Here is a 57,671-nt window from a genome sequence, read left to right as displayed (position 1 = left end):
GCGTGTTAGATATTGCGAGGCCTTTGCAAAACCCCTATAGTTGAAAAATTAATCCTTTTATAATCAACAGTAAAAAACTTATGGTGAGGGCTTTTGCAAAGGTCTCATTGCATTGACCAAGCATACAGGCTACCCTTTTATCCATATTCCAATCAATAAGTTAATCGTGCCGTAATAGTTAGTCGATTTTCTTCTACCCTTGCCGCATGCGGGCATAACGATGACTATAGGTAGTAAAAGTAGAACGCGTGTAACCACCCTTATTCACAAATATCACGACCTGTTCTTTGGTTGGATAAAACTGAAACCTATAAGCTCATTTAACGTTTTATAATTCATGCACACGGTGAGACCGTGCTATTTAATGTAAAAACATCCACCACGAAAAACCAAAACCTTCACCTACCTAGCTCGAAAATTGAGGCTTTTCGAAAATTTTGACAAAACAATAGAAATATCATTACTCGAAATCCGATGCCAGCTTATATCCAAAAGCACAGCTATATTCATTAGCCTTGACATCCTCCCCTTCCTAAACGAAGGGGATTCCTAGCGACTTATTAAGCCGTTAAGAGTAGGTTTATATTGCTACTGCCTACTGGTTCCTGCTTCTTAGACGAAACTAACGTTTCAACTCCACAGGCTAACAAGCGATGTCCTCGCTCAAGTACATTCAAGGCACCTACCAAGTCGGCATTGGCTTTAAATCCACATTCTGTACATTCAAAAGCACTTTGGCTTTTGCGATTGTCACGACTAACATGTTGACATCTAGGGCAGGTTTGAGAGGTGTATTGAGGGTTTACCTTCAATACATCCCCGCCTGAACAAGCCTGTTTATACTCCAAGAACGAAACGAACATTCCCCATCCTTGGTCAAGAATGGATTTGTTTAGACCCGATTTCGCTTTGACGTTTTTACCATGCTTTTCAACACTGCCCTTGGCACTCTTAGACATGTTTCCTATCTTTAAATTCTCAACTACGACCATTGCGTGATTTTTGCTGATTTCGGTTGAGGTTTTGTGTAAGAAGTCTAAACGAGCATTGGCAATACGCTCATGCAGTCGGGTAATGATTTGTTTCTGCTTTTTCCAGTTAGCAGAGAAACGGGCTTTTTTAGACAGCTTACGCTGTTCAAAAGCCAGTTTCTTTGATAACTTTCTGAAACTGTTTAAAGGTTCTACGTATGAGCCGTCTGACAAGGTTGCAAAGCGGGTAACGCCCATATCAACACCAATCATACTGGTTGAGCTATGACGCTTTAGCTCGGTCTCGTACTCAGTCTGAATCGACACGTACCAATAACCGCCTTTACGGGAAATCGTCATATTTTTAACGTCACCAATGACTTGGCGTGAATTACGATATTTCACCCAACCGATTTTAGGCAAGAACACTTTGTTAGACTCTTGCTCCAGCTTAAATCCTTGTGGATAACGAAAGCTGTCACTCAAACCTTTTTTCTTGAATTTTGGAATCCGTTTTAAAGGCTGTTTTTTATAAAAACCGTCTTTGAACGCTTTTTCTAAGTTTTTTAAGGCTTGTTGCAACGGTTGAGAATGAACGGTTTTTAGAAATCCATAATCTTCTGAGGATTTCCATAGCTTTAGCCAAAATGACAACTCGTTGTACCAAAGCAATGGCTGTTTCTGCTCTAATCTGAACAGATTCATTGCTAAGGCTTTATTCCAAACAAACCGATTAACACCCGCAAACTCAACCATCTTCTGTACTTGGTCAGAATTTGGATTGAGTCGAAATTTAAAGGCTTTGCGTATAATCTGCTTCATAGTTATAATTACACAAAAAGGAATTGGTCTATGCAAGCTAATAGCGATGTAAGAACAGGAAGAAATTGTGTTTTTAATCTTCATGTTCATTTGGTCTTTGTAACAAAATACCGTAGAGATGTTTTCTCCGGAAGGGTATTAATTGATTTGGAAGAAATATTTAAAAACGTGTGTTTGGATTTTGAAGCAGAATTGGTGGAATTTAACGGTGAGCATGATCATATTCACCTTTTAGTTAACTATCCACCAAAAATTGCTATTTCTAACTTGGTAAATAGTTTGAAAGGCGTTTCAAGCCGACTTATTCGCAAAAAGAATTATCCCGAAATTAAAAATAAGCTTTGGGGTAATATGCTTTGGAGTCCAAGCTATTTTGCGGGTAGTTGTGGTGGAGCACCACTCTCGATTATTAAGCAATATATTGAACAACAGCAAAGACCGCATTAAACAAGCTTCGCCTGTGCGCTTATATCTCCGCCCTGAAGGACGAAGTTTTACGCGCTATTTGATAAAAAACTAACACAATAATCATCCTGCTCGAAATTCGGAAAATGGAATGGTTACTCTACAATTTTTAGCTCAGGGAAACGCCGGTACCTTTGGCTCTGTACCTTCAATTTCCACCTTAGGTAAATGTTGTCTCACGCATTTTTCTATTTCATCGATTCGCTCAGACGACACATCAACCAATACCAGGAACTGACCGGCTTCAATTGCTTCCTCAAATTGTTTAATCCGTCTATTACCAACAGTCATCCCTACCATACCGCTTACCCACGCACCTACACCTGCACCTGCAAGCGTGGTTGCCAATAAAACACCGCCTGCAATTACCGTTGAAGCGGGTGGCAAAACAACTGCAACCAATCCTGCTAATATTCCAGTTGACCCACCTATTGCTAGGCCTTGCTCTACTGCCGGAATAAAATCGCTTTTCTGCAAAAGGTTGGCCTCAGGTAAGTTTTCTAGTGGTGTACCACGTTTGGCAATTACGTGAATACGTCGCTCTTCAATGCGCGCCATAAGCAGTTCATCAACAATTTGTTTAGTAATCGCAATATCTGGAGCCAGAAAATAAATTCGTCGCATGATGAATCTCCTCCATCTAACAGGTTGAGTATCACATTAACAAAATGCTCACCTTTTATTCTCAAGTCACCCGCTTCGCCATCTCAAAACGAGTATTTTTTAGCTGAGTCCTATTCGAAATAGAAAAGTGGCATACAGATTAAATTTCTTTAAATACAGTTCACTAATATAACCATTTACCCATCATCCACTAAAATATAATAGAGTTTTAGCTACGAACAAGTAAATAAGCATATCCCTTATTTGTTAAATTCGAATAATATTTCACTATCCACAACGCTGCTATCATTTCATCTACGGCACATCTCTGTTACTCAGCATACAAAAAGTATATTTCTAGCTCACAGGCGGTATCAGATCTGCATCTGGAATACCGGCACCATTCAAAATGCGTATCACGAGATCAGAGGTTGAAATACCGGGGGTATAGTCAATCTCATGAACCATATGTGATGGTAGTAGCGCGCATCGCTTATATTTTTCTACACGCTCATTTTCAGAGGCACAAGCGAACACGTATAAATCAAAATCATGCGTCTGCATAAACTCCACAGTCGTATTTAATGGGCTATCCGCAATGACCATATCAACGTACCTACAGGCCGAAACAAGTGCCATGCGTTCTGCCTGTCGCATTACCGGGCACTTTCCTTTATTCTTCCGTACATGCTCATCTGGCACGATACAAACAGTCAAATGTTCGCCCAATGCGCGCGCAGCACGCAAGAAATTAACATGCCCTTCATGAAATAAATCCGCTACCATGCGTGTATATATACGACGCCTCCGTCGATTCTGCGGCCAAGCGGGTATCTCCTGATTTAATTGTGACATTGTCTTTTCTAACCATTGACGGCTACGCAGTATTAACACATCATCCGGATCCTTCAAGCCGATTTGCTGGGCATAACACCATGCCTTTGCAAGATCTCCCGATAACCAGTGCTGTACAAGACGGCTATATGCGTAGCATTGAACGAGTAAAGTATAATGTTCGAGATTAGGTGCCGATATCACCGAATCCCAGTATGGATTCGGTGTTCGCCAATCACCATAAAATGCCGTTAGAATTTTTTCAGGCTGTTGTGGAAACCATACATTTCCAAATGCAGTTTCGCGCTGGATCAGATTAAAAACAGGGTACACAGAAACCCGCTGATATGCTGCGGGACGATTGGGCAGCATAAACCCGCCTACTATCCGTGTCTCATTACTCTGTTGCAATCCACATACATCCAATGTAACGCCTATTTCTGAATGCACATAGTCACGGTAATTACTATACGTAATCCCCGTCGTTATCCTGGACCAACCCATTTTTTCTAACGCATCACAGCAAGTGTCTAACGACTCAACCCATACACCAATATCCAGATCCTTGTCAAAATCTAATAAGCGGCCGTTGCGCACAATTCCCAACAACGTTCCTGCAAACGGAAATGCTTGAATCCTGAGTGACGCCAACTCTGCACAAGTCTTCCATAACAGCTGTTCCGCTGCTCCAGAAGCAAATATATTGACAACATTAGATCGTGCTTTCGACTGTTCCCGCTTTTTGGGTACTTTACCGGCTTTAATTAGTCCAATGAGATGTTCCAATGCGCAAGAAAAATTGGCTTGAGCCGTGGCCAAATTTAATAAAGTAAAGTTTGCTATTCCCATTATTAATGCCCAACGGGCTTTATGCACGTCATCTTGTACATGTACATAGATCTTGGCCGCATACACCGGTACATCAGCCACTCGCCCTGTTCGGCTTGCAAGTGAGCACCACAATCTTGCAACGAGAGGCGATAGTGGATATTCCTTCTTTAATAAATTTAATAAATTAGTGGCCTCATCCCAACTACCTGTGCTGATCAGATTTCTCGCTTGCTGTAATAATTCCTCGAGTTTCTTTGTCATAGCCAAGATTATGATGATTTAAAAATAACCATCATGCAAAAATCATGAATCAAAATTTTTATATTAATTAAATACTCGTGCAACATTTTTTAACATACTGGGATACCAGCCTATTTTTAAAGCAGTATTTGCACTTCCAATCCAACAGCTATAGGATAATCGTGCAGTTTTTCATCTCGCTTCTTTATTACCTGTGTTTCAAGTTACACATTACAGTCTTGTCGAGGGCATCTATTCATAATCGGGACTAACCGTTCATATTTACTTGATATCTTAAATCATCGCATCCAGTCTTGCCTCGCTTGCAATCTTCAGGACTCAGCTATCATAGAAAAGACATTACATTGTATATCTCATTCGTTTTTTGATATTATCGAGAACGACTCTCATTATTATTTGCATTTGATTATAAAATAAATAAGCATGAGAAAATGGGTAATCTTAAAAATGAAGTAGCATTCAACCTGTGTGGAGGCAATACATGGCAGTAACTATAACGTCTCGTCCTAATATCGGTTCATCCGGACTCATTCAAATAATTGATGGTGAAGAATTTGTGGGATTTGGCTCTGGTGGTTTTGGTGAAGACGATTTACTTATCATTGGTGATGAAACTGATAATATTCTTACAGGAGGAATCGGTCATGACAAAATAGAGGGGGAAAGTGGAAACGATATTATAACTGGTGGAGCTGGAAACGACACATTAGGTGGCGGCCCGGGTGATGATGATCTTGACGGTCAAGAAGGAACCGACAAACTGTTTGGCGATGCCGGTAACGACATTCTGCGCGCCGGCCATGGTCATGATATTCTGCAAGGAGGAACCGGCAATGATATCTTCGGTTTTTATGCATTGGGACATTTCGAGGTTCAAGACTTTACGATTGGTGAAGATCGCTTGTTTTTCGATTCAGAAAAAACCGGCATTAACAATCTCGACCAGCTCGTGCAGTTAATTACCAGTATTGATCAGAGAGACGATGGTGTAACAGTCGGATTTGGTCCAGATGCATCCATCGATCTAATCGGCATTAATCTGAATGATATTACGGCTGATATGGTTATTTTTACTCTCTAAACATTACTGATTTTCTTTAAATAAGCACAAGCCAAATCCTAGCTAATAAGTCTACACTTTTAGCTAAGATGGTAATATTTCAAATTAGAGTAGTCGAGTATTTCAAGTAGCTATCCTCAAATATCGTAACAAAAGAAGATAAAGTGGGGCTTCGCCATTCTGCCGGCTTGGCGAAACCCCATTTCATCTACAACAAATTATTCCAGTAATCTGTAAAGATCGCCGTAATTATCTGTTTGGCCCTATTGGCCTTAGATACATCATCTGCACCACTGGCTTCTTTTAAGTCCTGCAATGCATTATCCAGCTTTATCCGTTGCAATGCGCCCAGACGCATTTCAAGATCAGAAATGACTATTCCGGCATAAAGCGATGCCTGTTCAGCAGAAACCATTGCCTGACCTCGATCAACGCCCACGGTTAATTCATTATTATCCAAACTATCACTCAGATAACCAATAACACCTCTGCTGATCTCGCTGATCACCTGATCTGCTACGACATGCGTCACGTCCCCTGTCAATTGAGCTTTGATTATATCGTTACCTAAAGAATTATCACGTGAAATGAAAGCTTCTACGATACGATAAAAGAATTCACCCTCTTTCTGGTTAATCAACGCCCCTTCGAGATCCCTTTCTCTTTTATCTATAACGCCGTCAATTTCTCTCAATACACCAATAAAGAAAGCTCTGATAAGCGAAGAAACAATAACCTCGCTTTCAACCGCAACCATTATTTTATCTTCGGTTACATTATTTTTACTTAACGCGTGCTGCCCACGAATAAACGCCAGAGTAATAATGCTGTCAAGACCAGGATTACTACCAGTCTCAATTGATTGTCTATCTGCAGACAAAATCCTATCTTCCCTGGCCGCAGTGCCTTTAATAGCGCCGAATGCAGCATACGCCTGATCCCATTCAAGCCCAAGAACCTCAGTAGCCGTGCTGTCAAAAGTATCTCTTACCAGCGTAACCCGGTTATAGACTGCTAAGGCAAATACACGCTGCAAGGTTTTATCAATCACCTGTGCCGCAAGTTTTTCCTGGTTTCCATTTTTAATGGCGTCAATAGCAACAACGATATCGTTATTTAATGTTAACGCAAATACTTCATCAACTAACTGCGTTAATTGTTGTAATTCACCCGTATATTCCGCAGCAATCCCATCTGCATTAATAGGAGCTTCTCTCCGCAATACCCCAATTGCTTGAAAAGCGGATACAGCAGCATCAATAAAATCAGTGCTATTTGTTTTCTTATAGTCTGCCAACACCAAACTATTCTCATAGTCTCCTAAAATAGCCGTGATTACCTGGCGTGCCTCACCAGCCTTAGTCGTGTCTTCTTCACTACTAGCGTCTCTCAACTTATTCAGTGCCGCACCCAAATCATTACGTACTGTAGAACCCAGACGCAGCTCAAGATCAGGAATAAACACATTTGAATATAGCCACGCTTCTTCTGCTACAATCATGGCTCGTTCACGATCGTTACCAATGCTGGATTCGTTTGCATTCAGCTCACCTTTGACACGACCTACGAATCCTTTGCTTAGTTCACTAACAACCTCATCAGCAATGACATTAGATACATTTCCTGTCAATTGTGATTTTATTAAAACATTACCTGTGGGATTATCAGTCGCAATAAATCCTTCTATGATACGATAAAAAAACTCACCTTCTTTTTGATTAATTAACGCACCTTCCAGGTTTCTTTCTCTCTTATCTATCAGTCCATCTACTTCCCTCAACACTCCAATATAATAGGCTCTGGCCAGCGAAAGACGAATAATCTGGCGCTCAATGCCAACGGTAATTTTATCCTCCGCTGCATTTTCCTTGTTTAACGCCGCCTTGCCTCGCGCCAATGCATCTGTTATCTGAATATCGAGACCTGGATTATCTCCTGTCTCAATAGACTGCCTGTCTGCAGAGATTATCTTATTTTCCCGACTTGCAGTACCTCTAACAGCCTCAAACGCAGCCGTTGCCTCATCCCATTTAAGACCTAATTCTGCCGTAGCCTGACTATCGAAACTATCACGTACTGATGTAATACGTTCAAGTATGGTCTGAAAAAAAACACGCTGTAGTGTCTTATCAATAATCTGGGCAGCTAATTTCGGCTCATTATCATTCCTGATATCATCAATCGCGGCCAAAACATCACTATCCATATTTGACACAAGCTGGATATCTGCCTGTTTTGTTAACGCCTGCAATGCACCCGCATACTTTGTAGCAATCGCATCAGCATTAATTGGATTCTCTTTGCGCAATACACCAATTTCCTGAAAAGCAGAAACAGCAGGTTCAATCACATCTTCAGCGGAAGTTGTCTTTAAAGCAGCAGCATGGACCGCCGTGCTTTCGCTGATCAGCACTACAAGTCCACCAAACAGTATCAAGACACTGGCCAGAGACATCAAGTATCTGGAAAGATATGGCATTCAGATCTCCTTTTATAAATATAAATAATTTTTCTTGAATAATAAGAATAACAATAGCATTAATGATAATCATTATCATTATTATGCGAGCAATGATAGCATTAAAACTATAATTAAACGCATGCCCGCCTCTTCTAACAACAAAATTACATGAAAAAACTTTATCTTTAACTTACAACAGAAAATCTTTCAAAAATAGATTGGGCCTGTCGAAAAATGAAAAAAATAGTGATTCCGTAAAAATAAACTATTCAATAATCAGCATGCTGCAAATTTTCATTTATCCAAAAAACTATTTCCCGACAGGCCCAGATTCTAAAAAATTCATTCAATATCATTGAAGATAGAAACTTTCTTCAATACAAGAAAGATACTATGATTTGCTGATTTCAAACTATTTTCATAAGGTTCCCGTTACATGCACCAGTTAAACAGGTGAGTCTTAGGCATATTCTTATTCTTTCTTTTCGAGCCAAATAGCGGCTAGAAGTTAGCAATCAATGAAGCACGCACTGCTATGGGCGACCCTGGTGATAAATTATTATTGTTATGAACCGAAGCAATATATTTAGTATCAAAGAGGTTTTCTATATTTATCTGGGCTCGTACCTGTTTGCTAAGCTGTGCAAAAAAGGCAGCATCTACCCGTGTAAAACCTTGCACCCTAACTGTATTATCGGTTGAAGCAAACATATCACTACGATTAATAATACCTAGTGCAGCACCCAGCCTAGGTGTAAAATCATATCGACTCCATATTGAGAACGTATTACGAGGCAGTTCTGCAACAGTAGCGCCTTTTCTAGCCGCATTAGATTCTGTATTCAGAATTTCACCATCTTGAAAGGCATATCCACCCATTACGCTCCATTCTGGTGTCAGCTGACCACTTAGACTGACTTCAACGCCCTGGGTACGCTGACCTTTCGTCAAAAAGGTCAAAGAAGGATCATTAGGATCCACAGTAATCACATTACTCCGATCCAATCGATATGCAGCACCCGTCAAAGCTAAATCAGAACGAATATCCCATTTGAAACCCGCTTCCAATGTAGTAAATTTTTCTGGCTTGAGGGTTGCCCGGGTTACTTGAATAGAAGTCAGTTGCTCACCTGCTCGAGGCACAAACGCTTGACTAAAGCTCGCATAAATCGAAACAGGCTCAATTGGCTTATAAATAATCCCAAATCGAGGTGCGAGTAACCCATCGTTAGTTTTTAAACTGGTACTATCACCATTCCTCTTCTTAAAATCGACCTCAAACAAATCATAACGTACACCAACGATCGCTTGAAGCTGTGGCAGCAACTCAATCTGATCTTGAAAATAAAATGAGGTGATATCCACAACACTGTGATTATCCGCATCCTGATCTCTGGTTATAAATGTAATAGGTGCCTTGGTGATGGGGTCACTCAATGGGACAAACAGATTATTCTCTCTTAGATTGTTATTAAAAAAACCAGTGCGACGTCTGCTATTCGTTACTTGGCGACCCACTTCAATCCCTGCTAACAATGTATGACTGATCGGTCCGGTATCAAGCGAATAGAGTAAATTTGTTTGGTTAAATACGTTCTTACGATCCGTTGTATCATCATAAGCACCCAGTGATACTAACCCAGAAAAGACAGGCGAATTCGCAAACACATTGCCATAAAATTTATCATAATCCGCATAATTTGTTCGATTATGCAGTATGAGTCCAATATCAAATTTATGCTCAATAAATGAATTGAATGACAGCACTTCGACATCAGCATTGCTACGATTAGGATCACCAAAGAACCGTGATCGTGAAACCTTGACAGGACCTCCTTGGAACGAAGGAATACCTCGATCAGCCGTACGATCATCATGAAATCGTTCCATATTCAGAACAATTTTTGTTCGATTAGCAGGTTTGATTGTTATTGTCGGTGAAATACCACGGCGCCGTATATCAACTCCCTCACGAAAACTTTCCGAATCCTCGTACATCGCATTCAAACGAAAAGCAACCATGTCATGAACGCCTTGACCAACATCAGCAGTCATTCGTTTCTTATTGAACGAACCACCTTGAAAAGAAAATTCACGAATGGGATTCCAGCTGGCTTCTTTAGTTACTCGATTAACGACACCTCCTGAACCACCACGACCAAAAATCATTCCATTAGCACCTTTCAGTACTTCAATTCGATCAATATTATAAAGATCACGAAAAAACTGAACATCATCGCGTATTCCGTCAATAAAGAAATCACCCGTTGAACGATTACCACGAAATACAAGTGCGTCGCGATTACCCTCACCTTGCGATACTCCGACTCCTGGTACGTAACGCACGGCATCACCCAAGCTCTGGATTGATTGATCCTTAATTAATTCATTAGTGATAACAGAGATAGATTGCGGAACATCGCGCAACAATGTATTCGTTTTAGTCGCAGTAATACTACTGACGGCCTGATAACGACTAATACTACTTGCAGCCACTCGGATCGAAGGCAGTGTCGTGACAGTATCCCTCGCTTCGGATGATGCTGCCGGCAATTGAGTAATTGCATATCCATTTGTTTGTGGCACCGCCTGTAAATTACTGCCAGCAAGCAACTGATTTAGTCCGGTCTGAATATCAAAGTCACCCGATAGCCCTGATGTCGTTATACCTTGTATCTCTGCAGAATTAAAATAAAGCTTAACCCCAACCTGCTCCGAAAATTGGTTCAACGCATCTATCAATGAACCGGCAGGAATTCTCACTGCCTGTTTAACGGTAGCAATGCCATTATTTGATTCCGCAAAAGATTTATTAGGTGAGGCAGAAACAGCTATTCCCAAGAAAATCAGGGCTACGTATACATACAAAATATTCTTAAAAGGTGCTTTCTTATCACAACATTGACCCAAATTCGGCGCGTATATATGGTTTAAAATAGTAACAAATACAATACTGAAAGTGCGCATTGATGATTCCCAGCAAAACAGATTTGATATAAAAATTACTTGCGCACAATAGCCAAGCCACTTAGAAATGCCATTGGCACATAAAAACGCTCAGCATATTTCATTTCCTCGATGAATTTTCCATATTCACACCTACTTAATCCAATCAAATGGGTTTATTTTGATCTCGTGCACTAAAATGATGTGGATTGAGTGTACTTACTCTAATCATATCTGTATTGTCCATGGTTGAGTCAGCATCAACGTCGCTAATGAGAATGATTCGTAATTATATTCTACTTTTAATAGATTGCAAGTGAGACCACAAGAAATTTTTATGCAATTGGCTCAAGAATCATATACTGACATACGAAAAACTGAGTGATAAAAGAGAAAATTTATCTATTTCAAATCAGCTCAATTATAAAATTAAATCGGGATGACACTACTGATGAGTTAACAAACTGGATAAACTTTATAACTATAACAGTATCATTAACAAAAACTTGAATTTCAATCAGACAATCAAGTAACCAATGAAAAAAAAAATCTATATCGTAGCGGGTGCACGGCCAAATTTTATGAAAATTGCGCCTATTGTGCGCGCTCTCAAGACGAATAATAATCTGACATATAAAATTATTCATACGGGCCAACATTATGATCGAGAAATGAATGAGGTATTTTTTGAGGAACTGGGGATTCCTCAACCAGACACTTTTATGGCAACAGGAAGTGGCACACATTCACAACAAACAGCTAAGATCATGATTGCTTTTGAAGAATGCTGTCAAACTGAAAGGCCTGATGCCGTATTAGTTGTCGGTGATGTTAACTCAACATTAGCATGCTCTATTGTAGCCAAGAAATTGAGTATTCCGGTCGCTCATGTTGAGGCTGGTCTACGAAGTGGTGACATGACTATGCCAGAAGAAATTAATCGCTTAGTAACTGATAGTATCTCAGATTGGTTTTTCACCACTGAACCGAGTGCTACAGCACACCTGCGTCGCGAGGGTAAATTAGATTCTGCAATTCATCATGTTGGACACGTCATGGTAGATAACCTACTATTTCAAGCTGATAAATTAGCACGTATTGATACGACTGATTTTGAAACCAGTCAGTTCAAAACAGCGCAGGCAGCTCAAGGCAAACAATATGGTGTTATTACACTGCACCGACCGAGTAATGTAGATAATTCCAAAATGATGCATCAAATTGGGAGTGCTTTAATGGAAATTGCAAATGAATTACCGTTGATCTTCCCGGTGCATCCTCGCACACGCAGCAATCTTGATAAATTTAATGTTGATCTTGGACCTAATATTACCTTGATTGGGCCACAAGCCTATATGGCCTTTCTGAATTTATGGAAAGATGCTGCCGTAGTACTAACTGACAGCGGCGGCTTACAGGAAGAAACAACCGCCTTGGGAGTCCCCTGTATTACTATTCGTGAAAATACCGAGCGCCCAATTACAGTAGAACAAGGCTCCAATGTACTCGCAGGTACCAATCCTGAACGAATTATTACCGAAGTACGCAAAATTCTACAGAACAAGGGTAAGCGCTGTTGCCGACCACATCTCTGGGATGGAAAGGCGGCCGAGCGAATTGTTGCAATTTTGGCAAAAGAACTTCTTTAATATTAGCTATAAAAAGGTAGCGTGAAATTAATTAGTCATTCTTTATTTTTTGAACGACCAGCTCAGCATCTGCGAGCCGCGCGGTTTATAAATTAATGAGCTAACAGTAAAGACGAATGATTAAGGTATAATCCGTTTTCTCATTTTTGAATTGTTAGGGGAGTTATAGTGCCTATTTACGAATATCTTTGCAATTCATGTGGTTCTGAGAAAGAACATTTGCAAAAAATGAATGATGCACCTATTACAATTTGTCCTGCTTGTGGCAGTAACCATTACGTTAAACTGATTTCAGCAGCAGGTTTTCAATTAAAAGGAAGTGGTTGGTACGTTACTGATTTTAAGAATAATAAAACATCAAAACCAGAAACGAAGAGGAATACAGGAACCGAAGTAAAGAATGAAGCTACTACAGCAAGTGCTGCGGGTACGACGAGCACAAGTAGCAGTAGCGGCGCTAGTGCTGCTAACACAACATCTTCTGCTGACTAATTTTACTTACAGGAATCGCGCGACATGAAATATCATCACTTGATTGAGGTTTTAAGCTAGTTTTATGAACATCATTATAGGGGTGCTAAAATCGCCTGTGTAGGCTAATGGTACTGCTCATTAATGATCAGTATCTTTTCTGATTAAGCGCATATTCCACAGGAAGTCATTTAATGACAATCATGTTAATGTTTATCTTTACATTCATAATCGGATTTTTGTATCTACTATCAACAAATAATTACAGCGATTTCACTTAAAAAATAATTTTTTAACGAAACTGATCACTCAACTTTCGATTCTAGACTTTTAATTAACAGATTATGCGTACAAATTACTGTGGTGCCATTAATACACGATATCTAAATGAAACAATTACTCTCTATGGCTGGGTGCATCGTCGTCGGGACCATGGGGGCGTAATTTTTATTGATTTACGTGATCGTGAAGGCTTAGTACAAACAATCTGTGATCCTGACAATATAGATGCCTTTCAATGCGCAGAGAAAATTCGTAATGAATTCGTATTAAAAATAACGGGCATAGTCAGGCGACGCCCAGAAGGCACAATCAATTTAACTCTATTCAGTGGCGAAGTAGAGGTTTTGGTAACGACTATCGAAGTACTGAACACATCACTTACACCACCATTTCTAATGGATGATGACAACATAAGCGAAGCTATTCGATTGGAGTATCGCTATCTTGATTTACGTCGTCCGGCTATGCAAGCGAATCTACGTCTACGCCATAAAGTTTCAATGGCTGTACGTGTATTTCTAGACCAGAATGGTTTTATCGATATTGAAACGCCCATGCTCACCAAATCCACGCCGGAAGGCGCGCGAGATTATCTCGTACCTTCACGTGTCAATATCGGTCATTTTTTTGCTCTTCCTCAATCACCCCAATTATTCAAGCAACTTTTAATGGTATCGGGATTTGATCGTTATTATCAGATAACACGGTGTTTCCGTGATGAAGATTTGCGTGCTGACCGTCAGCCCGAATTCACCCAGATTGATATTGAAACTTCCTTTCTCAGCCAAGATGAAATCATGAGGCTGATGGAAAAAATGATTCGCAGTTTATTTACGTCTGTTGTCAGTGTTGATTTGCCCAGTCCATTTCCACGTCTCACATATGCTGAAGCTATTGCAGACTACGGCTCAGACAAACCTGATTTACGCATACCATTAAAATTAATAGAATTAACTGACGTTATGAAGGAAGTATCCTTCAAAGTATTTCGTGAAGCTGCAGAAAAGCCGGATGGGCGAATTGCGGCGTTACGTATTCCTCAAGGTGGAAAATTGTCTCGTAAGGAGATAGATGATTACACTAATTTTGTAGCTATTTATGGTGCAAAAGGCTTGGCTTATATCAAAGTAAACACCTTGGCAAAAGGCTTGGAAGGATTGCAATCCCCTATCTTGAAGTTTTTATCCGAAGATGCGGTAGATACTATTCTTACACGAACAGATGCGCAAGATGGCGACTTGATATTTTTTGGTGCAGACAAGGCAAAAATTGTTAATGAAGCATTAGGTGCTTTACGTGTCAAAATTGGACATGAACACGGCTATGCTGAATCAGGTTGGAAGCCGCTTTGGGTAGTCGATTTCCCAATGTTTGAGAGAGATGAAGAAGAAAACCGCTGGCGAGCATTACACCATCCATTTACATCTCCTGCCGATGGTCATGAAAATATGTTAGAAAGCGAGCCAGATAAAGCATTGTCTAAAGCATATGATATGGTACTCAATGGCTCAGAAATCGGTGGGGGCTCAGTACGTATTCATCGCAAGGATATTCAATCTAAAGTATTCCAGGCATTGAATATTTCGAACACAGAAGCACAGGAGAAATTTAGTTTCTTATTAGAAGCACTACAATACGGCGCACCACCGCATGGCGGCATTGCATTTGGCTTAGATCGTATTCTAACGATGATGACAGGTGCTGAGTCTATCCGCGATGTTATTGCTTTTCCAAAGACACAGCGTGCTCAATGTTTATTAACACATGCACCAGGTACGGTTAATAAACAACAACTTGACGAACTTAGTATCCGCTTAGGAAAAAATAAAAATACCGCAGCCTGAATTTAACCATTGAGTCCTTTCTATAGCATCAGGATAAGGCTCCAAAAAATATTTCAGAATATTCCTTTCAAATAGCGTGAATTACAACCACCGAGTTTAATCAAAAAATATCATAACAGGTATTCTGAAACCACTTTTCTATCAAAAAATATGCTTTTATACCTATTTTCTAGATAGCATTTTAGCCAGATAAGATATGCTACTATATACTCATTCATCGCTGCGGGGTTTTTCACTCAATTTAGGTGGCAGAAAAATATCCTGCGAGACTCCTACCTGCAATGTAGCAAGAAAATATGGAGACATCTGCTAACAGCCCTGATCGATGCCTATTACGTTAAAATTTTATCTAAAAATGGCAGCCAGAATTAGAAGATCGTATACGAAAAAACCTAATACTAGAATACATCTATTCTCGGCATGCGTGTTATGCCGCTCAAGATCCTTATTGATAAATGGACGAAAAGCAGCAAGTGAGAGCGTTTCGTTTCCTCAGAAAAAAATACAAAAAATGTACTTATGAAAAAGATCTCTATAAGTTATGCCATCAAGTCCAAGATACTTTTTTACACCTTCAATAATAGCCGCAATATTTTTACAAAAAGTCTTAAAAATATCGCGCTATCCCCTACCATCGTCCAGACCAGATGCTCTCATTCTCCAGCCAGCTATCATGTGACAAGACTATCCGGATTAGATTAATACTTTTATAATAAAAATGTATAAAGAACCTGTTTCGATTCTGGTAATAATCCATACTCTCGACTTACAAATATTATTATTAGAACGCGCTGATCATCCTGGTTACTGGCAATCGATCACAGGTAGTCAAAATCAGGGTGAAACACTATTACAAACAGCCATACGAGAAATCAGCGAAGAAACAGGTCTGAATGCTATTGATTATCACCTCACTGATTGGCATATCCAAAATCAATATGAAATTTTTCAAGAATGGCGTTGGCGCTATGCGCCGACAGTAACGCATAATACCGAACATGTATTTAGCCTGCTTTTACCCAAACCCATTCCAGTCAGCATTGCAACACGAGAACATCTTGGGTTTACCTGGTTACCTTGGCAAGAAGCAGAAAAAAAAGTTTTTTCAGAGAGTAATGCACAAGCTATACGACAATTAGCTAATCAGGAAAAGCAAAAGATTCATCATTACTAATTCGACATCACCAATATTATTCTATCTCATAAATCGTGTAGAATAATAAAATAATCCAAATCTGATATAATAATAACCCGTTGTTGTCACTCATTTTTTGGTTATATTTTCTCGGCGGTCATTCTGAATCATATAAAGATATTTTGAGACCTTTGCAAAAGCCCTCACCATAAGTTTTTGACTATTGATTATAAAAGATTAACTTTTCAACTGTAGGGGTTTTGCAAAGGCCTCGTTTTATTAATTCAGAATCATTCTTTCCCTCTTCATCATACTCCCCATTTCTCAAGATTTAAGAAGGAAGGTTCTTACACCGTGATGAATCTGCTAGTCCAATATTGCCTCGGTGAATTTTTCCCCGCGCTTCAACAAGAAGAGACTTTTGCACGGTAGATGGTATGAGACCTTTGCAAAAGCTCTCGCCAGAAGTTCTCGACTATTAGAGTTTTTCAAAGGTCTCTATATTTGGATTTAGATGCAGCAGACGCATCCAGCTCCATTATCCATCAGTTGTAATTTAAAAATAAAAAAGGAGATGCCGGATATTGTGGCATCTCCTTTTACATCGCCCGATTTATACTATTATGTCTTTCTCACTTTCGGCGCTTTCCTCCCTGATAATGGATGGCTTGAGAAAGGTTGGAATCGTTCAAATCCTTTCACCTCAACCGTTCCGCCCGCATTGGTATATTCAGATTCAAAATGATTCAGAAACTCCATGAAAGTATGGTCAACAAGATGAGCCTGACTAAAATCTAACACTGCTGTTTTCCCAGGCTGAATCTGTTTGAACGCTTTCTTAAATCCGATCAGATTAGAAAATATAACCGCATCATGAAAGGCCAGGTGATATTTTCCTTCGCTTTCATTCAGTTCGTAACGTGCTTTGAAAAGATTACTCAATGCGGCGCCGTTTACAATATGAAAAATAAACTTCGTCAAGATACCTGAAGCAATACCGATGAGTAAATCAGTTGCCACTGTTGCCGCAATTGTTACCAGGAAAATTGTTAGTTGCTCACTACCAATCTTATAGGTCTTAAAAAACACATGTGGCGCAGCAAGGCGATAACCCACATAAACCAGTAAAGCAGCCAGAGCAGCATTAGGGATTAGTTCGATTACGGGAATCATCAACAGCATGGCTATGAAAAGGAAAAAGCCATGAAAGAAATTAGCCCAGCGTGTACGTGCACCAAAATCAACGTTTGCTGAGCTACGCGCCACCTCTGATATTGTTGGCGATCCACCTAATACAGCAGCCAGTGTATTCCCTGCACCCAATCCAATCAGATCCTTATTATAATTTGACTGTCGTTTCCAAGGATCAAGGTTATCTATCGCCTTAACTGTCAGTAATGACTCTAAACTACCAACAATGAGAAACATGAACACGTATTTCCAGAATACAAATGTACTGATGGCAGAGAAATCAGGATTAAAACCAACCATTTCCCAGAAATCACCAACAGCGACTAAAATATGTCCAGGTTGTGTTCCCTTAAAATCTAAAAAAATTGCAGCAGGAATAGCTATTAATAATACAACCATGGGTGCAGGGATCTTTGCAAGAAGCCCCTTTATTTGCGGCCAGATAAACATAACAGCCAGGCAAGCAAGACCAATCGCCGCAATCACTCCATTTGCATTCACAATAGAATTGGGAACTTCAACATATAATGCAACAGGATTCATTCCGGTCAGATCAGCGGGATCAATTCCCAACATAATATGGAACTGCTTGGATATGATAATCACCCCGATGGCCGCAAGCATACCGTGGACAGCTGAGTGCGGGAAAAAATCACTCAAAGAACCTGCTTTTAACAAGCCCAGAACAACTTGAAGTGCCCCAGCGACTACCATTACGCCTAATGCAAGTCGCCACCCCTCCATGCCACCACCCAGCTCGATGACGCAACCGGCACAAATCGTAATCAAACCAGCAGCAGGACCCTTGATTGTAAGCTGAGAGCCCGCAAAAAATGTAGTAAACAAACCACCAATCATCGCACTGAGTACCCCCATTGCTGGTGGAAACTCTCCTGCTTTAGCAATACCAAGGCTCAATGGCAATGCCAACAAGAAAACAAGGAAGCCTGCTACTGCATCGTATTTAAAATTTTCCTTAAGCCCGATTAAACCATCTTTAGGTATTTCTTCTTGCGTAGAATTACTCATAATTCTATGTATCTCCTTTAGGTTAAGAAAGTTTACAAAACGCGTACTTCATCAAGAACTTTTATACGGAATAGAATGGTAATCTTTCACATGAGGCCCAAGGAAAATACGTGAGTACATCCGCACCAACGAGAGGCCAATTAATATGAAATCAATTGCGAGAATAATTGCTAAATCAACTTGATCTGTATGAATATGTGTAAACATCAGATCAACTCCTAAGAAGGTTGGTGTAATGGGGAACCCCATTAAGCCCAGACACGCAATCAGGAAAACTAATGCCAAGAAAGGATGCTCATAAACATGCCCCTGGTAATCATTCCAGTCAATTCTCTGTTCCAATGCTGTGAGCCTATCCAAACAGGCATATCCCATAATACCTGTAAATATCACGCCGCTTAGATAGATAACAACCTCGATGACATCTACCTCGGGATAAAATGATATCGCTAGAGCGATCCACAAATGGTTGACAACGACAAGCGCCCAACTAAGCTTCGCGCTTTTTCTTTCAGTGAATGATCTGAGTAATAGCAGTAGCCCAATAAATGCGAAAATTGCAGGGAAATAGTCATATACCGCGTTCGGTATTAGATCTTTAGCAATTAATAACCACAGCACGCCTACGATATAACTAATAGTCACAAAATTGCCAGCAATGCCTTCTGATACAAAATTCAGCTTTCTACCGATCCACTTCATAGGATTCCACAAAATAATATATATGAAAGAATCCAAATTGAACTCTTTGATACTCAATAAATAAATTGAGTATTTAATCCGTTTAAAGGCTGAATCTTTATCAGAATATTCGATCGGAACAAAATTAAAGAACTGATCGCGTATTAGATAGGTAACGACCGAAGGTGACACTAAGAGCTGATAAGTCCGTAAGAAAGCATTTCCTATAATATGAACAAAGGCAAGCGTATGAAAGCCAAGTGCAATTTCAATAAAAATCAGACCAATCTGGGCTGCTGATGAGTAAGCAATTTGTGTTTTAATTGATGATTGAACGCGTGATATTAACGTGGCAATAATACTTGTCGTTAATCCTATGACAACTAGTAATGCAACTATTTCGACCTGATGTTCCCAGAATGGATAGGTTCTCAGTAAAAGAAAGGCACCCAAATGAACAGCAAGTGAGCCATAAAAAATCGCACTGGAAGGCGTGGGTCCCTCCATTGCGCGTGGCACCCAGGATGTGAATGGAATCTGTGCCGATTTAACAGCGGCAGTCAACACCAACATCAGCGATATAATCAGACCGACTGTAGTATGGTTTTCAAGGTGCGAAACTATCAGATCACTATCAGATAGTTTCGAAAAAGTAATATTCTCATGCCATAAATGATGACTTAACCAGATAGTAACAATCAAACCCATATCCGCAATGCGAAATACTGTGAAAATTTTTAACGCGTTTTTCACAGGTAAGAATCTATCTCTATAGTATCCAATCAACAAAAACGAACAAATTCCAAAAATTTCCCAACCAATAAAGAGCGTCTCAAAGTTTCCTGAAAGAATTACAAGGTTATAACCGATATAGAAAAAAAGTATTGTGTTGAAAAAACGCTTATAGCCACTTTCGCGGTGTAAATACCATCTAGAATAAACCGTTACTAGAAATGATAAGAAACTACCCAGGAAAAGAAAAATGGCCGTGACAATATCGAAATAGAAAGCAATATTGAATACATAATTCGCTGTATCATAAAGCGTATATTCGATTAATTCCAGAACCGGTTGACCTTCAATCACCCAAAGCACCAAGAATAACCAGGTAACAATCATGTGTAGGCCAACTGTTAAATAAGCAATCCACGAGATCACGCCTTCTTCTATTTTAGGTATTAATAAACTAAGAACAAAGCCGATTAATGGGATAAGTATTAGAGACTCAAATATAGCTACGAGTAATGGATTCATTTTTTAGCCTTATCATTATCAGTATCAATCAAGTACACAGGCAGGTTTTCTTCCGTTGCTTCGACTACATAGGTATGTTTCGCTTTCTTTGCAGACTCCATGAGCTTGTCAAGATCCGATATGGTTTCAAGCTCTTTCAATAATGGGTTATAGATTATGAAATTTCCATTTCCTTTGTACAAATGAAGATCCCCTGTTTCCGGATGAACAGCAACTAAAACAACCCATTCATTCTCATAAAATGAGAAATTTGCCGCAGCCTCTTTGAGCACCCTTAAAAGCACCTTCGGATAATGTTCAACGATTACTAAAAGACGAACAGGATCATGTACCTCAATCATCTGATACGGCAGACCTGTTCTCAGATCACCATCACTACCATTGGCAACTCCATTGAGTCCCATAACGTTATAAGGTAATTTCGTTCCTGCGCCCATTCTATGATTATCTGTTCGCGAGAAAAAATATTCGAGATCGATTCCGCCCATAACCGGTCCAATAGGCCCCATGGAAACTCCTAAATACTTCCCATCCGGATCAGTTCTATAATCATAGGAGCTGGTAGATGCCCGTCGATCTAAAAATAATTTCTCAGTTAAGCTCCGTCTTCCAATAATACTGACCGCATTTGTAGCATGATTAAGTTCAGGACGTGGTTCAAACAGAGAAACAGATCTCCTGCGTACCTCATTATGAATTTCTTTAGCACTCGCTTTGGTGTTGATTGATACCAATCTTCTCGATCTTTCTTTTGCATGCATATCGAGCGATTCAATAAAAACAGGAATATTTTTTTTATGGTTAGCTGCATTCTCAGGAGTAAGAATATGCTCATCATAAAAATAAACGTCATCACGCGTCGTATCATGAAGACCTGGGAGAAACTGCGTTTCGTCCGGAATTTTAATTCCATTCTTAGCCAATGCTGCTCTGACTTCCGGATGATTCGCCATAGTACAGAATGATCTTGCATTGACTGAGCCCGGTCTACCACCACAAGCACCGCAATCATAGGCTGTATAATGTGTATTATTAACGCTACTAGCACCATGTCCAATCATATATACAATAGGTGCAAAAGAAGCGCCTTTACCGCTACCCGTCAATCCCGTACTTGTCAGGACACCTTGCACTCGCTGAGTCATTTCTTTGATAGTAAATCCTACCTGCAGGCCATCTTCTATATCGGAAGGATCCTGATTCTCAACAGTCAGCTTTGCATTGCTATCTACGTGCAAAAAAGATGAGGCCATAGCAGGCATCGCTGTAGGTCTGAAAATATCAAAAGCCAGCTTAATTGCTGTGAAAAAACCAACGGTTTGGGAGATTAACCAACCTTGGAAAAGAGAATGCGAATGTTTATGAAAAACCACATCCTTTTTCATTTTGAGCTGACTGCCTACTTCTTTAACTAAATACTTAGGAAACACCGGCGCAGGACAACATTTTGTAGCAAAGTTCCCATGCTCAGGCTTATAATATAATTCAACATTAAAAAAGCCTGCAGTTGTGAACGTTTCACAATTTGGATCGTTCTGCTCAAGATAGCGACGAAATGAAGTCAGTCGATCATCGATACAAAAAAATGTTTGAAATGATTTATTGGCTACTTTCTTTTCCCAACTTTTATCCTGCAATGCGATTCCAACCAACACCTGGTCATAATATGACCATTCAAAGGCTTCATGCAGAATCTCAAGAACTTCATCGAATTCTGTCTGTGGCACTTCCGAAAAAAGATTGACAGGTCTATTTTCCAAGACAGTACCAAGCGGTTGCCAGCTCTCTCCAAAATGTGAATCCAGTGCATCGATTTCCATCAAGAGCTCTAGAACAACCAGATCATGTATCGATATTTTTTTCTTGTTTAAAAGAGAGTCTGGGTCCAGCTGAACAGAAGACACCATACCCGACCAGCCTGGATGTGCAAATTGCTGGTCAAATAGATATTGTTTGTAAAGTGTTTCATCGCCTACCACAATTTTTAGCAGATCCTCAATTTTACAATTTCCACTAATAAGGAGATTACGGGCTCTTTTTGTTTTAAAAAAGCTTGTAAAACTTTTCTCTTCCATTTCTTTAATACAAGAAAGGAAGTCCTTATTTCCAACAGGAAAAGGCCAGACTGATATTCCTTGATCAAGATAATGACAGAGTATCCTGAAAAGAAACGCATGTACCATTTGATCTAGATCAATCGAATAGTATTTCTTCCAGTTTTTTCTAAGCTCACCGACTCTAGCTGAAACAGAAGTATCATATTTCTCATTTAATAACTTCTGCATCCATTCATCAATAGACTCCGCACCTTTCCTTTCCACAATTGCCCTTTCCAGGATATCTTTGCGGATACGCTTGGATCGATATAAGTCCCGATATTCATCCAATTCTAATGTTGTAAAATAACCCCACATTTTCTTTGCAGTCCGCAAAGCATCAAAGAATTTCATATCATTTTGAAATGAATGCAAGGTATTGTGGTGAATAAAATTCTTTAACGGTGCTTGCATAGGCAAGTAATGATTCAGGTCATGAAGCACCTGATGTTCGTCAAAAGATAAATTTTCTGTTTTCATTAAATATAACCCTCTTAATACAAACAATATTTCTAAGGATAGAATAAGTTACTGTTCGAAATTGCTTGAGTACATTATTGATTCTTCGTATTAGCAACTTTTATCCTGAACTGGTTCAACCGCTGCAATGCCTTCTTCTACTTCACTACCAATCCGTTCAAGAAATCTGCTGGTTTTAGTCTAAATTCGATGGCCTATACAGCGACAAACGATTACTTTCTGAAGATAGTGAAAGAGGTAAGAAGCAAATATCATGGGCATAAACATCATCAATGTTTACGGGCAGGTGTTGGCAACTTTAGGGTTAAGTGGGGAATTCTTACTGGATCACTAGCTGCCATTGTGTTGTTCATAAATGATAACCCTCCCGATATAAGTGATAAGAATTACATTAAAGTCAAGTAAATCCTATCACAGCGATTGTGAAAAATTCGTGAAGACTACAACACAATGAGAATGGAAATAAAAAATCAGGGGAATGTAATGTGGAAGGTAGAGCCATGTCCTGGTACGCTTTCAACTTCAATTATCCAGCCATAGTATTCACAAATACGTTTGACGATAACCAGCCCAATACCCAGACCTTCTCCCAATGCCGATCCACGGAAGAATCGTTCATAAAGTAGTGGCAGAAATGCGGGTTCAATACCAATACCCGAATCAGAAATTGATAAGCGCGACCCTTGGGACTCTACTCGAACGAAGCCATTTTCTGTATATTGCACAGCATTACGCAATAGATTCACAAGGACGGTATATAAAGCTTGTCGGTTTAATACAAGAACAACTTCTGGTGCAATAGTAACTTCAAAAACAAGTTTTTTTCGATAAATCTCGATACAAAGAGGATCGGCTGCGTCATAGATACATTCGGTTAACGCAACGGATTCAAGAGTACCTAACGCCTGCTCACGCGCTAAAAATAATAAAGCCTGTAACTGTTCACCCATTCGCGTTGCTGCCGCTTCAATCATGTTAACGCGATAATGCACCTTATCCGGCAAATCACGTTCGACGAGCAATAACTCACAGCTTGTTAGAATAGTGGTGATCGGTGTACGTAGCTCGTGACTGACATTAGCTGTGAATTCCTGTTCTCTCTGAAGTAATCGCTTGATACGACTCTGATAATCATCTAGCGCGCGTGCCAGATGCGCTACTTCCTCGTCCATCTCGGGACGCGTCAAAGCTTTTCCCTTTATATCACCAGGCGCAAGCAATTTTACTCGTTCGGCAAGATCCGTGACTTGCTTAACCAGTAATCCGGCTAGCAGATAACCCACCGTGAACGCAATGGCAACTACCGAAAACAGAGAAAATAGAATCAGAAATCTCAGCTCATTTAACCGCTGATTATGAAGCGCAATCCGATAAGCAACAAAAAATTTTACATCATCAACAGACCGTACCAGGACATGGATATCCTCAGCGTCATGATAAATCCTATGATATCGCGCATTAAGCCCTCGCAGGTAAGCAGGAAGGCGAAGCTCTTCATCTATATTACGGATAACATAACTTCTGAGGTGAGAACCAATTTGCGGAATAAAATCGGAATGTTTCCGGTAGCGCTGAACAAGATGATCCATCTCTATTCTGATAACTTGCTCAATATGTGCTGCCTCAAAATTATCAGAAGCAAAATAAAGACTAATACCCAACGCTCCAACAATAAAAATACAGAATGTTGCCAGTGTTAGCGCAACACGTAAACGAAGGCCGCGTTCAATCTTAAGCTTGAACACGAGAAGCTAAACAATAGCCAAGGCCATGGACGGTTTCAATCGGATCGTAGCCACCCGCTCGCACTAACGCACGTCGTAAAACATGCATATGACTGCGTAATGTATCACTGGTTTCCTGTATACCTTCCCAAGCTTCCAATTCTAATTCCTTCCGACTGAAAACTCGACCAGGTTCACTCATCATCAACGCAAGCAGGCGAATGCATTTTGGTGGCAGCTTGACATCTTTATCAGCAAAGCGAATTGATAGCGTTTTTGGATCAAATGATAAACTATCAACTTCTAGTCTACGATTGGCAACTCTTCCGCTATAACGTTTATGCATAGCAAAAAGACGTGCTTCAACTTCTTTCAGTGCAAATGGCTTGACTAGATAATCATCCGCACCATGCTCAAAGCCTGCCAGCTTATCTTCCAGTGTATCACGCGCAGTCAGCATGAGTATTGGTGTATCAATCTGCGATTCCTGTCGAAGCTTTCGACACAAATTAATACCGTTCATCCCCGGCAACCCTAGATCAAGCAGAATACCATCAAAACGTTGTGTAACCGCAAGGTGAAGTCCTGCTATACCATTAGCTGCGGCATCAGCGCTATGGCCTCGTGATTCCAAAAAATCATACAGATTAGCAGCAATAGCCAAATCATCTTCAATAATCAGAATGTGCACGCAACCACCCTACCGCAACAAAACCACAAAAATAAAAGATAAAACTAGTTGTTAATGAAACTTACGACTCAATGTATGGACTGCTTCAACCAAAGCTGCGGCGTTTTCAGGTGGTGTAAATTGCGAAATACCATGTCCAAGATTAAAAACATGACCATTACCATGACCAAAACTAACCAAAATTTTCTCAACTTCTGCAGCAATGATAGTAGGTTCTGCAAATAATATCGAAGGATCAAGATTACCTTGCAAAGCAACTTTATCACCCACGCGACGACGTGCTTCACCAATATCGATAGTCCAATCAAGTCCAACTGCATCATAACCACTATTGGCAATACTCTCTAACCATAATCCGCCACCCTTAGTAAAAACGACACTAGGAATACGTGCACCATCCTGCTCTCGCTTTAACCCTGCCACAATCTGCTTTATATAATGCAATGAAAATTCCTGGTAAGCAGCATGTGAAAGTGCTCCGCCCCAGGTATCAAAAATCATGACTGCCTGCGCGCCTGCTTCAATCTGTGCGTTGAGATAGGTAGTAACTGCTTGAGCATTGATTTCAAGAATATGATGCAGCAACTCAGGCCGCTGGTATAGCATCGTTTTAATTATACGAAAATCAGTACCACCACGACCTTCCACCATGTAACAAGCAAGTGTAAAAGGACTGCCTGAAAAACCAATTAATGGAACCTGGTTATCTAGCGTCCTACGAATTTGTGAAACAGCATCCATCACATAACGCAAATGTGTATCAGGATCGGGTACTGCCAATGAACGGATCTCCAATTCTTCACGCAAAGGCCGCTCGAACATTGGTCCTTCACCTTCGGCAAAATACAATCCTAATCCCATCGCATCAGGAATGGTCAGGATATCCGAAAATAATATCGCTGCATCCAGTGGGAATCTTGCTAAGGGTTGCATCGTCACTTCAGTTGCAAAATTAGGATTTTTGCATAACGCAAGAAAGTTACCGGCACGGGCGCGGGTTTCATTATATTCAGATAGGTAACGTCCGGCTTGGCGCATCAGCCAAACAGGTGTGTACTCAACAGGTTGTCTCAATAATGCACGTAATAAGGTATCGTTTTTTGGTTTAGTCATTAAAAAGCCTATCAACTCATAGAATTTTCTGGAAAAGATTTTTTTTAAACATTACAGCAGATATAAACTTACCCCGCTTTTCTCTGTTAACTTATCCTCAACCGCCAATCTTATCAGTGATTAGCCTTTACGTACATTACCTATAACATATGGAACCGTTTTAAATTAATTTTTTTGAATATCTCGTTAATAATTAATAATCTACATTAAAGGTCTAATTTTGAATGTTTAAAAACAGTTTCCGGCAAGTATATTTCCTATCAAAGGCAGAGCAATTCTCATGAAAATCACTTACAAGACTCGCAAACAAAGTACAAATAGATCCTGCGTGACAGTACTTTTGTAGCCAGCTATATCTAGAACCTCTAGAACCTCTAGAACCTCTAGAACCTCTAGAACCTCTAGAACCTCTAGAACCTCTAGAACCTCTAGAACCTTTTTATCCAGGATAACCATCATAATTCTAATGGCTTGTATCTAAAAAATCTTCTTTGATTCTCTATAATATAAATTCTCTGAGACTTTTGCAAAAGCTCTCACCAGAAGTTTTTGGCTATTGATTGAAGTGGCCCCCATTAACTAGACAACCTGAAGATAAATTAAGCTCTAACATGGCTGGTTAATCAAGCTCAGGCAGCTTGAGGAATTGCATACTTCTGATAGTAAACTTCATCTGGTGTTAGATCATCAAGACTTTGATGAAAACGTTCCTGATTGTACCAATTGAACCAAATATTTAAACTTTTTCTTACCTCCTTTAGATTGTTAAATTCCCGAGTATATAAATGTTCGTATTTGACTGTACGCCATAGTCGTTCAACAAAAATATTGTCATAGTAGCAGCCCTTGCCATCCATGCTGATCTGTATACCATTGGTTTTTAGCATTGATGTAAATGTCTCACTGGTAAACTGCACACCCTGATCACTATTCATGATTCTCGGACAGCCATGATCCTGAATGGCAGCTTCCAAAGCCTGGACACAGAAATCAGCGTCCAGTGTGTTGGATATGCGCCAGCTCAATACTTTACGCGAATGCCAGTCCATAATAGCAACAAGATAGCCAAAACCTTTTTCCATCGGCACGTAAGTGATATCGGTCGCCCAAACTTGGTTGGGACGACTAATGGTCCTACCTTTGAGCAGATAAGGATACTTCTTGTGCTGCTTGGCCGGAATACTGGTTTTGGGCTTTGGTGCTGTGCTAATAATGCCCAGTATCTTCATCATTGAAGTGGCTTTCTTGCGGCCTATCATCCTCCTCTGGCGCCTGAACCACGTGGCATAACTGCGTGAACCATACTGTGGTGTTTTCAAATACTGCTCATCCATTTGACGCAACAAGATTAACTCACTCCCATCTGTGGGTTGTGGCTGATAATAATACGACGAGCGTGCAACACCCAGTAAATGGCATTGACGCGATTGACTTAGTTTCTCGTGGTGCTCGATCATTGTTTTGCGCTCAGCAACACTTAATGATCGAGCTTTCTGGCTAAAAAATCGCGTTCCACCGTCAATTGCCCAGTCACGCGATGTAAATCGTCGGCACTATGACCACTCTTATTATTGGCGTCACCATTCTTACCAAACAAATCACTGGCTTTTTCAATCAAATGACGTTTCCAGCTATTAATCTGCGTGGGATGGATATGATAACGAGCGGCTAGTTGTGGTACCGTTTCTTCTCCACGTATTGCTGCCAAGGCTATTTTGGCTTTGAATTCTGTTGAATATTGCATGCGTTTCTTGCTCATGATTATGTCTCTCTATTTATCTCATATCAGAGCTTAACAACTTGTCCAGTTTTGCGGTACCACTTCACTCGATTATTAAGCAATATATTGAACAACAGCAAAGACCGCATTAAACAGGCTTCGCCTGTGCGCTTATATCTCCGCCCTGAAGGACGAAGTTTTACGCGCTATTTGATAAATCATTTAGCATTACACTGCTTAGCACACTTTCTTTAAATTCGAGACCAACATAATTCATATTTTATACTCTGAAAACAAAGAACATTTCTCAACTCAGTTTTCTTCGATAGTAAATAATCGTTGATATTCCTTGATCGCATAACGATCAGTCATACCAGCGATATAATCAGCTATTGCCTGGTGCTCGTCCAGATGAAATTTCACTTGATATTTCGGAGGAAGAAGCTGGATATTAGCAGTAAAGATATCAAATAACTTTTCTATCGTGTGGCGCGCTTTATTACCCATACGCACCACACGGTAATGCTGATAAAGATTATCACGCAGAAATCTCTTTAATTCCTGCTGTTCCTTTTTTACCTTATCACTGAAACCAATCAAATGCGGTGCCAAATGTACCGCGGAAAGGCTATCCACCTCGGCATTTTTTATATTATCCATACTCTGCCTGGTTAAATCGATAACCAGTGTATTAATCATACTACGCACAGTTTCATGTGTCAGACGCCGTCCTGAAAGGACAGGATATTGTTTTTTTACCCGCTCCAAATGGCGAGAAAAGATAGTCACTTCTTCCAGCTGTGTCTGCGTAATCAAACCGGAACGAATACCATCATCAACATCATGATTATTATAAGCAATTTCATCTGCAAGATTAGCTAATTGTGCCTCCAGAGATGGCCTCTGATTGAGTACAAAACGCTCACCGACCTCACCCATTTTACGGGCGGTTTTTTTGGCCGCATGCTTGAGTATGCCTTCGCGAGTTTCAAAACAAAGATTTAAACCGTCAAAGGCAGCATAACGATCCTCCAGTACATCCACCACGCGTAAAGACTGTAGATTATGCTCGAAACCACCATAATTTTTCATGCAGTCATTTAATGCATCCTGACCAGCATGACCAAATGGCGTATGTCCTAGATCATGAGCTAACGTGATCGCTTCTACTAAGTCTTCATTCAGGTACAGATTTCTGGCAATAGAGCGACCAATTTGTGCAACTTCCAGGCTATGCGTCAAACGTGTACGAAACAAATCTCCCTCATGATTGACAAAAACCTGAGTTTTGTATTCAAGACGGCGGAATGCGGTAGAATGAATAATCCGATCACGATCGCGCTGAAATTCACTCCGTCCGATAGGTGGTGTCTCAGCAATGCGCCGACCACGCGTATTACTTGATGAAACTGCGTAAGGTGCTAAGTTATTCATGCCGTGGCACAATCCGATAATGTCTCAAATAATACTGCCCGTGGAACATCAGCACGCATAACCGCTTCACCAATACGGTTTAGCAAAATAAAGCGAGTTCTACCTGCATCAACCTTTTTGTCCAGAGTCATGAGCTGTAGATAATTTTCAGGCGTGAGTTTTGGCGCGTGTATCGGAAGCCCTGCCTGAGAAAAAATCTTGCGTATACGCACAACATCCGTTTCACTTATGAGTTTCATACGTCGTGATAACTCAGCCGCCAATACTATTCCTGCTGCCACTGCTTCTCCATGTAACCAAACACCATAACCCATACCATTTTCAATCGCATGACCAAAAGTGTGTCCGAGATTCAGCAGCGCACGCACCCCGCTTTCCCTTTCATCTGTGGCAACAATTTGAGCCTTATTTTCACAGCTACGACGAATCGCTTCGTTCAAAATAGCGGGATCACGTGCAAGTAAGCGCATCATATTTTGTTCAAGCCAGTCAAAAAAGACAGGATCTCGAATTAAGCCATACTTGATAATTTCAGCAATACCTGCTCGCAATTCCCTGTCAGACAAAGTATTCAATGTTACGCTGTCAGCCATGACCATGCGGGGCTGATAAAACGCACCGATCATATTTTTACCAAGCGGATGATTAATTCCGGTTTTACCTCCAACAGATGAATCCACCTGTGCTAATAATGTGGTGGGAATTTGAATAAATGGAACGCCGCGTAAGTAGGTTGCTGCTGCAAACCCTGTTAGATCACCGACAACACCCCCGCCTAATGCTAGAATTGTAGTATTCCGCTCACAATGATGTTTTAATAAAGCATCAAAAATCTTATTTAAGGTTTCCCAATCCTTGTATTCCTCACCATCAGGCAGAATAATCGGCACGCAAGTTACACCATGATTTTCCAGCGCTATACGCAATTTTTCCATATACAGTGGCGCTACGGTAGTATTACTCACGATAGCAACACGTTTCTGTGGCAAATGAGGCAGGATTAATTCTGCCCGCTCTAAAATACCACTACCGATATAAATTGGATAGCTACGTTGCTCTGAAGATGAAGCAAGGTCTACTGTAATAGTCTGCATCGTATTTTTATTGCTATTGCATTTAGAAGAATTAAAAGTAACCAGCTTATGCATTAATTTTTGTACTAAATTACGCACACCCTGTTTACCACTATCAATCGTTAAGTGAGCCGTTTCACGATAAAGCGAATCCCGTTGTTCATAAAGCTCGGTTAATTTACTGCGCAAATTACGACCCTGAAGCAATGGTCTATTTTTATCGTGGCGGGTGCGCCGATGTAAGTCGATAACAGATGCTCGCAAATAAATTACAGTACCGTAACGTTTCAATAATTCACGGTTTTCCCAGCTCAGCACCGCTCCACCACCAGTCGCCAAGATAATGTTATCCTGCCTCACAAGCTCCCGTAATACTTCAGTTTCACGTTTTCGAAACCCCGCTTCTCCTTCAATCTCAAAAATCACCGGTATTTTGACACCAGTGCGTTCCTGAATTTCATAATCCGAGTCGATAAATCGTTTCCCCATATAATTGGCTAGAGATCTACCAATCGTTGTTTTTCCCGCTCCCATCATACCCACCAGAAAAATATTACCGCTTTTCATTTTCGCGGCGCGATAGGCCTTGGTCATTGTCGTCTTGGTCAGTTTCATGTACGCAATTGTAGCGGAAATACTGTTTCACGCGCAGATACAAAAGACAATGGTTTGATTATTTTTGCTATGCCCTTAAAATTACGAATAATTAATTATCATTCTATTGATTCAACAGGTCATTATTAACGCCACATTCTTTTGTATCCAACCATATCAAAAACCTCTGGATTTAAGTTAATCCTACTTACTTTTGCACCAGCACACGTGGTTACTCTGGCATATGTTTGCTAACAAACCAAGAAAAAAATAATGGAACGAACACAGTTGCAATAAATGCCGCCATAATCATGCCACCAAATACGCCGGTACCCATTGATTGCCGGGCAGCAGAACCTGCCCCAGTAGCGATTACCAAAGGGATCACGCCTAATATAAAAGCCATTGAAGTCATGACAATAGGTCGAAAACGTAATTGTGCAGACTGAATTGCGGCCTGTTTAATATCGATACCTTCTTTCATTTTTTGACTGGCAAATTCAACCAGCAAAATGGCGTTCTTAGCCGCCAAAGCAATCAACGTTACCATTCCAATCTGAAAGTAAATATCATTTGGCATATCCCGCAATAATACAGCCATCAATGCACCCGCAATTGCAAAGGGCACGGCCATGATGACCGCTAAAGGTAGCGCCCATGTCTCAAATTGGGCAGCAAGAATCAAGAACACCATAATGATGGCAAGACTAAACGCAAAGAATGCTGCAGAACCCGTTTGTTTTTCCTGAAAGGCGGTACCCGTCCAAGCAATCTGATAACCATCCGGCAATGTTTGAGCCGCAATCTTCTCTACCAATTTAATTGTATCGCCTGAACTGACACCTGTAGCACCTCGCCCCATTATTTTTGCTGACAATAAACCATTAAAGCGTTCCAGTTGCTCCGCACCCACTTCATGCCTTACTTTACTCAAGGCAGATAATGGAATCATCAGACCTGATGAGTGAGCACGCACATAAACTTTCCCTAAATCCTCCGGTTTCATGCGATATGCAGCTTCAGATTGTAATTGCACACGATACGTTCGGCCCGATCGATTAAAATCGTTAACATAGAACGAACCTATTGTACTTTGTAAGGTAGCATAAATATCCGCAATGGCAACTCCCTGGGCAATTGCCTTCGCCTCATCGACCTCAACAAAAAGCTGAGGTACAGTTGGCCTAAAAAAAGTATTCACGGACGCCAGCAGTGGTTCTTGTTCCAACTTATCCAGCAGATTATTAACTACATTAGATAACTGACGTGGATCAGAACTTGTTCGGCTTTGTATATAGGCTTCAAATCCACCTGTACTGCCTAATCCACGAATAGCAGGCGGATTAAAAGCAAGCGCTAAACCATCAGATTGCTGTGAACCTATATCAAATAGCTTGTCCACAATATCATCCGCAGTTGCTGATCGCTCAGACCAATCCGTCATACGCACGAACATTGTTGATACATTTGTTTTATTCCCACCTCCAATAAAATCCAATCCATTAACTGCGAAATGAAAGATTACAGCAGGGTCTTTTGCCATCTCTGCACGAATAGAATCTGTGGTTTGGATTGTTCGGGCAAGCGTTGCATTATCAGGCAATATAACGGCAGTAATTACATACCCCTGATCTTCTGGCGGCACAAAACTTCCAGGGATTATTTTCAATAGATAAATCACACCACCAACAACCATCATAAATACCAGCAAACTAATCAGTGAATGATGAAGAGAATATCTAACCGTACTGACATAGAAATTACGGATACGATCAAAGATTCGATTAAATTGCTGAAAAAATCGGGCATTATTATGTGTTGACTGAAGCAACATGGCGCAAAGTGTAGGAGAAAGCGTTAATGCAACAACCCCAGAAATAACACCAGCAACAGCCACAGTCACCGCAAATTGCCGATATAGTTCCCCAGCCATCCCTCCCAGAAAAGCAACCGGGATAAATACTGCAACCAGTACCAAAGTCATGGCAACCACTGCACTCGACACCTGCTGCATTGCTTTAATTGCAGCATTAATTGGTGATAACTTTTCTTGAGAAATTAATCGTTCAATATTTTCCAATACCACAATAGCATCATCCACCACAATACCGATAGAGAGCACCATAGCAAATAATGTCATGGTATTAATCGAATAATCCAATATCCATAAACCGGCAAATGTGCCAATGAGGGAAATGGGCACAGCAATAATCGGGATCAATGTCGCACGCCAGCTTTGCAAAAAAAGATACACCACCAGGATAACCAGTATCATGGCCTCACCCAATGTCTTAACTACCTCTCGAATTGAAGCCTTGACAAAATCACTGGTATCATAAGGAAGTACATATTGAATGCCCTCAGGAAAACCCTGCTTCAGCTCATGCATTTTAGACTTAATGGCTTCCGCAGTATCTAATGCGTTAGCACCTGAGCGCAAAAAAACACCAATACCGACACCCGGCTCACCATTCAATATGGTACGAATATTGTAATCCTTCGCACCAAGCTCGATACGAGCCACATCCTTGAGATGCAATACCCCACGAGGACCATCAGCGCGCAGAATAATATTCTCAAACTGCTCGGGTTCCGGTAATCGCCCTTTTGCTGTTACTGTATAAACCAGTTGTTGATCTGCCAATGCAGGCTCCTGGCCAATTTTACCGACTGCATATTGTGTATTTTGTGCCCGAATCGCAGTCACAATATCGCTAGTGGTGATACCTAAATGCGCCATACGATCAGGCCGCAGCCAGATACGAATAGCATAGTCTTGCGCACCGAATACTCTTGCTTCACCTACACCCGGAGCGCGCCTTAACTCATCCAGGATATTAGTAGTAATGTAATTACTTATAAAAAGTGGGGTATGTTTCTTATCTTTCGACGTCACCGCAAAGACCAGTAGCAAATCATTCGAACGCTTCTGTACGACAACCCCGGTACGCCTCACTTCATCCGGTAGACGAGCTAGCGCCGTATTCACTTCATTGCTTACATTGAACGTTGCACGATCAATATCTGTACCAATCTCAAAGGTAACCGTTATAGTCAAACTGCCACTGGAATCAGCAGTAGAACTAAAATACAGCAGTCCTTCAACTCCACTTAACTTTTCTTCGATAGGTGCTGCAACCGTCTTTATCAACGTCTCTGCACTAGCGCCGGGGAAAGTAGCCGTTACGAAAACGGTGGGTGGTGTAATTTGAGGATATTGTGCAATTGGCAACTGCATGGCTGCAGCTAAACCAGCCAGCACAATTACAATTGATAATACCGACGCAAAAATAGGTCGCGTAATGAAGAATTGGGTCACTTGAATGGCTCGTTACGGTTATTTAATAATCGCTTTAAATTAGACGGATGGCTGAATAAAAGACATGGCGCGCACATGAGGAATCACAATTTTACCGGAATTTAATCTGATAATATTATCAACAATGACTTTATCCCCCGCATCCAATCCTTCCAGAACAACCCAGTTCTTGTCTATCCAATTGCCGACCACGATTGGACGCTCCGTTACTTCATTTTTTTCGTTGACCACATAAACATATTTACCCAAATCAGAAGTTAGTACAGCAACTTGTGGTACAATAAAAACATCTCTGGATTCCCCTGCGATCACTCGAACACGCACAAACTGACCAGGCAATAAGCGTTGATCAGTATTCTCGAATGTAGCACGAAGTTGTTGTGTGCCTAATAATGGATCAATCTGACTCGCAGCAAAGTTTATTTGCCCCTTTTTCTGATACTCTGTGCCATCGGGTAAGATGACGTTTACTTGCTGCACACTTTGCTCACTCAAACGACCGCCAAAACGGGTCAATTCATTATCAGAAAAACCAAAGCGTATCCATACTGGTGATAGCTGAGTAATCGTCGTTAGCAAACTGGTGTTAGCTGCTACTAGCGTGCCTTCAGAAAATAAAAACCGACCTGAGATGCCATTTACAGGTGCGATAACCGTTGTATAAGAAAGATCCAGCTTAGCTTGCCGCACACGCACTTTTGCCGATTGTAAAGCAGCTTTCGCGACCGCATGATTAGCAGCTGCAATATCATATACACTTTGACTCACAAAGTTCTCAGCCACTAGTCTACGCTGGCGATTTTCTTCGCGTTCGGCTTGCCTGACACGCGCCTCTCGCTCCAACAATTGTGCTTGTATTTCTGCTAAATTATTCTGAAAAGGCTCTGGGTCAATTAAAAATAAAGGCTCCCCTGCTTTCACTGGCGCACCTTCTGTGTAAAGCCATTTTAGTAAAATGCCGCCTACACGGGGGCGAATCTCAGTTTCCTTTGCTCCCTCAACCTGCGCCACTGTTTCAATACTGATGGGAACATTAGTTGATTTCATTTGAAGCACCGTAACTGATATGGTCTCATCCGCGGCAGTATTTTCGGATACAGGCTCACGGCTACCACAAGCAGTTAACATAAACCCCACTATTAATATAATGGCAATCATGAAACCAATATTTGCCGGCAAATGACCAATTATAATTTTCTTGAATCTAAAAATCGCCATCTCCATCTATACCCCAACTGAATAATTACTTGTTTCCTGATTAATCATTTTATTTATGAATAGATAAATCACTGATCCATTCTTTAGTCAAACATTGACTATAAAACGATTCTCTTAATAAGGGTTGAAATTGACCAGCTTGCGCCAAGGTATCTAGTCTAAATTGTCGGCCGTTTTATTAATCCAAACTAGATTGCAGTGAATGTTCGTATAGGCATGATCTATATATTAAGCAATATCACGAAAAATAATGTGTGTGTTTGAATGCATGCATTTACACTCTCTCACTGTCAATTTAAATCCACAGCGGGCACTCATTCTATCTTTAAGCTTATCTTTTGAACAATGCCGTTAAGAAAATCCGAATTTTATCTTCACTACCTCGTATAGATTACTGAGCCTAAATACACCTTGATTCATAATCACAAGCTGGACGAACGGTTGTAAAACAAATCCCACTTCATGCGTTATCTTAATTGAAAGTACTTTCCTCTCTAGTCAAATGAATAAAATGAACTCATATACGCTGCTTTGGGGTTCTGTATAATAAGAAGGTAAGGGCTTTAGGGTCTTTACAAGAACTCAAGTTCCATCTCAAATAAAAACCATGTTATTTTTTTGTTTTATTACACACGATAAGATTCAGCCAAGTTTATAATAAATAAATGTATTATTTTTAACTACTTACCAGTCTGAACCAATCGGATAATCCACAATCAAATAAGGTGTACTCTAAGGTTTTAATTAATAAAAAAAATGATTCATTTATTTATTAAAAACTGGATGAATTGCAATTGAGAAATAATGCGCTTACTGAAGCAGTAACGCTTAAATTTGAAAATTATATAAACTAAAAAGGTACGTTGAAATGCCTATTCATTTTTTTATGGCCGTATTAATTTTATACGGTATATCTTCCACCGTTACCGCAGAGGCATCATTAAAATTGCCTCCATCTGTAAAGGTTGATCCTGCAGCTTTGAATTATGAACCAGTTTGCGACCCCAAAATATCCGCTGCCTGGCGAGAAGCACAAGAGATAGAAGGTGTTAAAATTCGAGAATCACGCCTTTGTAGTCCAGATAATCCAGCATGGATTGCAGCAGCTGTCAAAGGAACCAATAACATTTCCATGGCTACGCTCATGGAAACAGGCCTTTCCCCAGATGCCGTTATAAAAACCGATGACTTGGATGGAGATGGGGATCCAGATCGCATTGTTATCAAGCTTGAGGTCATCGAATTAAACGGTCGATCACCTGATTTCGAAGGAGTAATCCCAACCTTTGATATTGCACCAGGCGTACAGCCCGGCGCTTGGGTTTTTGCTCCAAAAACCAGCGGGATGTCAACCGAAAATTTTGAAAGTATTAAAGCCCAATCCCTGTTGCGTTTACCTGCACCGGTAATCCGTGTTGAACAAGGCGATATTGTGCAAATTGTGCTAGAAAACACGCACTATCTTCCACACACCATACATTTGCACGGCGTTGACCATCCGTTTTCACACCATGAGTATAAGGGTAATGATGGTGTAGCAGAAACCAGTGAAATGTTCTTAATGCCAGGCGAAAGACGCATCTATGAATTTCAGCCACGCCAGACTGGCACCATGTTTTACCATTGCCATGTCCAAACCCATACGCATCTGGCCATGGGCTTAGTCGGCATGACCATCGTCGAAGAAAATCGACCCAATAACTGGGTTCAAACTTTAAATATTGGCGGCGGGCAAGTTCGACACCCTTCTGTCGCCATAGCAGAGCAGTTTGACCAGGAATACGACCTGCACTACCATGCAATGGACAAGGAACTCCATGAAATCATTCAGAAATACAACGATCCCCGTTTAATTGCACAAGATATGAATCTTAAATACGACATAACTGATTCAACCGAGGATTACTTTACACTGAATGGCCTGTCGTATCCTTATACTCTTCGGGAATCAATCATACCGGTTGAGCCCAACCAAAAAATAAAACTGCGCGTATTAAATAGTACCGGTGAATTACTGGCACTACATACACATGGACACAAGGCAACCATAACTCATTACGACGGAGTCGAACATAATCCCATAGCTCAGATCCAACGTGATGTTTATGACCTTGCACCAGCTCAACGCATTGATCTCACCTTAAATACCACCATTGATGGATTGCATAGTTATGGCGAAGGTCTCTGGTTGTTTCATGATCACAGGGAAAAAGCGATTACCACTGATGGTTCCAATCCCGGAGGAAATACGAGTCTAGTTGCCTATCGATCATATCTCAACGAAATGGGCATACCGCAAGGACTTGGTATTGGGTTAAATAAATACTTTACTAAGGAATTTCATCAGAGAAAAATATCCGATTGGGAAGACCTCGATGACACAGGTACCTTAGGCATACCTGCTGGACAAACGGTAATCGATACTATTACGCGCACGGAAATACTCAACTTTTTATACGGGCTTCTGCTGAGCATTGCTGTTTATTTGTTAATCACCAAGAGACAACAAATGAAGCAAGCCATTCTGCGCGCGACCTCTCGCCTCAAAGGTTCAAAAGGAAGTATGAATAATGATTAAATATATTGCTATCTCACTAGCAGGTTTACTATTTTTTAGTCCCTTTATCCATGCAGCAGATCAGACAGAACCTGTCGATCACAGTGATCATGATATGGAAAATCACGAACACCATGATATGACTCAGCATGATCACTCTATGGACCATGATGACCATAGTGATCATAGTGACATGCTACACGGTGATGATCATATGATGGCTGATCCTCCCGGCAAACATGGAAAACACGAAACTGAAGAAGGTCATACTGCTCATCATGGTGATCACCACCACCATGCAGATGATGACCATATTATGGATCATGAGGGCGGCATGATTATGGGGCAAAATTTTGATAAATTACCCAGCAGCTGTAATAGTATCTCTGAGGAAATCGAAATTACGGTACGGGCGGGTAGAAAATATGCAAAAGATTTCCCTGGTACTGCTTTTGCCTTTGATAATCAAGAATGGCATGTCAAACCTTGCGCAAAAGTGACCTGGCATTTTATTAACGAAGATGAGGTTCGCCATCAATTTATGATGCACGGGCTTCCAAGGTATCTATATAAATATGGCATGTTTCACCTTGAGGTTACCGGACCCAAAACAATTTCTGGAACAATCATTGTGCCCGCTACTGACGAAACTTATCTCGTACACTGCGATATATCTCAACATATGGAAAAAGGTATGAAAGCACAGCTAGTTGTTGGAAAAGGAGGAGAAGATTTATCCAGTATACCTGGACTAACACCTTATAATCTTACAGACACCTATGAGACACCGGATTTACCACAAGTAAATGATCAGGAAGACCAAGATTCAATAACAAAACAGATTGTTGACTTCTTTGCTACTAATTCATTTATTTCAGGAATGACAGCCCTTGGTCTGTTAGTTGGGTTATTAATCCTGTTGTTGATTAACAAGCTTTTTTTATCAAAAGGATTAAAAGTAGAAAATAACCAAGGCTAAATATTCATCATATTGAGAGGACATGAACTTGGTGATGACTAGTTTTTACTCTAGTTATCACCGGAGTGCTTCTCTCATTTTCTTATTATTACTGCTACATCCCCACTCTATCAGTAAACTGGTCATAGCTAAATCTAGCTTGTTTATCGAAATTTCATATTTAAAACCGGATGAAACCTTTGAAAAACTCCAACAGATTAAAACTAATCCTTTATAATCAATAGATTAAAATAACTCTGGCAATATAGTTGACTAAATTTATCGGGTATTGTATAGTTGACTAAATCCATCGGGTATTATCTTTTTTGAACCTAATTTTTAACAACCAATACCACCCGATTTATCAAAGGAGTTATTCATGAGGTTAACAACGAAAGGGCGATTCGCGGTAACAGCACTGTTAGATTTAGCAATGCAACAAAGCAATAATCCAATAACACTTGCGGACATCAGTCAACGACAAAAAATTTCATTATCCTACCTTGAACAATTATTTGCAAAATTGCGCCAGTCTGAATTGGTGGATAGCGTGCGCGGGCCAGGAGGTGGCTATTGCCTTGCTAAGGAACTCGAAGAAGTTTCAATAGCTGACATCATTCTTGCTGTTGATGAGCCAATTGATGCCACACAATGTGGTGGAAAAGAGAACTGTCATAATGACAGCAAATGCATGACTCATGATCTTTGGGCAAAATTGAATGAGCTCATTTTTGATTACCTAGGCGCGGTGACACTCAAACAACTTGTTGATAACCAATCAATTCAGCAAGATAAAAAAGCGACACCATTGTTTGATATCCGGAAAACCATGCATGAAACTACCGCTGCATAAATAGATGTTTCTTTAGTTCAGGTTTTATCGATTACACAATTATCAGAATTCTTAGCCTTTTCAATATAAAAACAGCCGGGAAAAACAATTTGTAGCGATACGTGTCTATTTATATTGAGAATTTAAATATTAAATGGCCAAAAGAGAATCTAATGAGTAACAATATTTATTAAGTTAATCATTTATAATTGTGAATAACGAATGGAATCAAGATATGGTAATTACATTAACTGAAAGTGCCGCAAAACAAATACATCAACAACTCGAAAAACGGGGTAAAGGTTTGGCTTTACGAATTAGTATCAAAAAAGTAGGCTGCTCTGGCTTTGCTTATACGTTTGATTATGCCGATGAATTTCTGGCTAATGACCGGGTATTTGGGTCCTATAATGCAAGTGTCGTTATTGATATGACTGACTTACCGTTCTTTAATGGCTCAAGTATCGATTTTATCAAGGAAGGATTGAATAGTTCGTTCAAGTTAAACAATCCTAATGTTGATAGCGCGTGTGGCTGCGGTGAGAGCTTTAGCTTGAAAGACCTAATTAAAGCTTAATAAAGCTTAAAAAATACAGAATAATCACAATAATTCAATGTATTTTTATTTCTTATGTCCCGACATCTTGATTAGCAGCAGGTAAAACTCCTGCTTCCAGCAAAGATGCCGAAAAAATCAGAGGAATAAACCAAATGAGTGCAGTATTACAGAGTCTAGTTAATCAGCCGTATAAACACGGTTTCGTCACTAAAATTGAATCCGATGTTGCACCCAAAGGACTTAATGAAGACACGATCCGATTGATTTCAGCAAAAAAGAAAGAACCCGAATGGCTTCTTGCGTTTAGGCTTCAAGCTTATAAGAAATGGCTCACCATGGTTGAGCCTCATTGGCAGAACGTTAATTACCCAAAAATTGATTTTCAAGCTATCAGTTACTATTCAGCACCTAAGCCAAAGAAGAAACTGGCCAGCATGGATGAAGTTGATCCAGAATTACTGCGTACGTTTGAGAAACTTGGGGTACCCATGCATGAGCGTGCTGCACTAGCGGGGGTTGCTGTTGACGTGATTTTTGATAGTGTATCCGTCGCTACTACCTACAAAGAAAAACTCTCTGAAGTGGGTATTATTTTCTGTTCCATTTCAGAGGCTGTACAAGAGCATCCTGAGCTTGTAAAAAAATACCTGGGTTCCGTTGTACCCGTAGGTGATAATTATTACGCTGCTTTAAATTCAGCCGTATTTACAGATGGCTCATTCTGCTTTATTCCAAAAGGTGTTAAATGCCCAATGGACTTATCAACCTATTTTCGTATTAACACGGAAGAATCCGGTCAATTTGAACGTACGCTGATCATTGCTGAAGACGGAGCATCTATTTCTTATCTAGAAGGTTGCACTGCCCCCAGGTTTGATAGCAACCAGCTACATGCAGCAGTTGTTGAGCTGATTGCGCTCGATAATGCAGATATTAAATACTCAACAGTACAGAACTGGTACGCAGGTGATGAACATGGTATCGGTGGTATCTATAATTTTGTTACTAAACGTGGTTTGGCCAAAGGTGTTAACTCGCGTATTTCGTGGACTCAGGTTGAAACCGGTGCCGCGATTACCTGGAAATATCCGTCCTGTATATTACGTGGAGATAATTCAGTCGGTGAATTTTATTCGGTCGCCGTCACCAACAATTATCAACAAGCGGATACTGGCACCAAAATGATTCATCTCGGAAAAAATACACGCAGCACTATCGTCAGTAAAGGTATTTCAGCAGGCCATTCTAATAGCAGCTATCGCGGACTCGTTAAAATCGCACCCACGGCAGATGGTGCACGTAATTATTCACAGTGTGATTCAATGTTAATAGGTGATCAATGTGGCGCCCATACTTTTCCATACATCCAGGTACGGAATAATAGCGCTAAAGTTGAACATGAAGCCTCAACATCTAAAATAGGGGAAGATCAGCTATTTTATTTTGCGCAACGTGGAATTGATGCTGAAGAAGCTGTGTCAATGATTATTAATGGATTCTGTAAGGATGTGTTTCAACAGCTACCTATGGAATTTGCAGTTGAAGCGACTAAGCTTCTTAGTTTCAAGCTAGAGGGAAGTGTCGGATGATTAATCAGAACAGTAAAACAATTCTTAATGTGCAGGGCTTGCGTGCGACTGTAAATGGTATTGAAATTCTAAAGGGAATCGACCTTACAGTAAGAAGTGGAGAAATACATGCAATTATGGGATTAAATGGCTCAGGAAAAAGCACCCTCGCCAAAGTACTTGCTGGTCACTCCGCTTATGAAGTTACTGGAGGAAATGTTCAATTCGAAGATAATAATTTATTTGAACTTGCGCCTGAAGAGCGTGCACGGGCAGGTATTTTTCTCGCATTTCAATACCCAATTGAAATACCCGGAGTAGCGAATAACCAGTTTCTAAGACTCGCATACAATACCTTACAGGTACACCGCGGTAAAGATGAGCTTGATCCACTCGAGTTTGATGACTTTGTACGTGAAAAAATGAAGCTACTGGACATGAATCCAGATTTCCTGGATCGCAGCGTCAATGAAGGCTTTTCTGGTGGAGAGAAAAAACGTAATGAAATTTTACAGATGGCCTTATTGGAACCACGGCTGAATATTCTTGATGAGACCGATTCGGGACTGGATATTGATGCCTTAAAAATCGTTGCAAATGGCGTTAATCAAATTACAAATAAGGATAATGCAACGATACTGGTCACGCATTATCAGCGCTTACTCGACTATATCGTACCCGATTACGTACACGTTATGGTTTCAGGTCGCATCGTCAGGACCGGCGGAAAAGAGCTTGCGTTGGAGCTCGAAGCACGTGGTTATGACTGGCTTAATGCTGAGCGTGAGACTACTGTGGGAGCAGCAGTATGAATGAAACTGTCAGCAGTGGCTATCTCAAAAGCCTACTTAAGACATTACCTGAATTGTCAACAGGCCCTCTTCCTTGGTTAAATCAACTGCGATCCCAAGCAATTGATCGCGTTGGTATGCTAAGAATGCCTACAACGCGTGATGAGGAATGGCGCTTTACTGATATTTCACCGCTCATTAAACTGCCATTCCAACCAGCGCAGATAACCTCTCAGCTGCAATCTGCTGATATCGAATCTTTTTATCTTGAAGAAGCGACAACGCGGCTTGTATTCATAGATGGTCATTATGCGCCAGAGTTATCCAATGTTCCGGATAAATCTAATATAATTGCTGGTAATTTATCAGAAATTGCGCTGACTCATACGGATATCATCGCTGCGCATCTTGGGCAATATGTCGAATTTCAGGACAATGTGTTTGCTGCATTCAACACAGCATTTTTGCTTGATGGTGCAGTAATAATTATTCCACATGATACATCAGTAACCACTCCTGTACATCTGCTATTCATAGCAACCCAGAAGGAAGTCACAAGTTACTCACGCTGTCTAGTGATTGGTGAAACCGGCAGCAATGCTACGATTATTGAAGACTATGTTGCACTGCAAGAATCCACCTATGTTACGAATACAGTCACCGAGATTAGCCTTGCAGCCAGGGCTCAAGTGAACCATATCCGGGTTCAACGTGATAGTAACCAGGCCTTTCACTTTGCAAACGCCGCTGTATCACTGGCGCACACAAGCCATTATCAATCAGTCAATATCACCCTTGGTGCACGTATTTCACGTCACAATCTGAATGTACGTCTAACGGATGAAGCCAGTACTTGTGCGATTGATGGATTAGCATTGATTGCAGATCAACAGCTCGCAGATACGCATACCGATATTGACCATTTGAAACCTCATGGTACTAGCCGCCAGCTACATAAATGCATTGTTGATGGTGCTGCTCACGCTGTCTTTAATGGTAGAATTATGGTGCATCCCAATGCACAACGCACTAATTCTTCTCAATCTAGCCGTAATTTATTGTTAACAAGAAAGGCACACGTCGATACTAAGCCACAGCTTGAAATTTTTGCTGATGATGTGAAATGTGCACATGGCGCGACTGTTGGCCAGCTTGATAATGAAGAAATCTTTTATTTGAAAAGCCGTGGGCTATCCGAAATTGCTGCGCGTAATTTATTGACCTATGCTTTTGGTGCGGAAATTATTGACCGTATATCTATCGCATCACTTAGGAATCAGCTTGAGCAAACCGTACTAGAACAAACACAGAGTTCTAAGTTATGAAAATTATTGATGCCGAATTGGAACAACAAATTATCTCTACCTACGACCTAGAAAAGATTCGTGCTGATTTCCCGATTCTTAAGCTAAAAATCAATGGTAAACCATTGGTCTATTTCGATAGCGCTGCCTCTGGCCAGATGCCGCAAACCATAATTGATCGATTAGCCTATTATCAGACAGCACAGCATGCCAATATAAATCGTGGCGTATATTACTTATCAGAAGTAGCCACTTCAGAATTTGAAGGCGCACGCTGTAAGCTACAGCACTTTATCAATGCACGTGAGAGCAGAGAAGTCATCTTTACGAGTGGCACCACTGATGCAATCAATCTCGTTATGCACGGCTATGGGCGAAAATTTATCAAGGCAGGCGATGAAATTATTTTGACGATGTTAGAGCATCACTCAAATATTGTTCCATGGCAGATGTTAGCAGAAGAGGTCGGCGCTAAAATTCGGGTTGTACCGATCAACGATGCAGGCGAACTTCTCATCGATGAATATGAGAAACTTTTTAATGAGCGTACTAAATTTGTCAGCTTAATACATGTATCTAATGCGCTAGGCACAATCAATCCAGTTAAACAAATGATTGCTTTTGCACGTCAGCATGAAATACCCGTATTAGTCGATGGTGCGCAGGCAGCACCGCATATGAAAGTAGATGTTCAAGATCTTGATTGTGATTTTTATACTTTTTCCGCTCATAAGCTGTGTGGGCCCACAGGCGTTGGCATCTTGTATGGCAAAGCTGCATTGCTTGAAGCTATGCAGCCTTTTAAGGGAGGTGGTGATATGATTTCATCTGTAACATTTGAGAAAACCACCTACAACACCATTCCACATAAATTTGAAGCTGGCACCCCTCCCATTGCTGCAGCAATTGGATTTGGTGCTGCGGTTGATTATTTATCCACTATTGGGATGGATACGATTTATTCACATGAAACTGACCTACTTAACTACGCAACTGAGCGAATAAACGATTTACCGGGTGTGCATATTATCGGAACAGCTTCATCTAAAACAGCTATTCTATCATTTGTAATAGATGGTATTCATCCGCATGATATAGGTACGCTGCTAGATCAAGACGGCATTGCTATTCGCACCGGACATCATTGTACACAACCCGTCATGCAACGTTTCAAGATACCCGCAACATCTCGTGCTTCATTTGCATTCTTCAATAACAAAACAGAGATCGATGCCTTGATAGCAAGCATTCGCACTGTACAAAAATTTTTCTCATAAAATGAATACAAAATCACTTTATCAGGAGGTCATTCTCGACCACAATAGAAAGCCACGCAATTACGGAACGCTAGACCATGCTAGTCACCATGCAGTCGGGCATAATCCTCTATGTGGTGATCGTCTCGATATCGCATTAAAGCTGGATGGAGAGCAAATAAACCACATCACATTCCAGGGCGAATCCTGCGCAATATGTAAAGCATCTGCTTCCATGATGACAACTGCTGTAAAGGGAAAGTCACGTGCGGATGCTGAAACCTTAATTCAGGAATTTCGTGAGATGGCGATGGGAAAGCTTGCCCTGGACCGTCCTAATCATCTCGGACGACTCACTGTGTTCTCGGGCATACAGGACCTGCCTACACGTGTCAAATGTGCAATTTTGCCGTGGCATACGTTACATGCTGCTCTCAATTCAATGACTAGCATTTCAACCGAGACAGATGATAGCTCACTGCAGACTACTCCAGATAGCGCTTGAATATATCATGCCATGATTTTTACCCTTATTTATGTAAGAACTTATTTGATAAAACTATCGGTCAATTTTATAAGATATTGGAGTGAATAGAAGTAAATGCCAAGAATAGCTGATATTGAGGGAACACCTAATAAAAATGCCTTAAAATTCATTCTCAAAGAACCTTTGACTTGGGGAATAACGCATTCGTATGATAATGCTGAAGATGCAAAAGATGATCCACTTGCATCAGCGTTGTTTGATATTGATCATGTTACCAATGTATTTTATGTTGATCGTTGGATCACCATCACGCAAGATGGAGAAGCCAACTGGCAGGATCTGGCTCGCGAAGTCGCTGATCCTATTCGCGCTGCACCAGCTGCAACCGAACAATCTAAGACCACAGTAGCTGCAGCTAATACTGTCATAGCTGGATTAAGTCCTGAGGATCAACAACGTCTTGAAAGAATCAACGTATTGCTTGATGAGGAAGTACGGCCTTATCTGCAAAATGATGGCGGCGATCTTCATGTACTCGGACTGGAGGGAGATATTCTTCGAATACACTACCAAGGCGCTTGCGGTACCTGCCCCAGCTCAATTTCAGGCACTCTCAGAGGAATCGAACATATGTTAAAGGCAATAGAACCTGACATTCGAGTCGTAGCAAGTTAACTATTTTCTTTTGAGCTATAAATCCGATATCTTTCATATTCGGTCAGTGTCGCATCGATCACCATCTCCATCACACCCTTAATCATCGAACCGTATGATTGTGTGTGTTGACAAAAAAACATGGAAGGAAGGCCATTCAACCTACCATTGGCCATCAGATGATTACGAGATCGGCACAGACTCATGCTCAAAACAAGGATAAGAAATAATTACAAAGACCGCTGCATAACTGTGTTTTTAAGCTGTTCTGATTACTTGCAGCATTGATAAATCAAACACTTAAAAACCTTTCCCAGCCCGAGATAACCAGTTATGCAGCGGTCTTTTACATCTATTCAAGCTAAAAATCGCCTCTCAAACCTGCCACAAGCGCTCGTCCTGGCTGCGGAGAAAAATTCTTTAAGAAGGAGGTATGAATACGTATTTCTTCATTTAATAAATTTCTACCTTGTAAAAATAACCTGATACCATTTGACTTGGTTTCCTTAATACGATAGCTTGCTTCAAAGTTCATTAACGTATAACCAGATGTACTGGTTTCAAGCTCTGCACGCTGACTCTGACGCAATACATGCATTGTATTCAGATTGGTTGACCAAGGGCCAACTCTATGATTTAGCTCTATTCCAAAGCGAAGGGGTGTTGTGCGAGGGACATTGCCATTTTTATCCAACTTACCGCGTACGTAATCTGTAAATAGGCGCAAATCAAAACTATCCGGTTTTAATGTAAACAATACCTCTGCTTCTGCCCCATAAAATGTTGCTCCTGTCTGAGTAATATCCTGTGCCTGAAATTCGCCACCCAGATCTAACTCACCCTCCTCATCAACACGATCCGCCACACCATCACCATTAACATCAAGATTACTCAGAAAGATATAATTATTAAATCGATTATAAAAAGCATTCACCTTCCATTGAATAATCCCAGCCGTCTTCCTCAAAGAAAGGTCAAAATTATGGGAAGTTTCCTTAGCCAAAGCATTATTACCGATTTGAAATGTAGCCGTACCATGATGCGCTCCGTTCACATATAACTCTTCTATAGCCGGTGCACGTTGTCCTCGTGTAACGGTAAGACCCAATCCATAGTTATCCATCAGTGTCCATAGCCCACCTACAGAACCACTAAAAAGATTAAATGTCCGTGATGAATCCACATTATTCTGTGGATTTCGAGAAGCATGTTCGAATCGTCCACCAAACTCCAGCCGTAAACGATCCAGGTTACGTTCTTCAAGCAGGAATAGCCCAGTCGAGCGCGACTTTGTCACAGGTATTATCGCTTCTTCTCCCAGGGCAGAAAAGTTCCGATCTTGAAGCTGTATACCGAAAAGTCCTTTCCAGTTCGCAATCGGGGTATGTACAAACTCAATCCGATTATCAAGCTCTCGGTTTGTATAACGCGTGCTGACTTCACCATCACTCTCCAGCTCATTGTGCTTATAGTCGTTATATCCTATGCGAATCTTAAGTTTATCTAACCCCATAATTGGCCTATCCAATTCACCTGCCAGACCATAGCGCACCTGTTTCAAGTCAATACTAGCGCCATCAGGACCAGGAATACCGTATACACTTTCCATTCCAGAAATCGATCCGCCAAAGAATCCACGTTCCCCAACAAAAGATCCGCCAACTGATCCGCCTTGTGAATCGACCGCGCTATTTCTGACTACATTCTTCTCACTATCTGGATTATGAATTTCTGCGCGGCCTGGAATGCTATAATCACCCGTTTTACGTTTGAATGCACCAAAACTCCAGGACATCTGGCCAATACTGCTATTTGCATTAAAAGCACCTGTTCGTTCTTCCGTCGCCGTATTACCACGTATTTCAAAGTTCCCAGTAGGTGAACTGAATAAACGATTTGGGATACGGTTGGTTACGACATTAACTACACCGCCTGCTGCACCCCCACCATAAAGCAATACTGCTGGGCCACGCAAAATTTCAATTTGTGCCGCATTCAGCGTTTCTACTGTAACAGCATGATCTGGACTGAGAGATGACACATCCAATCCACCGACACCATTTTCCAGAATTTGAATACGTGGACCATCCAAAGCACGAATAATAGGACGACCAGCGCCTGGTCCAAACGAACTCGATGTCACACCCAATTCATTTGATAAAGTATCGCCCAGACTTATTTCACGTTTGCGGCGTAAATTATCACCTTGTAAAACAGTTATAGGTTGGGTCATCTCAAGCGCACCACGATCTTCGAAGGGTGATGCCGTCACCGTAACATCGGGCAAATTGGCAGTGTTATCTGTATCCTGAGCATAAGCATGCGATATTTCGAACAATGAGAAACAACAAACAAATATCGCCAACTTATAGCGTCTATTTATATCCTGAGTTTTAACTTCACAGAAATCATAATTTAAATATTTCACGCAGTTCCTATCAACACATTAATAGGTTTTATGCAACAGAGTTGCATAAAACCAGATGAAAATGCATACAGAATGAACATAAAACGATGAGCGATGACGGTGCAATAGCAGCTTATCTAATGCAGAATTCTATCCATCACAGTTAGCTAGAAATAATACCCAAGAACTTCTAACCGGAGGTGCGCGCGAATAATAAAGAGAAGGTTCCTGCTGAATACCATACTCAATCCTTAGCTGCGCTAATAACTGGCTGGCTAACTGAATAAGCAGGAACAACAATACAGTGATAAGAATAATATTCAGAGCTATCGAGGCAAAACAATCAAGACAGATTTCATCAATATCAGCATTGATATCACGTTCATCATGATTACTGTCGACTTGAATAACGCCCGCTACCTCAGTTTGAGCATAATGCGTAAACACATGTGCCATCAAGAAAATCGGCAGGAACAATAACGCTAATATCAAAGCAAAAATTAAGCTCTTACGCATCATGAAGGATTAAAATCGTAGCGATACTGTTAATTATTTTAGTTTTTTATGTCTATCTAAGCATTTTAGACACATTGGGAACACAGGCCTTTAACTGTCAATTCAACCTCCTGAAGTCGATAACCGGTTGGCAATGACCAACCTTGTCTAGCAGGAGAATCATCAAGACAAATTACCTTTGTGCAGCGCGTACATTCAAAGTGAGCATGCTGATGTAAGTGTATATCCTCATTTGCCCTAAATCGCCATACCCTATCAGTACTGATTATTTTATGTACCAAGCCCCTTTCTGTTAGCCATTCAAGCACACGATAAAGCGTGACCCGATTTAACCGTCGTTTCCCAATTAGCCGCACTTCAATTTCACGATGCGTAATCGCCTGCTTTTCACCTAATAAAATAGCAAGAATACCAACCCTGCCCACTGTTGTTCGATCACCACTGTGTCGGATTATTTTTTCAGCTGCTCTTTGAAAATTGATAGACATAGAAAATATTTATGCAACACTGTTGCAATCATTGTAATAAATCTGCTTTATATTTGCAATGGCATATTTTGATTAATCAATATAAAACAAATAGTTACAACAAACAACGATTCATTTAAAAAGGATCAGTAAACTAAGAAACAGAATAATCACAAAAGTCTCAAAATTAAGGGCAATTAACAGCGATCTTTCTTCTTCTAATTACGTATAGATACACTAGACCCGCTTCTTAAACTCATTGGTACGTGTATCAATTTCAATCTTATCACCAATTTCGACGAAAGCAGCAACCTGAATCTCAAAATCGGTGCCTTTCAGACGTGCCGGTTTCATGATTTTTCCAGTAGTATCTCCGCGTACAGCAGGCTCCGTATACTCTACCTCACGAACAATAGTGGATGGCAATTCAACTGAAATGGCTTTATCCTCATAAAAGGTCACTTGGCAAACATCTTCCATGCCATCAATCAAATAGTTCAATACATCAGGCATGTTACTTGCCTCTACTTCTATTTGATTATAATCTACGTCCATAAACACATATAACGGATCGGCGTAATAACTATACGTGCAGTCTTGACGATCTAATACCACGATGTCAAATTTTTCATCTGCTTTATAAACGGACTCAGTAACCGTTTCAGAAAACAGGCTTTTTAGCTTCATCTTAACTACGGATGCATTACGTCCTGATTTAGTGAACTCGCTCTTCTGTACTACCATCGGATCATTACCGATCATGACAACATTACCTGAGCGTAGCTCCATTGCGGTTTTCATATTTCATCCTAAAATTAAATTGTTCGCAGTCAGGTGATCGCTTAAAAATAGCAACTCCCTCACTCCTTATGGGTTGCAAATTATATCCGATTTTCAGCAAACGACACTAGATTGGATGCCAGATCATTTTGGTAACACAGCTGCTCAGCCCAGGCCTGATTATATTGTTGTAATGCGACCTGATGAGCGACAAAGGCAAGCCAAGTATCATTAATTTGACCGCGTCCATTCCAGCTATACCACAGTGCGCGCACCACACCTGCGACCTCTGGTAGCATGTTGGCTGTATAAAGATTAAGAAAAGCCTCTAACTTTGTCCAATGTGTATTCTCTGATTGCGGATAAATATGCCAGACGAATGGTTTTCTTGCCCACTGAGCACGAATAAATGAATCTTCGCCCCTCACGAAATTAAAATCGCACGCCCACAATAACCGGTCATAGTCAGTCTGCTCTAAAAACGGGATGCACTGCACAGATAACTGACCCAATTGCAGCACCTCACTTATCCCAGAAGATTCAGGATCAATATATGCTGTCACTTTTTCAGCAACGGATCCCTGTGGTATCAGCACATAAACAGGAACGGTTGAATAAACCCACGCTGCAATCAACCCTTCCAATGGCGCAAAATCATAACAAAACAAGGTAATACGCAGCTCCTTTTCTCTACGTGCCGGAATACCCAGCCGTTGCCAAAACGCAGACTGCGCAGCCTCATCAAATGCGTTGTGAGTAGATAATAGTTTTCGCTCCCGTAATAATCCCCCCGTATTCCGCACGAATCCAGGGAAAAAAAAATATTTGACTAAAGGTAAACGAGGATGAGGGGATGGCAAACTATGATAGTTCGCTACCCAATTTTCAGCGCTGAGATATTCTAGATTAATCCATACCGGGTGCTGCGTCGATTGTCCCATTGCTATTATATAGGCATCAGGTAATTTGCAACCAAACGCTTCAATTACGACCTCTGCAGGCTTAAGCCCAATAAATTGTTGCGGCCAGAGGCGTATTTCAACATCTTGAATTTGCTGTTCCGCCATGACCGGATTAATGTCTGGTGCAATGCGCACAAAACTGGCCAGATCATCTACCCATAACCTGACTATTAGTTGGTATTCGCATGCCAGCTGACGCGCAAGCCGCCAGCTAACTCCGATATCGCCATAGTTATCAATAATCGTGCAGAAAATATCCCAGCGTCGTTGCATCAGATGCCACCATCACGTTCACTGCCCTTACTCCAAGACGGCTGCTTCAACTAATTTGGCCTGCAAATCATGCGCATCGGAAGCAATAATTTCGACTTCCACAAAGTCACCGGATTTTAAATGAGGGGCATCAGCCATATACACCAGACCATCAATTTCTGGCGCATCAGCAGCACTACGAGCAACCACCTGATTATCCTGGACGTCATCGACCAATACAGTCATTCGCTGACCTATTCTGCGAGTAAGCCGCTGACTACTAATCTCTTCCTGTGTTGCCATGAAACGAGCACGACGCTCTTCTTTGATATCTTCTGGAAGAGCATCGGGTAAAGCATTGGCCGTTGCACCTTCAACGGGCGAATAAGTAAAACAACCCACACGATCCAGCTGCGCCTCCTGCAAGAACTGTAGCAGCAGTTCAAATTCTGCTTCAGTCTCACCCGGAAAACCAACTATAAAAGTACTACGCAACGTGATATCCGGGCATATTTGTCGCCAACTCTGGATACGCGCTAAATTGTTTTCAACACTTGCTGGTCGCTTCATTGCTTTTAAAATACGTGGGCTAGCATGTTGGAACGGCACATCAAGATAAGGCAATATTTTACCTTCTGCCATTAATGGGATGATTTCATCGACATGCGGATATGGATAAACATAGTGCAGCCTTACCCACACTCCCAGTGTAGATAGCGCTTGCGTTAACTCAGTTAAACGCGTCTTTAGCGGTCTGCCCTGCCAAAAACCAGTACGATATTTAATATCGACACCATAAGCACTGGTATCTTGTGAAATGATCAGCAATTCTTTAACACCCGCCTGAACCAGATTCTCCGCTTCTTGCATAACTTCGCCAATGGGGCGACTAACCAGATCACCCCGCATACTTGGAATGATACAAAAGGTACAGCGATGGTTACAACCTTCAGAGATCTTTACATAAGCATAATGTTTTGGCGTTAACCGAATGCCTTGGGGTGGAATTAAACTAGTATAAGGGTCGTGTGGCTGAGGTAAATGCTGATGCACAGCAGCCATCACTTCTGGTAGGGCATGCGGACCTGTAACGGCCAATACCTGTGGGTGCGCTTTTTTAACCACCTCACCATCACCTTTCGCACCAAGACAACCCGTGACAATAACCTTACCGTTTTCAGCCAGCGCTTCACCAATTGCATCCAGTGATTCCTCCACAGCACTATCAATAAATCCGCAGGTATTGATTATGACCAGATCAGCGTTCTCGTAAGTGGGAGAAATGCCATATCCCTCGACACGTAATTGAGTAAGAATTCGTTCAGAATCAACCAGTGCCTTAGGGCAGCCAAGTGAAACAAAACCAATTCTGGGAAGCGATTGTTTAAGCGAAGACATGTAATACCCGATATTAGTAATAGCTAACCAGCTATAATTTATAGTAAGTAAGAATCGTACTTTAAAAAAACAAGTACACCACCAAATAGAATTGAGTCCATATGAACAGTCCACGTCTCAAATAAACTCTGCTGTTTATTTCAGACATACCATCATTAAATATGATACAAATACATGTGTATAAGCTTCATTAATCCAGCGCATGTTTATCCATTTTTTATATATAGAAAATCATGTATACCATTTCGGTCAAAAGAATCACTCCATTAGTACTACTTGTACTTTTTCTACTTCCACTAACTGTACAAGCGGAAATAAATTGTTCGACATTGCCTCGCTGGGTAACACTGCATAATGGCTTACAGATCAACCAGCAACATATTTTTTGTGGCGAATGGAGAAAAGATCGTCCAAAAGGTTTTCATTCGCGACCGAATGGATTGAATCCTTCAACTATTGCATATTTCACAATCCAGGACTCCCCTAATGCTGCAGGTGTCTATACTGGTAGATGGTCTTATCAACACCGTCTAAACAAAAATAAATTCTCTTCCATGTTTCCCGATCACTGTTCAATTGAACAGGTGCTTAATTCAATTTCCTATGCATCTGCATATTCCAGCCCTCATTGTCCCTCGGGTTCTCCAGATTGGTTAACATGTGGGCAAAATAAACCTCCCATCACCGAGGAAAATTCAATACAATTCTGCAGTATTAATAATCAATCTTTTACGATCGCTTTCGCGCGCCTTAAGGATGGCAGAATCAATACAGCATTTCCAATTTACGACTGAAAATCAAATGGTTAAACAAAAAAAACAACTACAGAATAACCCTTCCCAGGATCTTATAACAGCTTATCTTACCATTGACATACAAAAAAGCCCTAAAGGAGTAGAAGAACTATTGCAAAAAATAAAAGCAGTCCGCTCTGGACAAATTCCTTCATGGGAAAGAATCGGCAATGCTTATTGTCTTCGTTTATTTCCTAACCATATTGAGATCGAAGAAGATTATGCAGAAGACACCGGTAGTGTAATCAAAATTCCAATTACTGATTTTGAAAGCGCCGTAACTTCATGGCAGGAAGTTATAAACCGATAGTCAAAGCACTGTTTTAGGCATTAATCCAGGCGCTTCTACAAGCAGGAACTCCTTAAATACCCGTGCGACATTTGAAAGGCGTTTATTCTTACGATTCACGATATGCCAATGGCGTATAATTGGAAATCCCTGCACATCTAATACTTGCAAGCGTTTTGTTTCAAGCTCCAGTTCAGCCGTATGTAATGACATAATACCAAGCCCCATACCTGCTTGTACGGCTTGCTTAATAGCCTCCGTGGTATCCGTCTCCATTCCCCTGTTAATCTTGATTTTATGCGCGTCAAAGAAACGTTCCATAGCGCTTCGTGTTCCAGAACCCGGTTCACGCACCAGGAAAATCTCTTGCTCCAGCCTTTTTACCGGGATCTGGCGAGCCTTGCAAAGCGGATGATTCGGAGGCGCAATGACAATCAAAGGGTTTTCCATAAATGATTCGCTAACAATATCTAAATTTTCCGGCGGTTGTCCCATGATGGCAAGATCGGTTAGGTTATCCGCCAATTGTTTCAATACCGTTTCGCGATTGGATACATGTAGACTGACGGTAATACCACTATAACGTTGACAGAATTTTGCCAACAAATGTGGTGCAAAGTAATTCGCAGTGCTAACCACTGAAATATTAAGTCGGCCACGCTCCAATCCTTTTAGTTCACTCAAGGCAACTTCCATATCCGCCAGTTGTTGAAAAATTTCACGGCTGTAATGATAAAGCTCGCGCCCAGGCTCGGTCAGATATACTCGCTTCCCTATTTGTTCAAATAAGGGTAGTCCAATATTTCCTTCTAATTGCTTGATTTGCATGGAAACAGCTGGTTGGGTCAGATATAATTCTTCAGCAGCACGAGAATAACTCAGATGACGCGCAACAGATTCAAATACTCTCAATTGTCGTAATGTAAAATGCAACATAAGTCGATAATCACAATATCATCATAAGTAAATGCTTATCATAGTTATTAGAATTATTGATTTGTTCTTATAGATATTTATCATTATAGTGTATGTCCATGCATCAAGTAGTCATGTTTGTAACACTGTTTTCCATCTTTGTTTCCTGTCTTCTTTCTGCATAACTGGTAGACTGAGTGGAATTTAACTGTAACTGGAGAAAATATTATGGCAAAGACATATAACGCAGGTGTAAAAGAGTATCGCCAGACTTACTGGACCCCGGAGTACACACCGTTGGATACCGATCTACTGGCATGCTTTAAAATCACCCCACAACCTGGTGTACCACGTGAAGAAGTGGCTGCCGCAGTTGCGGCAGAATCTTCCACCGGCACTTGGACCACGGTATGGACTGATCTATTGACCGATCTGGAGTACTATAAAGGACGCGCTTATCGGATTGAAGACGTACCCGGTGATGACACCTGTTTCTACGCTTTTGTGGCTTACCCAATCGACCTGTTTGAAGAAGGTTCAGTAGTTAACGTGTTAACTTCACTGGTCGGCAATGTATTTGGCTTCAAGGCGCTGCGTGCATTACGCCTGGAAGATGTGCGGTTCCCGATTGCCTATGTAAAAACCTGTGGTGGTCCTCCTGCCGGTATTCAGGTTGAACGTGATCGTTTGAATAAGTATGGCCGGGCCCTGCTAGGATGTACCATTAAGCCTAAACTAGGCTTGTCTGCCAAGAACTATGGCCGGGCTGTGTACGAATGCCTGCGCGGTGGTTTAGATTTAACCAAAGATGATGAAAACATAAATAGTCAGCCATTTATGCGCTGGCGTGATCGTTTTGAATTCGTAGTGGAAGCTTGTCAAAAGGCTGAGCGCGAAACAGGTGAACGTAAAGGCCATTACCTTAACGTGACCGCACCGACTCCAGAAGAAATGTATAAGCGTGCTGAGTTTGCAAAGGAATTAGGCGCACCGATCATCATGCATGATTATTTGACCGGTGGCTTAACTGCTAATACGGGACTGGCTAATTGGTGTCGTAATAACGGTATGTTATTACACATCCATCGAGCCATGCACGCCGTGCTTGATCGTAACCCACATCATGGTATTCATTTCCGCGTGCTGACTAAAGTATTGCGTCTATCAGGTGGAGATCACCTCCATTCTGGTACTGTGGTTGGTAAATTGGAAGGTGATCGCGAAGCCACCCTGGGCTGGATCGATACCATGCGCGACAAATATATTAAAGAAGATCGTAATCGTGGTTTATTTTTCAACCAGGATTGGGGTTCCATGCCGGGCGTATTTCCAGTCGCTTCGGGTGGTATCCACGTATGGCACATGCCTGCTCTAGTTGCCATTTTTGGTGACGATGCCTGCTTGCAGTTTGGTGGCGGCACATTGGGTCATCCATGGGGTAACGCTGCAGGTGCAGCAGCTAATCGGGTAGCTTTGGAAGCCTGCGTAGAAGCACGTAATCGTGGCGTGGAAATTGAGAAGGAAGGCAAGGATATTCTGACTAAAGCAGCTAAAAGTAGTCCTGAACTGAAGATTGCCATGGAAACATGGAAAGAGATCAAGTTCGAATTTGATACTGTTGATAAATTAGACGTAGCTCACAAATAAGCAATAAAAAAGTAAGTGGAAGAAAC

43 protein-coding genes and 1 pseudogene are annotated in these 57,671 nt (G+C 40.9%); 19 read left to right on the top strand and 25 right to left on the bottom strand.

The window, feature by feature from the left end:
* Window positions 1-560 precede the first annotated feature (560 nt).
* On the bottom strand, window positions 561-1,793 hold the full coding sequence (locus BUQ89_RS08225) for an RNA-guided endonuclease InsQ/TnpB family protein (RefSeq protein WP_074202570.1): 1,233 nt from the start codon (window positions 1,791-1,793) through the stop codon (window positions 561-563).
* A gap of 30 nt (window positions 1,794-1,823) precedes the next feature.
* Here BUQ89_RS08225 and tnpA point away from each other — a divergent pair, with 30 nt between their 5' ends.
* Window positions 1,824-2,240 carry an IS200/IS605 family transposase gene (gene tnpA, locus BUQ89_RS08220; protein ID WP_074202569.1) on the top strand — a complete coding sequence of 139 codons (417 nt, stop codon included), beginning with the start codon at window positions 1,824-1,826 and terminating at the stop codon, window positions 2,238-2,240.
* A gap of 132 nt (window positions 2,241-2,372) precedes the next feature.
* Here tnpA and BUQ89_RS08215 read toward each other — a convergent pair whose 3' ends face one another.
* Window positions 2,373-2,882, bottom strand: coding sequence for a DUF1269 domain-containing protein (locus BUQ89_RS08215; RefSeq protein ID WP_028462127.1), 510 nt, complete (start codon window positions 2,880-2,882; stop codon window positions 2,373-2,375).
* Between the two features lie 336 nt (window positions 2,883-3,218).
* A complete protein-coding gene (locus tag BUQ89_RS08210) occupies window positions 3,219-4,787 on the bottom strand; it encodes an FAD synthase family protein (protein WP_028462126.1) in 1,569 nt (522 codons plus the stop codon).
* Between the two features lie 481 nt (window positions 4,788-5,268).
* On the opposite strand from BUQ89_RS08210, the gene BUQ89_RS08205 reads away from it, so the two are divergent.
* Window positions 5,269-5,868: a calcium-binding protein gene (locus tag BUQ89_RS08205; RefSeq protein ID WP_028462125.1), complete on the top strand. Its 600-nt coding sequence runs from the start codon at window positions 5,269-5,271 to the stop codon at window positions 5,866-5,868.
* 187 nt (window positions 5,869-6,055) lie between these two features.
* On the opposite strand, the gene BUQ89_RS08200 is transcribed toward BUQ89_RS08205, so the two are convergent.
* Complete coding sequence (locus tag BUQ89_RS08200; RefSeq protein WP_028462124.1) at window positions 6,056-8,326, bottom strand: hypothetical protein; 2,271 nt, start codon at window positions 8,324-8,326, stop codon at window positions 6,056-6,058.
* 483 nt (window positions 8,327-8,809) lie between these two features.
* Entirely contained in the window at window positions 8,810-11,275 is a 2,466-nt protein-coding gene (locus BUQ89_RS08195; protein ID WP_083399550.1) for a TonB-dependent siderophore receptor, read from the bottom strand.
* A gap of 515 nt (window positions 11,276-11,790) precedes the next feature.
* Between BUQ89_RS08195 and wecB the strand changes: the two genes are divergently transcribed.
* The 4 genes from wecB (at window position 11,791) to nudB (ending at window position 16,674) form a co-directional block, all read left to right on the top strand.
* Window positions 11,791-12,903, top strand: a complete 1,113-nt coding sequence (gene wecB, locus BUQ89_RS08190) for a non-hydrolyzing UDP-N-acetylglucosamine 2-epimerase (protein ID WP_028462122.1) — start codon at window positions 11,791-11,793, stop codon at window positions 12,901-12,903.
* Between the two features lie 168 nt (window positions 12,904-13,071).
* Entirely contained in the window at window positions 13,072-13,395 is a 324-nt protein-coding gene (locus BUQ89_RS08185; protein WP_028462121.1) for an FmdB family zinc ribbon protein, read from the top strand.
* A gap of 323 nt (window positions 13,396-13,718) precedes the next feature.
* Window positions 13,719-15,500: an aspartate--tRNA ligase gene (aspS, locus tag BUQ89_RS08180; RefSeq protein ID WP_028462120.1), complete on the top strand. Its 1,782-nt coding sequence runs from the start codon at window positions 13,719-13,721 to the stop codon at window positions 15,498-15,500.
* A 718-nt stretch (window positions 15,501-16,218) separates the two neighbouring features.
* Window positions 16,219-16,674, top strand: a complete 456-nt coding sequence (gene nudB / locus BUQ89_RS08175) for a dihydroneopterin triphosphate diphosphatase (protein ID WP_036573616.1) — start codon at window positions 16,219-16,221, stop codon at window positions 16,672-16,674.
* A 582-nt stretch (window positions 16,675-17,256) separates the two neighbouring features.
* Here nudB and BUQ89_RS08170 read toward each other — a convergent pair.
* The 13 genes and pseudogenes from BUQ89_RS08170 to BUQ89_RS08110 all read right to left on the bottom strand — a co-directional run bounded on the left by BUQ89_RS08170 (window position 17,257) and on the right by BUQ89_RS08110 (window position 36,252).
* Window positions 17,257-18,855, bottom strand: coding sequence for a SulP family inorganic anion transporter (locus BUQ89_RS08170; RefSeq protein ID WP_028462118.1), 1,599 nt, complete (start codon window positions 18,853-18,855; stop codon window positions 17,257-17,259).
* Between the two features lie 51 nt (window positions 18,856-18,906).
* Window positions 18,907-20,790, bottom strand: coding sequence for a proton-conducting transporter transmembrane domain-containing protein (locus BUQ89_RS08165; protein WP_036573613.1), 1,884 nt, complete (start codon window positions 20,788-20,790; stop codon window positions 18,907-18,909).
* Window positions 20,787-23,366: a YbcC family protein gene (locus tag BUQ89_RS08160; RefSeq protein WP_028462116.1), complete on the bottom strand. Its 2,580-nt coding sequence runs from the start codon at window positions 23,364-23,366 to the stop codon at window positions 20,787-20,789. Before BUQ89_RS08160 ends, BUQ89_RS08165 begins: the two co-directional genes overlap by 4 nt.
* A gap of 470 nt (window positions 23,367-23,836) precedes the next feature.
* Window positions 23,837-25,111 carry a sensor histidine kinase gene (locus BUQ89_RS08150; RefSeq protein WP_028462114.1) on the bottom strand — a complete coding sequence of 425 codons (1,275 nt, stop codon included), beginning with the start codon at window positions 25,109-25,111 and terminating at the stop codon, window positions 23,837-23,839.
* Complete coding sequence (locus BUQ89_RS08145) at window positions 25,098-25,781, bottom strand: response regulator transcription factor (RefSeq protein WP_028462113.1); 684 nt, start codon at window positions 25,779-25,781, stop codon at window positions 25,098-25,100. Before BUQ89_RS08145 ends, BUQ89_RS08150 begins: the two co-directional genes overlap by 14 nt.
* A 51-nt stretch (window positions 25,782-25,832) precedes the next feature.
* Window positions 25,833-26,894: a uroporphyrinogen decarboxylase gene (gene hemE, locus BUQ89_RS08140; protein ID WP_028462112.1), complete on the bottom strand. Its 1,062-nt coding sequence runs from the start codon at window positions 26,892-26,894 to the stop codon at window positions 25,833-25,835.
* A gap of 629 nt (window positions 26,895-27,523) precedes the next feature.
* Window positions 27,524-28,351 (bottom strand): IS3 family transposase, encoded by an 828-nt coding sequence (locus tag BUQ89_RS08135; RefSeq protein ID WP_074202568.1) that lies wholly within the window; start codon window positions 28,349-28,351, stop codon window positions 27,524-27,526.
* A 20-nt stretch (window positions 28,352-28,371) separates the two neighbouring features.
* Window positions 28,372-28,653 (bottom strand): helix-turn-helix domain-containing protein, encoded by a 282-nt coding sequence (locus BUQ89_RS08130; RefSeq protein ID WP_074202567.1) that lies wholly within the window; start codon window positions 28,651-28,653, stop codon window positions 28,372-28,374.
* Between the two features lie 273 nt (window positions 28,654-28,926).
* Window positions 28,927-30,048, bottom strand: a complete 1,122-nt coding sequence (locus BUQ89_RS08125) for a deoxyguanosinetriphosphate triphosphohydrolase (RefSeq protein WP_028461192.1) — start codon at window positions 30,046-30,048, stop codon at window positions 28,927-28,929.
* A complete protein-coding gene (gene aroB, locus BUQ89_RS08120; RefSeq protein ID WP_281250623.1) occupies window positions 30,045-31,142 on the bottom strand; it encodes a 3-dehydroquinate synthase in 1,098 nt (365 codons plus the stop codon). Before aroB ends, BUQ89_RS08125 begins: the two co-directional genes overlap by 4 nt.
* Window positions 31,143-31,244: 102 nt before the next feature.
* A pseudogene (locus tag BUQ89_RS14400) lies at window positions 31,245-31,610 on the bottom strand (shikimate kinase); the annotation flags it as partial.
* 337 nt (window positions 31,611-31,947) lie between these two features.
* Window positions 31,948-35,034 (bottom strand): efflux RND transporter permease subunit, encoded by a 3,087-nt coding sequence (locus tag BUQ89_RS08115; RefSeq protein WP_028461194.1) that lies wholly within the window; start codon window positions 35,032-35,034, stop codon window positions 31,948-31,950.
* A gap of 39 nt (window positions 35,035-35,073) precedes the next feature.
* The gene (locus BUQ89_RS08110; RefSeq protein ID WP_083399513.1) at window positions 35,074-36,252 is read right to left on the bottom strand and encodes an efflux RND transporter periplasmic adaptor subunit; all 1,179 of its coding nucleotides are present in this window, start codon (window positions 36,250-36,252) and stop codon (window positions 35,074-35,076) included.
* Between the two features lie 868 nt (window positions 36,253-37,120).
* On the opposite strand from BUQ89_RS08110, the gene BUQ89_RS08105 reads away from it, so the two are divergent.
* The 10 genes from BUQ89_RS08105 (at window position 37,121) to BUQ89_RS08060 (ending at window position 47,239) form a co-directional block, all read left to right on the top strand.
* The gene (locus BUQ89_RS08105) at window positions 37,121-38,830 is read left to right on the top strand and encodes a multicopper oxidase domain-containing protein (protein WP_036572860.1); all 1,710 of its coding nucleotides are present in this window, start codon (window positions 37,121-37,123) and stop codon (window positions 38,828-38,830) included.
* Window positions 38,823-39,788: a cupredoxin domain-containing protein gene (locus BUQ89_RS08100; RefSeq protein WP_051537557.1), complete on the top strand. Its 966-nt coding sequence runs from the start codon at window positions 38,823-38,825 to the stop codon at window positions 39,786-39,788. Before BUQ89_RS08105 ends, BUQ89_RS08100 begins: the two co-directional genes overlap by 8 nt.
* A gap of 358 nt (window positions 39,789-40,146) precedes the next feature.
* Window positions 40,147-40,620: a Fe-S cluster assembly transcriptional regulator IscR gene (gene iscR / locus BUQ89_RS08095; protein WP_028461195.1), complete on the top strand. Its 474-nt coding sequence runs from the start codon at window positions 40,147-40,149 to the stop codon at window positions 40,618-40,620.
* Window positions 40,621-40,834: 214 nt separating this feature from the next.
* Complete coding sequence (locus BUQ89_RS08090; protein ID WP_028461196.1) at window positions 40,835-41,176, top strand: HesB/IscA family protein; 342 nt, start codon at window positions 40,835-40,837, stop codon at window positions 41,174-41,176.
* A 134-nt stretch (window positions 41,177-41,310) separates the two neighbouring features.
* Entirely contained in the window at window positions 41,311-42,747 is a 1,437-nt protein-coding gene (sufB, locus tag BUQ89_RS08085) for a Fe-S cluster assembly protein SufB (protein WP_028461197.1), read from the top strand.
* The gene (gene sufC / locus BUQ89_RS08080) at window positions 42,744-43,538 is read left to right on the top strand and encodes a Fe-S cluster assembly ATPase SufC (RefSeq protein WP_028461198.1); all 795 of its coding nucleotides are present in this window, start codon (window positions 42,744-42,746) and stop codon (window positions 43,536-43,538) included. The genes sufB and sufC overlap by 4 nt, the downstream gene beginning before the upstream one ends.
* Window positions 43,535-44,842 carry a Fe-S cluster assembly protein SufD gene (sufD, locus tag BUQ89_RS08075; RefSeq protein WP_028461199.1) on the top strand — a complete coding sequence of 436 codons (1,308 nt, stop codon included), beginning with the start codon at window positions 43,535-43,537 and terminating at the stop codon, window positions 44,840-44,842. Before sufC ends, sufD begins: the two co-directional genes overlap by 4 nt.
* The gene (locus BUQ89_RS08070; RefSeq protein WP_028461200.1) at window positions 44,839-46,098 is read left to right on the top strand and encodes a cysteine desulfurase; all 1,260 of its coding nucleotides are present in this window, start codon (window positions 44,839-44,841) and stop codon (window positions 46,096-46,098) included. The genes sufD and BUQ89_RS08070 overlap by 4 nt, the downstream gene beginning before the upstream one ends.
* Window position 46,099: 1 nt before the next feature.
* Window positions 46,100-46,582, top strand: a complete 483-nt coding sequence (gene sufU / locus BUQ89_RS08065) for a Fe-S cluster assembly sulfur transfer protein SufU (RefSeq protein ID WP_028461201.1) — start codon at window positions 46,100-46,102, stop codon at window positions 46,580-46,582.
* A 96-nt stretch (window positions 46,583-46,678) separates the two neighbouring features.
* Window positions 46,679-47,239 (top strand): NifU family protein, encoded by a 561-nt coding sequence (locus BUQ89_RS08060; protein WP_028461202.1) that lies wholly within the window; start codon window positions 46,679-46,681, stop codon window positions 47,237-47,239.
* Window positions 47,240-47,579: 340 nt separating this feature from the next.
* On the opposite strand, the gene BUQ89_RS14395 is transcribed toward BUQ89_RS08060, so the two are convergent.
* The 6 genes from BUQ89_RS14395 to rimO all read right to left on the bottom strand — a co-directional run bounded on the left by BUQ89_RS14395 (window position 47,580) and on the right by rimO (window position 54,000).
* Window positions 47,580-49,646: a TonB-dependent receptor gene (locus BUQ89_RS14395; protein WP_083399511.1), complete on the bottom strand. Its 2,067-nt coding sequence runs from the start codon at window positions 49,644-49,646 to the stop codon at window positions 47,580-47,582.
* Between the two features lie 129 nt (window positions 49,647-49,775).
* Window positions 49,776-50,144 carry a hypothetical protein gene (locus tag BUQ89_RS08050; protein ID WP_051537558.1) on the bottom strand — a complete coding sequence of 123 codons (369 nt, stop codon included), beginning with the start codon at window positions 50,142-50,144 and terminating at the stop codon, window positions 49,776-49,778.
* 62 nt (window positions 50,145-50,206) lie between these two features.
* Window positions 50,207-50,629 (bottom strand): Fur family transcriptional regulator, encoded by a 423-nt coding sequence (locus BUQ89_RS08045; protein WP_028461204.1) that lies wholly within the window; start codon window positions 50,627-50,629, stop codon window positions 50,207-50,209.
* 216 nt (window positions 50,630-50,845) lie between these two features.
* Entirely contained in the window at window positions 50,846-51,409 is a 564-nt protein-coding gene (locus tag BUQ89_RS08040; protein ID WP_028461205.1) for an elongation factor P, read from the bottom strand.
* Window positions 51,410-51,489: 80 nt separating this feature from the next.
* Window positions 51,490-52,623: an elongation factor P maturation arginine rhamnosyltransferase EarP gene (gene earP / locus BUQ89_RS08035; RefSeq protein WP_028461206.1), complete on the bottom strand. Its 1,134-nt coding sequence runs from the start codon at window positions 52,621-52,623 to the stop codon at window positions 51,490-51,492.
* Window positions 52,624-52,650: 27 nt separating this feature from the next.
* Window positions 52,651-54,000, bottom strand: a complete 1,350-nt coding sequence (gene rimO / locus BUQ89_RS08030; RefSeq protein ID WP_028461207.1) for a 30S ribosomal protein S12 methylthiotransferase RimO — start codon at window positions 53,998-54,000, stop codon at window positions 52,651-52,653.
* A 233-nt stretch (window positions 54,001-54,233) separates the two neighbouring features.
* Between rimO and BUQ89_RS14620 the strand changes: the two genes are divergently transcribed.
* Together BUQ89_RS14620 and BUQ89_RS08020 are read left to right on the top strand one after the other, a co-directional pair.
* Entirely contained in the window at window positions 54,234-54,794 is a 561-nt protein-coding gene (locus BUQ89_RS14620; protein ID WP_036572863.1) for an EndoU domain-containing protein, read from the top strand.
* Window positions 54,757-55,104: a YacL family protein gene (locus BUQ89_RS08020; RefSeq protein ID WP_143772764.1), complete on the top strand. Its 348-nt coding sequence runs from the start codon at window positions 54,757-54,759 to the stop codon at window positions 55,102-55,104. The genes BUQ89_RS14620 and BUQ89_RS08020 overlap by 38 nt, the downstream gene beginning before the upstream one ends.
* Here BUQ89_RS08020 and BUQ89_RS08015 read toward each other — a convergent pair whose 3' ends face one another.
* Window positions 55,105-56,019: a LysR family transcriptional regulator gene (locus tag BUQ89_RS08015; protein WP_028461210.1), complete on the bottom strand. Its 915-nt coding sequence runs from the start codon at window positions 56,017-56,019 to the stop codon at window positions 55,105-55,107. It abuts the gene before it with no gap.
* A gap of 204 nt (window positions 56,020-56,223) precedes the next feature.
* Between BUQ89_RS08015 and BUQ89_RS08010 the strand changes: the two genes are divergently transcribed.
* Window positions 56,224-57,645 carry a form I ribulose bisphosphate carboxylase large subunit gene (locus BUQ89_RS08010; protein WP_028461211.1) on the top strand — a complete coding sequence of 474 codons (1,422 nt, stop codon included), beginning with the start codon at window positions 56,224-56,226 and terminating at the stop codon, window positions 57,643-57,645.
* Window positions 57,646-57,671: the final 26 nt, after the last annotated feature.

The organism is Nitrosomonas cryotolerans ATCC 49181 (assembly GCF_900143275.1).
GTDB lineage: Bacteria > Pseudomonadota > Gammaproteobacteria > Burkholderiales > Nitrosomonadaceae > Nitrosomonas > Nitrosomonas cryotolerans.
This window is presented reverse-complemented; position numbering and strand designations above follow the sequence as displayed.

What these genes read in the sequence shown, in the direction of transcription:
- BUQ89_RS08105 (WP_036572860.1), top strand. Translation starts at nt 37,121, where the DNA reads ATGCCTATTCATTTTTTTATGGCCGTATTAATTTTATACGGTATATCT.
- sufB (WP_028461197.1), top strand. Translation starts at nt 41,311, where the DNA reads ATGAGTGCAGTATTACAGAGTCTAGTTAATCAGCCGTATAAACACGGT.
- BUQ89_RS08125 (WP_028461192.1), bottom strand. Translation starts at nt 30,048, where the DNA reads ATGAATAACTTAGCACCTTACGCAGTTTCATCAAGTAATACGCGTGGT.
- BUQ89_RS08130 (WP_074202567.1), bottom strand. Translation starts at nt 28,653, where the DNA reads ATGAGCAAGAAACGCATGCAATATTCAACAGAATTCAAAGCCAAAATA.
- BUQ89_RS08135 (WP_074202568.1), bottom strand. Translation starts at nt 28,351, where the DNA reads ATGATCGAGCACCACGAGAAACTAAGTCAATCGCGTCAATGCCATTTA.
- BUQ89_RS08050 (WP_051537558.1), bottom strand. Translation starts at nt 50,144, where the DNA reads ATGATGCGTAAGAGCTTAATTTTTGCTTTGATATTAGCGTTATTGTTC.
- BUQ89_RS08160 (WP_028462116.1), bottom strand. Translation starts at nt 23,366, where the DNA reads ATGAAAACAGAAAATTTATCTTTTGACGAACATCAGGTGCTTCATGAC.
- BUQ89_RS08015 (WP_028461210.1), bottom strand. Translation starts at nt 56,019, where the DNA reads ATGTTGCATTTTACATTACGACAATTGAGAGTATTTGAATCTGTTGCG.
- BUQ89_RS08205 (WP_028462125.1), top strand. Translation starts at nt 5,269, where the DNA reads ATGGCAGTAACTATAACGTCTCGTCCTAATATCGGTTCATCCGGACTC.
- rimO (WP_028461207.1), bottom strand. Translation starts at nt 54,000, where the DNA reads ATGTCTTCGCTTAAACAATCGCTTCCCAGAATTGGTTTTGTTTCACTT.
- BUQ89_RS08210 (WP_028462126.1), bottom strand. Translation starts at nt 4,787, where the DNA reads ATGACAAAGAAACTCGAGGAATTATTACAGCAAGCGAGAAATCTGATC.
- BUQ89_RS08195 (WP_083399550.1), bottom strand. Translation starts at nt 11,275, where the DNA reads ATGCGCACTTTCAGTATTGTATTTGTTACTATTTTAAACCATATATAC.
- aspS (WP_028462120.1), top strand. Translation starts at nt 13,719, where the DNA reads ATGCGTACAAATTACTGTGGTGCCATTAATACACGATATCTAAATGAA.
- BUQ89_RS08040 (WP_028461205.1), bottom strand. Translation starts at nt 51,409, where the DNA reads ATGAAAACCGCAATGGAGCTACGCTCAGGTAATGTTGTCATGATCGGT.
- sufC (WP_028461198.1), top strand. Translation starts at nt 42,744, where the DNA reads ATGATTAATCAGAACAGTAAAACAATTCTTAATGTGCAGGGCTTGCGT.
- sufU (WP_028461201.1), top strand. Translation starts at nt 46,100, where the DNA reads ATGAATACAAAATCACTTTATCAGGAGGTCATTCTCGACCACAATAGA.
- sufD (WP_028461199.1), top strand. Translation starts at nt 43,535, where the DNA reads ATGAATGAAACTGTCAGCAGTGGCTATCTCAAAAGCCTACTTAAGACA.
- nudB (WP_036573616.1), top strand. Translation starts at nt 16,219, where the DNA reads ATGTATAAAGAACCTGTTTCGATTCTGGTAATAATCCATACTCTCGAC.
- BUQ89_RS08045 (WP_028461204.1), bottom strand. Translation starts at nt 50,629, where the DNA reads ATGTCTATCAATTTTCAAAGAGCAGCTGAAAAAATAATCCGACACAGT.
- tnpA (WP_074202569.1), top strand. Translation starts at nt 1,824, where the DNA reads ATGCAAGCTAATAGCGATGTAAGAACAGGAAGAAATTGTGTTTTTAAT.
- BUQ89_RS14620 (WP_036572863.1), top strand. Translation starts at nt 54,234, where the DNA reads ATGTATACCATTTCGGTCAAAAGAATCACTCCATTAGTACTACTTGTA.
- BUQ89_RS08020 (WP_143772764.1), top strand. Translation starts at nt 54,757, where the DNA reads ATGGCAGAATCAATACAGCATTTCCAATTTACGACTGAAAATCAAATG.
- wecB (WP_028462122.1), top strand. Translation starts at nt 11,791, where the DNA reads ATGAAAAAAAAAATCTATATCGTAGCGGGTGCACGGCCAAATTTTATG.
- BUQ89_RS08060 (WP_028461202.1), top strand. Translation starts at nt 46,679, where the DNA reads ATGCCAAGAATAGCTGATATTGAGGGAACACCTAATAAAAATGCCTTA.
- BUQ89_RS08215 (WP_028462127.1), bottom strand. Translation starts at nt 2,882, where the DNA reads ATGCGACGAATTTATTTTCTGGCTCCAGATATTGCGATTACTAAACAA.
- BUQ89_RS08170 (WP_028462118.1), bottom strand. Translation starts at nt 18,855, where the DNA reads ATGAGTAATTCTACGCAAGAAGAAATACCTAAAGATGGTTTAATCGGG.
- aroB (WP_281250623.1), bottom strand. Translation starts at nt 31,142, where the DNA reads ATGCAGACTATTACAGTAGACCTTGCTTCATCTTCAGAGCAACGTAGC.
- BUQ89_RS08090 (WP_028461196.1), top strand. Translation starts at nt 40,835, where the DNA reads ATGGTAATTACATTAACTGAAAGTGCCGCAAAACAAATACATCAACAA.
- BUQ89_RS08070 (WP_028461200.1), top strand. Translation starts at nt 44,839, where the DNA reads ATGAAAATTATTGATGCCGAATTGGAACAACAAATTATCTCTACCTAC.
- BUQ89_RS08165 (WP_036573613.1), bottom strand. Translation starts at nt 20,790, where the DNA reads ATGAATCCATTACTCGTAGCTATATTTGAGTCTCTAATACTTATCCCA.
- BUQ89_RS08200 (WP_028462124.1), bottom strand. Translation starts at nt 8,326, where the DNA reads ATGCCATATCTTTCCAGATACTTGATGTCTCTGGCCAGTGTCTTGATA.
- hemE (WP_028462112.1), bottom strand. Translation starts at nt 26,894, where the DNA reads ATGACTAAACCAAAAAACGATACCTTATTACGTGCATTATTGAGACAA.
- BUQ89_RS08225 (WP_074202570.1), bottom strand. Translation starts at nt 1,793, where the DNA reads ATGAAGCAGATTATACGCAAAGCCTTTAAATTTCGACTCAATCCAAAT.
- iscR (WP_028461195.1), top strand. Translation starts at nt 40,147, where the DNA reads ATGAGGTTAACAACGAAAGGGCGATTCGCGGTAACAGCACTGTTAGAT.
- BUQ89_RS08110 (WP_083399513.1), bottom strand. Translation starts at nt 36,252, where the DNA reads ATGGCGATTTTTAGATTCAAGAAAATTATAATTGGTCATTTGCCGGCA.
- BUQ89_RS08100 (WP_051537557.1), top strand. Translation starts at nt 38,823, where the DNA reads ATGATTAAATATATTGCTATCTCACTAGCAGGTTTACTATTTTTTAGT.
- earP (WP_028461206.1), bottom strand. Translation starts at nt 52,623, where the DNA reads ATGCAACGACGCTGGGATATTTTCTGCACGATTATTGATAACTATGGC.